The 41855-nt window shown below is 41.3% G+C and carries 55 protein-coding genes; 2 read left to right on the top strand and 53 right to left on the bottom strand.

The window, feature by feature from the left end; all coding sequences use genetic code 11:
* Nucleotides 1-192 precede the first annotated feature (192 nt).
* The 14 genes from QUF07_RS05215 to QUF07_RS05150 all read right to left on the bottom strand — a co-directional run bounded on the left by QUF07_RS05215 (nt 193) and on the right by QUF07_RS05150 (nt 17517).
* Nucleotides 193-1098 carry a glycine betaine ABC transporter substrate-binding protein gene (locus QUF07_RS05215; RefSeq protein ID WP_217163019.1) on the bottom strand — a complete coding sequence of 302 codons (906 nt, stop codon included), beginning with the start codon at nt 1096-1098 and terminating at the stop codon, nt 193-195.
* Between the two features lie 12 nt (nt 1099-1110).
* Entirely contained in the window at nt 1111-1962 is an 852-nt protein-coding gene (locus QUF07_RS05210; RefSeq protein WP_056983191.1) for an ABC transporter permease, read from the bottom strand.
* Nucleotides 1955-3154: a quaternary amine ABC transporter ATP-binding protein gene (locus QUF07_RS05205; RefSeq protein ID WP_289426924.1), complete on the bottom strand. Its 1200-nt coding sequence runs from the start codon at nt 3152-3154 to the stop codon at nt 1955-1957. Before QUF07_RS05205 ends, QUF07_RS05210 begins: the two co-directional genes overlap by 8 nt.
* A gap of 549 nt (nt 3155-3703) precedes the next feature.
* Complete coding sequence (rlmD, locus tag QUF07_RS05200) at nt 3704-5068, bottom strand: 23S rRNA (uracil(1939)-C(5))-methyltransferase RlmD (protein ID WP_217163023.1); 1365 nt, start codon at nt 5066-5068, stop codon at nt 3704-3706.
* Nucleotides 5069-5146: 78 nt separating this feature from the next.
* The gene (locus QUF07_RS05195; RefSeq protein WP_217163026.1) at nt 5147-6145 is read right to left on the bottom strand and encodes a diacylglycerol kinase; all 999 of its coding nucleotides are present in this window, start codon (nt 6143-6145) and stop codon (nt 5147-5149) included.
* Nucleotides 6146-6161: 16 nt separating this feature from the next.
* Nucleotides 6162-7583, bottom strand: a complete 1422-nt coding sequence (gatB, locus tag QUF07_RS05190; protein WP_289426923.1) for an Asp-tRNA(Asn)/Glu-tRNA(Gln) amidotransferase subunit GatB — start codon at nt 7581-7583, stop codon at nt 6162-6164.
* Nucleotides 7583-9046, bottom strand: coding sequence for an Asp-tRNA(Asn)/Glu-tRNA(Gln) amidotransferase subunit GatA (gatA, locus tag QUF07_RS05185; RefSeq protein WP_289426922.1), 1464 nt, complete (start codon nt 9044-9046; stop codon nt 7583-7585). Before gatA ends, gatB begins: the two co-directional genes overlap by 1 nt.
* Entirely contained in the window at nt 9046-9357 is a 312-nt protein-coding gene (gatC, locus tag QUF07_RS05180) for an Asp-tRNA(Asn)/Glu-tRNA(Gln) amidotransferase subunit GatC (protein WP_054747155.1), read from the bottom strand. The genes gatA and gatC overlap by 1 nt, the downstream gene beginning before the upstream one ends.
* 80 nt (nt 9358-9437) lie before the next feature.
* On the bottom strand, nt 9438-10583 hold the full coding sequence (locus QUF07_RS05175) for a CamS family sex pheromone protein (protein ID WP_217341663.1): 1146 nt from the start codon (nt 10581-10583) through the stop codon (nt 9438-9440).
* A 16-nt stretch (nt 10584-10599) separates the two neighbouring features.
* Entirely contained in the window at nt 10600-12627 is a 2028-nt protein-coding gene (gene ligA / locus QUF07_RS05170; RefSeq protein ID WP_289426921.1) for an NAD-dependent DNA ligase LigA, read from the bottom strand.
* 32 nt (nt 12628-12659) lie between these two features.
* Nucleotides 12660-14891, bottom strand: coding sequence for a DNA helicase PcrA (pcrA, locus tag QUF07_RS05165; protein ID WP_289426920.1), 2232 nt, complete (start codon nt 14889-14891; stop codon nt 12660-12662).
* A gap of 184 nt (nt 14892-15075) precedes the next feature.
* Complete coding sequence (locus QUF07_RS05160) at nt 15076-16236, bottom strand: ATP-grasp domain-containing protein (RefSeq protein WP_217341661.1); 1161 nt, start codon at nt 16234-16236, stop codon at nt 15076-15078.
* A gap of 58 nt (nt 16237-16294) precedes the next feature.
* Nucleotides 16295-16867, bottom strand: coding sequence for a xanthine phosphoribosyltransferase (locus tag QUF07_RS05155; protein WP_217163043.1), 573 nt, complete (start codon nt 16865-16867; stop codon nt 16295-16297).
* A 14-nt stretch (nt 16868-16881) separates the two neighbouring features.
* Nucleotides 16882-17517 (bottom strand): glycoside hydrolase family 73 protein, encoded by a 636-nt coding sequence (locus QUF07_RS05150; protein WP_289426919.1) that lies wholly within the window; start codon nt 17515-17517, stop codon nt 16882-16884.
* Between the two features lie 160 nt (nt 17518-17677).
* On the opposite strand from QUF07_RS05150, the gene QUF07_RS05145 reads away from it, so the two are divergent.
* Complete coding sequence (locus QUF07_RS05145) at nt 17678-17971, top strand: DUF2187 domain-containing protein (RefSeq protein WP_217163045.1); 294 nt, start codon at nt 17678-17680, stop codon at nt 17969-17971.
* A gap of 85 nt (nt 17972-18056) precedes the next feature.
* Here QUF07_RS05145 and QUF07_RS05140 read toward each other — a convergent pair whose 3' ends face one another.
* The 39 genes from QUF07_RS05140 to rpsL all read right to left on the bottom strand — a co-directional run bounded on the left by QUF07_RS05140 (nt 18057) and on the right by rpsL (nt 40815).
* A complete protein-coding gene (locus QUF07_RS05140; protein WP_217163047.1) occupies nt 18057-18650 on the bottom strand; it encodes an ECF transporter S component in 594 nt (197 codons plus the stop codon).
* 162 nt (nt 18651-18812) lie between these two features.
* A complete protein-coding gene (rpsI, locus tag QUF07_RS05135) occupies nt 18813-19205 on the bottom strand; it encodes a 30S ribosomal protein S9 (protein WP_008855771.1) in 393 nt (130 codons plus the stop codon).
* Nucleotides 19206-19218: 13 nt separating this feature from the next.
* Nucleotides 19219-19662, bottom strand: a complete 444-nt coding sequence (gene rplM, locus QUF07_RS05130) for a 50S ribosomal protein L13 (RefSeq protein ID WP_353960958.1) — start codon at nt 19660-19662, stop codon at nt 19219-19221.
* Nucleotides 19663-19786: 124 nt separating this feature from the next.
* Entirely contained in the window at nt 19787-20584 is a 798-nt protein-coding gene (gene truA / locus QUF07_RS05125) for a tRNA pseudouridine(38-40) synthase TruA (RefSeq protein WP_289426926.1), read from the bottom strand.
* A gap of 11 nt (nt 20585-20595) precedes the next feature.
* The gene (locus QUF07_RS05120; RefSeq protein WP_217163052.1) at nt 20596-21390 is read right to left on the bottom strand and encodes an energy-coupling factor transporter transmembrane component T family protein; all 795 of its coding nucleotides are present in this window, start codon (nt 21388-21390) and stop codon (nt 20596-20598) included.
* Complete coding sequence (locus QUF07_RS05115; protein WP_289426917.1) at nt 21383-22261, bottom strand: energy-coupling factor ABC transporter ATP-binding protein; 879 nt, start codon at nt 22259-22261, stop codon at nt 21383-21385. Before QUF07_RS05115 ends, QUF07_RS05120 begins: the two co-directional genes overlap by 8 nt.
* The gene (locus QUF07_RS05110; protein WP_217163057.1) at nt 22231-23064 is read right to left on the bottom strand and encodes an energy-coupling factor transporter ATPase; all 834 of its coding nucleotides are present in this window, start codon (nt 23062-23064) and stop codon (nt 22231-22233) included. The genes QUF07_RS05115 and QUF07_RS05110 overlap by 31 nt, the downstream gene beginning before the upstream one ends.
* A gap of 185 nt (nt 23065-23249) precedes the next feature.
* Nucleotides 23250-23633 carry a 50S ribosomal protein L17 gene (gene rplQ / locus QUF07_RS05105; protein ID WP_054747168.1) on the bottom strand — a complete coding sequence of 128 codons (384 nt, stop codon included), beginning with the start codon at nt 23631-23633 and terminating at the stop codon, nt 23250-23252.
* A 27-nt stretch (nt 23634-23660) separates the two neighbouring features.
* Nucleotides 23661-24611, bottom strand: a complete 951-nt coding sequence (locus tag QUF07_RS05100) for a DNA-directed RNA polymerase subunit alpha (RefSeq protein WP_056949308.1) — start codon at nt 24609-24611, stop codon at nt 23661-23663.
* A 94-nt stretch (nt 24612-24705) separates the two neighbouring features.
* Nucleotides 24706-25095, bottom strand: a complete 390-nt coding sequence (gene rpsK / locus QUF07_RS05095; RefSeq protein WP_054747173.1) for a 30S ribosomal protein S11 — start codon at nt 25093-25095, stop codon at nt 24706-24708.
* A 25-nt stretch (nt 25096-25120) separates the two neighbouring features.
* Entirely contained in the window at nt 25121-25483 is a 363-nt protein-coding gene (rpsM, locus tag QUF07_RS05090) for a 30S ribosomal protein S13 (protein WP_054747174.1), read from the bottom strand.
* Nucleotides 25484-25507: 24 nt separating this feature from the next.
* Entirely contained in the window at nt 25508-25627 is a 120-nt protein-coding gene (gene rpmJ, locus QUF07_RS05085) for a 50S ribosomal protein L36 (RefSeq protein WP_008855781.1), read from the bottom strand.
* A gap of 35 nt (nt 25628-25662) precedes the next feature.
* Nucleotides 25663-25881 (bottom strand): translation initiation factor IF-1, encoded by a 219-nt coding sequence (infA, locus tag QUF07_RS05080; protein WP_008855782.1) that lies wholly within the window; start codon nt 25879-25881, stop codon nt 25663-25665.
* A 124-nt stretch (nt 25882-26005) separates the two neighbouring features.
* Entirely contained in the window at nt 26006-26656 is a 651-nt protein-coding gene (locus tag QUF07_RS05075; RefSeq protein WP_289426925.1) for an adenylate kinase, read from the bottom strand.
* 45 nt (nt 26657-26701) lie between these two features.
* Nucleotides 26702-28018 (bottom strand): preprotein translocase subunit SecY, encoded by a 1317-nt coding sequence (gene secY, locus QUF07_RS05070; protein ID WP_217163062.1) that lies wholly within the window; start codon nt 28016-28018, stop codon nt 26702-26704.
* The gene (rplO, locus tag QUF07_RS05065; protein WP_289426916.1) at nt 28018-28452 is read right to left on the bottom strand and encodes a 50S ribosomal protein L15; all 435 of its coding nucleotides are present in this window, start codon (nt 28450-28452) and stop codon (nt 28018-28020) included. Before rplO ends, secY begins: the two co-directional genes overlap by 1 nt.
* Nucleotides 28453-28479: 27 nt before the next feature.
* Nucleotides 28480-28665, bottom strand: a complete 186-nt coding sequence (rpmD, locus tag QUF07_RS05060) for a 50S ribosomal protein L30 (RefSeq protein ID WP_013728487.1) — start codon at nt 28663-28665, stop codon at nt 28480-28482.
* 14 nt (nt 28666-28679) lie between these two features.
* Entirely contained in the window at nt 28680-29183 is a 504-nt protein-coding gene (gene rpsE, locus QUF07_RS05055) for a 30S ribosomal protein S5 (protein WP_289426915.1), read from the bottom strand.
* 20 nt (nt 29184-29203) lie between these two features.
* Complete coding sequence (gene rplR / locus QUF07_RS05050) at nt 29204-29560, bottom strand: 50S ribosomal protein L18 (RefSeq protein ID WP_217163065.1); 357 nt, start codon at nt 29558-29560, stop codon at nt 29204-29206.
* A gap of 34 nt (nt 29561-29594) precedes the next feature.
* Nucleotides 29595-30134, bottom strand: coding sequence for a 50S ribosomal protein L6 (gene rplF / locus QUF07_RS05045; protein WP_217163066.1), 540 nt, complete (start codon nt 30132-30134; stop codon nt 29595-29597).
* 29 nt (nt 30135-30163) lie between these two features.
* Entirely contained in the window at nt 30164-30562 is a 399-nt protein-coding gene (gene rpsH / locus QUF07_RS05040; RefSeq protein WP_008855790.1) for a 30S ribosomal protein S8, read from the bottom strand.
* Nucleotides 30563-30588: 26 nt separating this feature from the next.
* Nucleotides 30589-30774: a type Z 30S ribosomal protein S14 gene (locus tag QUF07_RS05035; protein WP_003635667.1), complete on the bottom strand. Its 186-nt coding sequence runs from the start codon at nt 30772-30774 to the stop codon at nt 30589-30591.
* A gap of 16 nt (nt 30775-30790) precedes the next feature.
* On the bottom strand, nt 30791-31333 hold the full coding sequence (gene rplE / locus QUF07_RS05030; protein WP_054747184.1) for a 50S ribosomal protein L5: 543 nt from the start codon (nt 31331-31333) through the stop codon (nt 30791-30793).
* Nucleotides 31334-31361: 28 nt separating this feature from the next.
* Nucleotides 31362-31670 carry a 50S ribosomal protein L24 gene (gene rplX / locus QUF07_RS05025; protein WP_289426914.1) on the bottom strand — a complete coding sequence of 103 codons (309 nt, stop codon included), beginning with the start codon at nt 31668-31670 and terminating at the stop codon, nt 31362-31364.
* 30 nt (nt 31671-31700) lie between these two features.
* Complete coding sequence (rplN, locus tag QUF07_RS05020; protein WP_054747187.1) at nt 31701-32069, bottom strand: 50S ribosomal protein L14; 369 nt, start codon at nt 32067-32069, stop codon at nt 31701-31703.
* Between the two features lie 50 nt (nt 32070-32119).
* Entirely contained in the window at nt 32120-32386 is a 267-nt protein-coding gene (rpsQ, locus tag QUF07_RS05015) for a 30S ribosomal protein S17 (RefSeq protein WP_054747189.1), read from the bottom strand.
* A 24-nt stretch (nt 32387-32410) separates the two neighbouring features.
* Nucleotides 32411-32605, bottom strand: a complete 195-nt coding sequence (gene rpmC / locus QUF07_RS05010; protein WP_008211818.1) for a 50S ribosomal protein L29 — start codon at nt 32603-32605, stop codon at nt 32411-32413.
* Entirely contained in the window at nt 32595-33029 is a 435-nt protein-coding gene (gene rplP, locus QUF07_RS05005; RefSeq protein WP_054747192.1) for a 50S ribosomal protein L16, read from the bottom strand. Before rplP ends, rpmC begins: the two co-directional genes overlap by 11 nt.
* A 2-nt stretch (nt 33030-33031) precedes the next feature.
* Nucleotides 33032-33697: a 30S ribosomal protein S3 gene (gene rpsC / locus QUF07_RS05000; RefSeq protein ID WP_054747194.1), complete on the bottom strand. Its 666-nt coding sequence runs from the start codon at nt 33695-33697 to the stop codon at nt 33032-33034.
* Between the two features lie 3 nt (nt 33698-33700).
* Nucleotides 33701-34057, bottom strand: a complete 357-nt coding sequence (rplV, locus tag QUF07_RS04995; RefSeq protein ID WP_054747196.1) for a 50S ribosomal protein L22 — start codon at nt 34055-34057, stop codon at nt 33701-33703.
* Nucleotides 34058-34074: 17 nt separating this feature from the next.
* Nucleotides 34075-34350, bottom strand: a complete 276-nt coding sequence (rpsS, locus tag QUF07_RS04990; RefSeq protein WP_056983216.1) for a 30S ribosomal protein S19 — start codon at nt 34348-34350, stop codon at nt 34075-34077.
* 47 nt (nt 34351-34397) lie between these two features.
* Nucleotides 34398-35237 carry a 50S ribosomal protein L2 gene (rplB, locus tag QUF07_RS04985; protein WP_082622250.1) on the bottom strand — a complete coding sequence of 280 codons (840 nt, stop codon included), beginning with the start codon at nt 35235-35237 and terminating at the stop codon, nt 34398-34400.
* Between the two features lie 30 nt (nt 35238-35267).
* Nucleotides 35268-35555 carry a 50S ribosomal protein L23 gene (gene rplW, locus QUF07_RS04980; protein WP_217163068.1) on the bottom strand — a complete coding sequence of 96 codons (288 nt, stop codon included), beginning with the start codon at nt 35553-35555 and terminating at the stop codon, nt 35268-35270.
* Nucleotides 35555-36178 (bottom strand): 50S ribosomal protein L4, encoded by a 624-nt coding sequence (gene rplD / locus QUF07_RS04975; protein WP_217163069.1) that lies wholly within the window; start codon nt 36176-36178, stop codon nt 35555-35557. Before rplD ends, rplW begins: the two co-directional genes overlap by 1 nt.
* A gap of 17 nt (nt 36179-36195) precedes the next feature.
* Nucleotides 36196-36834: a 50S ribosomal protein L3 gene (gene rplC, locus QUF07_RS04970; protein ID WP_289426913.1), complete on the bottom strand. Its 639-nt coding sequence runs from the start codon at nt 36832-36834 to the stop codon at nt 36196-36198.
* A gap of 27 nt (nt 36835-36861) precedes the next feature.
* The gene (gene rpsJ / locus QUF07_RS04965) at nt 36862-37170 is read right to left on the bottom strand and encodes a 30S ribosomal protein S10 (protein ID WP_013728505.1); all 309 of its coding nucleotides are present in this window, start codon (nt 37168-37170) and stop codon (nt 36862-36864) included.
* A gap of 524 nt (nt 37171-37694) precedes the next feature.
* On the bottom strand, nt 37695-39794 hold the full coding sequence (gene fusA / locus QUF07_RS04960; RefSeq protein ID WP_054747205.1) for an elongation factor G: 2100 nt from the start codon (nt 39792-39794) through the stop codon (nt 37695-37697).
* 80 nt (nt 39795-39874) lie between these two features.
* A complete protein-coding gene (gene rpsG, locus QUF07_RS04955) occupies nt 39875-40345 on the bottom strand; it encodes a 30S ribosomal protein S7 (protein ID WP_008855807.1) in 471 nt (156 codons plus the stop codon).
* 56 nt (nt 40346-40401) lie between these two features.
* On the bottom strand, nt 40402-40815 hold the full coding sequence (gene rpsL, locus QUF07_RS04950; RefSeq protein ID WP_054747207.1) for a 30S ribosomal protein S12: 414 nt from the start codon (nt 40813-40815) through the stop codon (nt 40402-40404).
* A gap of 241 nt (nt 40816-41056) precedes the next feature.
* On the opposite strand from rpsL, the gene QUF07_RS04945 reads away from it, so the two are divergent.
* Nucleotides 41057-41746 (top strand): prepilin peptidase, encoded by a 690-nt coding sequence (locus QUF07_RS04945; RefSeq protein WP_217163383.1) that lies wholly within the window; start codon nt 41057-41059, stop codon nt 41744-41746.
* Nucleotides 41747-41855: the final 109 nt, after the last annotated feature.

Below are 41855 nucleotides of genomic sequence, written 5' to 3'. Positions count from 1 at the left end.
CGCCGATAAGCTATCGACTCCGTGCCGCCTAGGAAAGACAAGCAAATATTTACTTTAACTTTTGGGGTACACCTCATTTGCGTTTCAACCTCTTAGAGCGTTTAGCTATTCGATTTCCTCATGGATAAATTCACACTGGGGATTTCGACTTTAGATGATCCTTTGATTTTAAACGGTTCCAATTAATCCACTTTAGTTTTTCAAATCTTCAATCGAATTAATATTCTTCATATAAGAAGGAACGGCTAACCCAACTTTGGCACCCTTTAAATTGGTTCCAAGGTCGTCAAACTTGCCTTTATAATCCTTGTAATACAATCCTTGGGTGTTAGGCAACCAGGCACAGACCATGCCGTCAGCCGCGTTGGTTGCAATTGAAGCCCATAAGGGTTGAAGCTCCATTGCTTGGATTTCAACTTTATAACCAAGAGATCTCAATACATTGGCAACTAAATTTGTGGAGGCAATTTCTGAATCCCACGCAACATAGGTCAACTTGATCGATTGACCGTGAACGTGTTTAATGCCTTTGGTCCAGGAATTGACTTGTTGCTGATTCTGCTTCATCCATTTGACGGTTGCCGTCTTAGGATTTTCGCCATTGTTCACTTTTAACATGATGTCTGCCATTTGATCTGGTTTCCAGTTAAATCTGTTCAACATCTCATAGGCTTCCGGCTTGTCTTTTTTCAGCCCTTTACGGACAATCGTATGGATGTCTTCCGACTTTCCATAAATGTTTTTAGGATCCTTCAGGAACTTCAAATGGAATTTATTAATCATCCAGTGGGGCGTCCAACTTGTCACAACGATCGGCTGATGGTTCTTAACCGATTTAGCTAGTGTACTTGTCATGGCAGCAGTTGAACTGGTTTGCAATTGCCACTTAGAATTCGTCAGTCCATATGCCTTCATCGCCTTTTGAGTGGTTGTCATTTCACCAGCCCCGGCTTCAATTCCGGTGATCGTATAATTAATCTGTTTGCCAAGACTTTCGTTGGGGTTATATTTCGCAACCTTGCTTGAACAAGCCGACAACAACACGACAGAAAACGTGAGTGAGAGGAAAAGGATTAATTTGCGATTTCTTTTTTTCATATGAACCCCCTTCTATGACTTAGGGATCTTGCTACGATTAATTGCCTGCGTAATTCGATCCAAAATGATCGCTAAAATAACGATTGCTAGCCCGGCGGCGAAACCACCACCAGCGTCATTTCGGCCCACGGCAAAGTAGACTTTGTTTCCAAGTCCCATAGCCCCAATCATTGACGCGATCACAACCATCGAAAGCGAAAGCATCATACTTTGGTTGACACCAGCCATTAACGTTGATTTTGCTAATGGTAACTGAACCTTGAAGAGCTTTTGCCAAGAAGTTGAGCCATATGAATCGGCAGCTTCAATTAAGTCAGCCGGCACTTGGCGGATTCCTAAGTTGGTCATCCGAATCGTTGGCGGCATTGCAAAGATCACCGAAGCAATGACTCCGGGAACCATTCCAATTCCAAAGAAGGCAACTGCGGGGATCAAATAGACAAAGGCTGGCATCGTCTGCATAAAATCAAGAATTGGCTTGTTAATGGTTTCAAAGACCTTTGATTTACCCATCCAAATTCCAAGTGGAACTCCAATAACTAGGGCAATCAAGCTTGAAGTTAGAACCAATGTCAACGTCTGAGTCATATCACGCCAGAAGCCTTGATTCCAAATGTAAAGTAAACCAACGATTTCGAAGCCAATTAATGTCCAGTGCTTGGTTTTTCGGTTCAACCAGTACGTACAGCCAACAACCAGCAGCATGAACAACCAAATTGGCAACAGATCAAAGATCCATTGAAATCCGTTGATAATGCCGCCAATGAAGTTGGTAACAGCGTTGAAGAACCCTTCAAAGCTCGCCAACCAGTCAACAAATTTGTCAATCCAACTTGAAACAGGTAATTGAGGAATGTTATTCATCTTCGCCCACCTCATTTCCAGAAATTGCGCCAAGAACGGCACCTCTAATGATGATTCCTAACAGATGATTTTGATCGTCAACCACTGCATAAGGGATTGGCGTTGAAGAAATGGTATCCATGATATCCGTGATTGGGGTATCTGGAGAAGTTGTTGGCACGTTCTTTTGAATGACTGAATCAAGCTTACGTTCCTTCTTCTTGATTAAGCTCATCACGTGACTGGCGTCAACTACCCCAATAAATTCACGTTGATTGTTCACGACATAAACGGACGAAATCTCATTTTCAACCATCCGCCGCATTGCAATCCGCGGTCCATCTTTGTCAATGTTAACGAATGTCGGTCGGATCATGACATTAGAAGCGGTCAAAACCTTCGTCCGATCGACATCTTCAATAAATCTCTCAACGTAATCGTCCGCTGGTTGCGTCAGAATTTCTTCCGGCGTACCAATTTGAACAATTTCGCCGTCTTTCATGATCATGATTCGATCGCCAATTCGCAGCGCTTCGTTCAAGTCATGAGAAATAAATACAATCGTTTTGTGCAGGTTTTCTTGAAGATCCAACAACTCGTCCTGCATATCTTTTCTATTCAATGGATCTAAAGCTGAAAAGGCCTCATCCATCAATAGAATCTCCGAGTTATTAGCAAGGGCTCTGGCAAGGCCAACCCGTTGCTGCATCCCGCCTGACAATTGAGTAGGATACTGATTGTCGTAACCGTGAAGGCCAACTAATTCCAGTGCATCATGAGACTTTTTCAAACGCTCATCTTTATCAACACCCTTAATTTCCAATCCATAGGCGGTGTTATCGATGATGGTCCGATTTGGAAACAACGCAAAGTTTTGGAAAACCATGCTCATTTTGTTCCGGCGAACATCCAACAATTGTTTTTTATTGAGTGAGGTTAAATTTTCACCATCGATGAGGACTTCACCGGATGTGGGTTCAATCAATCGGTTAATCATCCGAATCATCGTTGATTTACCACTTCCAGATAGTCCCATGATGACAAAAATTTCACCATCGTTCACTTCAAAATTGGCGTCGTTCACACCAACTGTGGCACCTGCTGATTTTAAAATCTCAGCTTTTGACTTACCTGCTTTTAATAATTCTTCGGCCCGGGGAATCCGGCGGCCAAAAATCTTGGTAAGATGTCGCACTTCTAATTTTGCTGTCATGTGCCCCTCCTTATCAATGTTTCGTATTAACGATCTAAGAAATTAAAAAAGGCACTTCCTAATAGGTTTGTGCCTGTCGCTAAAAGATTTACTTTAAAAAGCATAACAAAGATATGGACTTGTTTCAAACATATAGACCAAATGCAAATTTGAAGCCTAGACTAAATTGGTTAGGCGTAACGACTGATATTATAAGGCTCGGGTCAACTATTACTATTCAGTTAACAAGCGGCTTACAAATGGCGTTGAATGGGCATGGTAATAGGAATTACCGCCTTTTTTCAAAAAAGTTGAAAGATTTCTCCAAAAAGTGATTGGAAACGGTTCCCAAAATCGAACGGGCTCGTTATTTTGACACGTTTGGTTGTGATTGCCTTGTTAGAATCAGCCGTCATCTTTACCCCATTTTCCACGCCATTACTAAAATGCGGTTTCGACCGTTACACAAGCGCCCACGATTAGAAATCACGCATCAAAAAAGATCCCCTCAAAATTCAAAATTTTGGAGAATCTTTTATAGGGACACATTCAAACGTGATCGTCACACATCTATTTTGTTAAAACCGTAATTGATTCAATATGCACCGTTTGCGGAAATTGATCAACAGGTTGGATTGGCTGGTTTACTTGATAGCCTTGTTCATTAAATAACTTGACATCCCTTGCAAGAGTTGCTGGGTTGCACGATACGTACACAACTCGTTTCGGTTGCATCTTAACAACACTGTCAATCAACGTGCCATCTAACCCTTTACGTGGCGGATCAACCACAATCACATCAGGCTTCAGGCCGTCTTCTTGCCATTTTGCCATTTGATCTTCGGCGTAACCCGCAACGAATTTCACATTATTGATTCCGTTAACTTTGGCGTTCTTTTTAGCGTCTTCAACGGCTTCGGGAACAATTTCAACCCCGTATACTTTTTTGGCGACTCGGGCCATTGAAAGTGAAATTGTCCCAATCCCACAATAAGCATCGATAACCGTATCGTCAGCGGATAAATCCGCTTTTTTGGTGGCCAAATCATATAATTTTTCGGTTTGGACTGGGTTAACTTGATAGAACGAATTAGCAGAAATTTCAAATTTGAGTCCAAGCAGGGTGTCCTCAATCGTACTTTGCCCTGCCAAGACTTTATTCTCCTTACCCATCAATGCATTGGTCTTTTTCGGATTCACATTTTGGACAATGCTCTTAACTTCTGGCAATGCCTTAGTGATATCAGCAACAATTTCCTTGTTACTTGGCAATTTTTCGGTTCTGGTAATGAGCACAATCATCATTTCATGAGAATAATGCCCGCGACGAACCATCACGTTTCGGATAACTCCGCCGTTTACTCGTTCATCGTAAGGCTTAATCCGATACTTGCGTAAAATATCACGAACTACGACGATCGCCTTATCAATCTCAGGATCTTGAATATAAAAGTCCTCGATTGGGACGAGATCATGGGAATGTTTGCGATAAAATCCTGTTTGCAATTGACCATTGATTAAACGAACCGGGATTTGAGCCTTGTTACGATATTCATAAGGCTTATCCATGCCAATTGTTGGGTCAACTTGCACATCAAGCTTCAATTTCTTGAAATCTTCTTCAATTTGATGACGCTTGAATTCAAGTTGCGCATCATATTTGAGATGTTGTAGTGGGGCAATGCCGGTTTGCGTATATGCCTTATCAACCGACTCGACTCGGTCAGCACTCTTTTGATTGATCTTAATAACTTTCCCAAATGCAAAGTTTTTCTTGACCTTAATAACCTTCATTGTCACGTTTTCAGTCGGCAATGCATCTTCAATGAAGATTGGGAAGTCGTCAATTTTGGCAACCCCCATGCCTTGATAAGTCAAATCGGTAATATCAACATCATAATTTTCATTTTTTAATACTGGAGCAGTTCTTTTCATTTATTCACCTTTATTTGCGTAGAAACAAAAATTGCGAAACGACAACATCGTAACGCAATTCATAAACATCATATAAAACTATTCCTTATCAGGCAGTTTGTCAACGCCTTTGACGAAGTTCTTTTCAGCTTCACGAATTCGATCGATTTCATCGGTGTACGCTCGATCAGGAATTTCATCAGTATTCGCAAAAATTTCAATGTGTTGTTTCAAATCAACGAACGTCATTGGCGCATCGCCACCATATTCGCCATCCAAGTTAATCTGCATGCGATCATTAACTGGCTTAGCCGTCACTTTACGGACCTTCTTGTAAATGATCCGGGGATCGTCCACGTGCTTACCACCATTCAAAACTTTAGAAGCCAAATGAAGAATTTCCACCAGGTTGCTGGTTTTAACAATGATTAACGTGAACTTACCATCATCCAGCAATGCATCTGGAACAATTTGTTCAAACCCACCGACCGAATTGGTTAAGGCGAGGAAAAACATAGATGCTTTGCCTTTAAATTCGCCGCCATCATATTTCAAATCCATCTGGATGGGTTTAATTCGCGGCAATAATTCGGCACCTTTGACCAAATAGGCTAAATAACCAAAAATCGTTTTTAAATCTGAAGGCACATCGTAAGTCAGTTCAGTTAGTAAGCCACCAGCGGCAATGTTAATGAAGTAATTATCGCCAGCTTTGCCAATATCCATGTGAATGGTTTGCTTCTTAAATACCATCTTGGCGGCTTCAACTGGATCCTCACGGGGAATATGCAAAGCACGGGCATAATCATTCGTTGTACCGGCAGGGATGATCGCCATCTTTGGTCGTTTCTTCAATGGGGCAATCCCATTGACAACCTCATTGATCGTTCCGTCTCCACCAGCCGCAACAATTAACTCGAACCCTTCTTCAGCGGCTCGGCGAGCTTCATTTTTGGCGGAATCCTTAGCAGCAGTGGTGGCGTATGCACTGGTTTCATAACCAGCCTGTTCAAACACATCCAAAATATCCACCATCTTCTGCTTGAGGATTTCTCTTCCAGAAGTTGGGTTATAGATGACTCTTGCCCGTTTTCGCATAATAATCCTGACTTTCCTATTTACTCATTGATTCTTTCAACATTTTGTTTACAACTTGAGGGTTAGCTTTGCCATGAGTTTGTTTCATGATCTGACCAACTAAGAAACCGATTGCACGATCTTTACCATTATGAAAATCTTCAACAGATTGTGGGTTGGCTGCCACAACATCGTCTACGATTGGTTGGAGCTTAGCGGGATCTGATAATTGAACCATGCCCTTTTCTTCAACGAATGCCTTGGGATCGTCTCCCTTGGTAATGGCTTTGAAGACTTTTTTGGCCATCTTCGACGAAATTGTACCATCGGTGATCAGTTTAACCATCGTTGCAAGATGGTCAGGGGTAATCTTGGTGTTTTGAAGGTCAACCTGATTATCATTTAGGTAGGCATTAACGTCACCTTGTAGATAGTTGGCAGCCAGCTTTGCATCGGCCCCAGCCTTAATCATGGCATCGTAGAAATCAGACATTTCTTTGGTCTGGGTAATAACCATTGCATCGTAGTCTGTAATGCCTAATTCATTGACGTAATGCTCACGACGCTTGGCAGGTGGCTCTGGAAGTTCCTTATTGATTTGGTCAATCCAATCTTGGGAAATTTCCAAAACTGGTAGGTCTGGTTCTGGGAAGTAACGATAATCATCGGAACCTTCCTTAACCCGCATCAACTCGGTTTTACCCGTCGTTTCATCAAATCGACGAGTTTCTTGTTGGATCACGCCACCAGACATCAACACCCGTTGTTGACGTTGCTCCTCGTATTCCAGACTCTTACGGACGTAGTTAAATGAGTTAATGTTCTTCATTTCAACTTTGGTACCATATTCCTTCTGGCCAAGTGGTCTGATCGAAATGTTGGTATCAACCCGCATGGAACCTTCTTCCATTTTGACATCAGAAATGCCGGTAAACTGAACAATTTGCCGTAATTGTTCCAGATAAGCATATGCTTCATCTGGAGATTCAATATCAGGCTTGGAAACAATTTCAATTAGTGGGGTTCCCTGACGGTTTAAGTCGACATAAGAATGTTCAACAGCATGGGTATTCTTCCCCGCATCCTCTTCGATATGCATCTCAGCAATCCCGATTTTCTTCTTTTTACCATCTACTTCGATTTCAACCCAGCCGTCATGGGCAATGGGCGTTTCGGATTGGGTAATCTGGTAAGCCTTTGGGTTATCAGGATAAAAGTAGTTCTTTCGGTCGAAATGAGGCTTGGGTTCGATTTGAGCATGTAGCGCTAATCCGGCCATAATGCCGTCATGAACAACCCCTTTGTTAGTGGTTGGCAAGACACCAGGATAACCCCAGTCAATCACGTTAGTGTTGGCATTTGGCGTATCACCAAATTCTACGGGAGAAGGACTAAAAATTTTGGAGTTCGTTTTTAACTCAACGTGCACTTCAAGCCCAATTGTTGTTTGAAAATTCATTAGTTAGTTCCTCCCATCTTTGGTGTTTGCTGATTAAAGTCAGTATCTTGTTCGAAAGCATTCCCAGCTTGATAAACGCTTAGTTCATCATATGGTCGACCGATTAGTTGAACACCTACTGGCAAGCCATTTGAAAAACCAGCTGGGATCGACATTCCTGGCAGACCAGCCAAGTTCACTGGCAATGTCAACACATCGTTCATATACATTGTCATTGGATCAGAAACATCTTCACCGATGCCATATGCCGGGGTTGGGGCAGTTGGTGCCAAGATCAAATCAAAGTCTTTGAATACTTTGGCAAAATCATTGTTCATCAATGTCCGAACCTGAGCAGCTTTCTTAAAGTAGGCGTCATAGAAGCCGGCAGACAACGAGAAAGTTCCTAACATAATTCGGCGTTTAACTTCATCGCCAAATCCTTCAGACCGCGACTTTACATAGAGATCCTCGAGGTTCTTAACATCTTTAGCCCGACGACCGTAACGAATGCCATCAAATCGCTGAAGGTTTGAAGATGCTTCAGATGAGGAAATAATGTAATAAGCCGCAACCCCATACTTAGTATGAGGTAACGAAACTTCTTCAACAGTGGCCCCGAGTTTTCTAAATTCATCGGCAGCGTCCAATACTGTTTGCTTCACATCATCATCAAGTCCTTGGGACATGAATTCAGTTGGAATTCCAATTCTCATCCCCTTAACACCGTTATTCAAGGTGCTGGTAAAATCAGGAACTTCCTTAGTTGATGAAGTTAAATCATGTTGGTCATGACCCGCAATTGCGTTCAAAACGGTCGCGTTGTCCTGAACATTTCGAGTAATTGGGCCGATTTGATCCAAACTTGAACCAAAGGCAATTAAGCCCCAACGAGAAACCCGGCCATAGGTTGGCTTCATTCCAACCACTCCGTTAAACGAGGCTGGTTGGCGAATTGAACCACCCGTATCAGATCCAAGCGCCACCAGAACTTCACCAGCGGCAACCGCGGCAGCTGAGCCACCTGATGAACCACCAGGCACTTTGGTCGTGTCCCATGGATTGTGTGTGACTTTGAAGGCAGAGTTCTCAGTTGAACCCCCCATTGCAAATTCATCCATGTTAGTCTTTCCTAATGTCACCGTGCCAAAGCTCTTGAGCTTTTCAACAGCAGTTGCATCAAACATTGGCGTGAAGTTTTCCAAAATTTTGGAAGCAGCTGTCGTCTTCATCCCTTTAGTCAACATATTATCCTTGATGGCAACAGGAATACCAGACAAGCCGTTATCAGCATCAATCCCATTCTGATCGATTTGTTCAGCGTCTTTTACGGCACTAGCTTCATCAACCGTTAAGAACGCCTTAATCTCACCATCAACTGCTTGGATATTGTTCAAGGTTTCTTGGGTCAGATCTTTAGCGGAGATTTCTTTGGTGACTAATTTCTCGTGGATACTGGTTAAGGATTCGTTGAAATAATTCATTACTCATTTTCCCCACTTTCATCGATAATCGTAGGAGTTCGAATGTAGCCATCCTGAGTATCAGGGGCATTATCCAATAATGCTTGTTGTTGGTGCCAATCTTCGGCAACGTCTTCTCTCATAACATTAACTTGGTCAGTGACACTACTTGTCGGTTCGACACCCTCGGTATCAACTTCACTGAGTGTTTCAAATAAACCGATAATCTTATCTAATTGGGTTGTAAAATATGGTAACTGGTCATCGTCAATCTTGAGCTTTGCTAGGCCAGCAACGTGTTTCACTTGATCTTCAGAGATCTTTTCAGTCATCGAAATCCTTCTCTCTTCTGAATTACTTAATTTAATCACAACAATAATTTTACCATATAACGACCATCATTTTTGTAAAATTAATAACTATTGAAAATATGAGCTGAAAACTTCTTCTCGTTGGCTTTTCGGCTCAAGAAACTTTGGATACCCTCCGTCGACTGAACCGTAATGTCAATTGGTGCGTTGGCCGGCAAGTATTTCTGGGCGGCTCCTTGAATGTACTGAGTGAAACTAATAATTTCAGTCTGGCTGTAAAATTGGGTGGTAATATTGACATTCATGCCACTCAACGAGCCGTCGGTGTACTGAGCCTGAGCAGTCACCCCACTCAGGTTCGGGAAGAATCCTTGAATGGTTGATTTGAAATTATCAAAAGAATCTTCATCGTTGGTGCTGGGACCCTTTTTGTTTGATTGGAGTGGAAAGACATAATTCTTTTGGTTTACTTTTGTCCACTTGCTAATCTTCGTCTCCGAATCGTCATTCAGGGAATAGGCAAAGAAGTTCCCGCCAACGAGACTATCATCAGATGCCGACTTATAAAGCGCAATAATGATCGGAATGTTCTTCAAGGCCTTCTTCTTCCGCAATCTTTGAAGGACTTGGTTAGCAATTGCCTTGCCATGCTTTTTAACCTCGGCATTGGAGATGTTGGTCTGATATGTCGGCCCATATTGAGTCTTCTTGTAATAATCCACCGAGTTAATCGCCAAGCCAACGGTCATCGCGGATAACTTGAGTGACTTCCCATTTTGAACCATAAAGTCCTGTTCATCAATTTGGGAAAGGTAAATGGGTGTCCGCCCAGTCGGCGTGGTGGATTTGACTTTTTCGGGATTAAGGCCGGTTGGGTTCGATTTGGATTTGCGATCCAGCCAATTTTCCACCTGGTCAGTTGAAAGGTACTGGCCTTCTTGGAAAACATACTTTTTAGTTGAAAATTCCTTCTTGGAAATATTCAGCAAGCCATTCTCAAATCCCTTGATATTAAATTGGTTGGATTCTTGGGACACGCTAACGCCCCTTGATTTACTGGTCCGGTAACGACCATTTTTGATGACCCCTTGATAATAATTATCGTTGGTTTGACCGGTTAATTGCGTCTTGGTCTTTGAACCATTCGAGCTGTTGGTGTCACTTGACAGATTATCAACACTGCCACACGCCGCTAACATGAACCCGGATAGGATAATCGAGATGCCAACAATTGCTTTTTTTAACATTGATTCTCCTCCACTGTTACTTCTCATTTGCCATCGCCTCACGGAAGTAGGCTTCATCCCACGTTTCAATTCCTAGATTTTTGGCTTTATCATATTTACTGCCAGGATCTTCACCAACAACCACGATATCAGTTTTCTTTGATACAGAGCCGCTAACGGTGGCACCATGGTCTTCAAGCCATTGAGTGGCATCAGGACGGGTGATTTCTTGAAGTTTACCAGTTAATACAAACTTCTTTCCAGTAAAGAAGGAACCGCTCTGGACCAGCTGTTCATCACTCACACCGAGATAGTCCATATTTACCCCAACCTGTTTCAGCTGTTGAATCAGCTCTTTTGACTCCGGCATTGAAAAATAGGTCACGACACTGTCAGCAATGATCATTCCCATTGTATCAATTTCCGCAATCTCTTGCGCGGAAGCAGCCATCAATTTATCAATATTTTTAAAACGCTGTGAAATTAAACGAGCTGCCTTAATCCCAACATGGCGAATTCCTAAACCATAGAGCAGTCGTTCACAAGAATTGCCCCGGCTGTTCTCAATGGCTGCAAGAAGATTACCCGCAGATTTTTCACCAAATTTATCCAAAGTCAACAATTGGTCAAAAGTCAGTTCATATAACCCAGCAACATCATTTAACATATGCTTATCAAATAACTGAGCAATGATCTTTGGACCAAGGCCGTCGATATTCATGGCGTCCCGCGAAGCAAAATGGGTTAACCCTTCCTGAAGTTGAGCGGGACACTTGGGATTAATGCACCGCAATGCAACTTCTTCATCTAAATGAACCAACTCGGAGCCACACGATGGACACTTAGTCGGGATTGAGTAAGGCTGGCTTTCTTTGGGCCGCTTTTCAGCAATATATTGCGAAATCTCAGGAATAATATCGCCAGCCTTATGGAGCTTAACAGTATCGCCGACGCGGATATCCTTCTCCTGTAGATAATCGGGATTATGTAAGGAAGCCCGACCAACTGTCGATCCTGCTAAGGTCACGGGATCCATCACTGCAGTTGGGGTCACTACCCCCGTACGTCCAACTGTCCAGACAATTTCTCGGACAACCGTTTGGACTTCTTCAGGTGGGAACTTGAACGCAATTGCCCAACGAGGGACCTTTACTGTTGCACCCAAAGACCGTTGAAGTGGCAGTGAATTGACTTTAATGACAATCCCATCAATTCCGTATGGAAGTCCGTCGCGAAGTTGCTGATATTGATCAACATAGGCATCAATCGCATTCATTGAATGAGCAACCCGGTACGTGGGATTGATCGTAAAACCCAATGCCTTTAATTCTTCCAGCAGACCACTTTGAGTATCCGTTTCCAGGTCATCATAATCCGCAACGTTATACATAAATGTGCTCAATTTCCGGCGAGCAGTTACCCTAGGATCCAGTTGTCGCAAACTACCAGCAGCCGCGTTCCTTGGGTTGGCAAATGGTTCAAGACCATTATTCTGCCGTTCCTCATTCAATGAAGCAAATGAAGACTTGGGCATGTAACATTCACCACGAACCTCGATATTGATTGGCCGCGTAAGCTTACGTGGAATCGATTTGATCGTCTTTAAATTTCGCGTAATATCTTCTCCGATCTGCCCATTCCCACGAGTTGAACCCTGAACCAAAATTCCATTTTCATATCGCAATGAAATTGCCAAACCATCAATTTTCAATTCGCAATTGTAATTAAACGGCACGGAATCAGAGTCCGTCAGGCGGTCAACAAAATCCCCGAGCTCACCTTTTGAGAAAACGTCCCCAAGTGAAAGCATTGGAATCTCATGGGGCACTTTTGTAAATCCGGGTAGTGTGTGATCACCAACTTTTTGGGTCGGCGAATCCGGCGTTACAATGTTGGGAAATTGCTTTTCCAGTTCAACCAACCGTTCATAAGTTTGATCATAGACAGAATCCTCAACGCTGGGAGAATCGTAGGTGTAATATTCATCGGACCATTTATTTAGTTTTGCTCGAAGATTGGCTGCTTCTTCTGCGGCCTGTTGCTCACTGATTTTTTCAAGAGCCACGATAACACCTTCTGTTATTTAATTTCTAATAGCTATTCCTGTTTTTTGATTGGGGCAAAAGCAGCTAATAATCGCTTAATTCCCTGTTCCTGAAAGGCAATATCTAATTCCATGTCCTCGCCAGTTCCAGAAACCTTAACAACCGTGCCGGTTCCCCAGGCTTTGTGGGAAACTTTGTCACCAACTTCCCAAGCTTTCCTATCAGCACCAGTTCCCTTAGGCTTTTCAACTATCTGATCTGGACGGTGGTAAGTGGTTGCGGTTGCCCGCCGAGTTCGCCGGTCAAATGGCGTGGTCAATGGCGTTTCGGACTGCTGTTGATTGTCGTAATGAATTAATTCGGGCTTAATTTCATTCACAAATCTGGATTCCGGATTATTCTGTCGGCGACCATAAAGCATTCTGGAGTAGGCATTAGTGATATAGAGCTTTTCCTTAGCCCGGGTAATGCCAACGTATGCCAGCCGCCGTTCTTCTTGGAGCTCAGATTCATCTGCAGCCGCTCTGGCAAGTGGGAAAAGCCCTTCCTCCATCCCCATCAAAAAGACAACTGGGAATTCCAACCCTTTGGCCGCATGCAATGTCATTAAAGTCACTTGAGAATTATCATCTTCCAGATCATCCTGATCAGAAACTAACGCTAAATCACTGAGAAAGTTGACCAAGTTATCTTGACCGGTTTCTTCTGAGTTGGCTTCATCATATTTTTGAGTAACTGAAATAAATTCTTCCAAGTTTTCAAGCCGAGTTTGAGCTTCAAGTGATTTCGAGGCCTTTAAGGTACTCAGGTAACCACTCTTATCCAACAGTTCTTCTGTTAATTCGGTAATGGACAGCTGATCCATTTTGGCATAAATCTGACTGATCATTTGTTCGAATGCGGCAATTGAGTTTTTCGCCCGAGATGAAATTTCATTTGCCAGATCCACACTCTTGGCTGCATCTAATAGGCTCCACCCGTGGTCATTGGCGAAGAGCCGTAACTTTTCAATGCTGGTAACGCCGATTCCTCGCTTAGGTTCGTTAATCACCCGTTCGAAACTCATGGAGTCGTTAGGGTTACCCAACAACGTCAAATATGACAAAATATCTCGAATTTCTTTTCGGTCATAGAATTTATGGCCCCCAACCATCGTGTAAGGGATGTTGGATTTAAGGAGCGTTTCTTCAATCACTCGAGACTGAGCATTGGTTCGATACAAAATCGCAAAGCTGCCATAGTTGTGCTTTGGCTTTTTCATTTCCTCTTGAATCTTAGCCACAACGTAGCGGGCCTCATCATTTTCGGTTTGACCACGATAATATGAAATTTGGTCGCCCTTTTCATTTTCAGTCCAAAGATTTTTGTCGGCTCGATTATCATTGTGAGCAATGACTGAGTTAGCAGCATCCAGCACCGTTTTGGTTGAGCGATAATTCTGCTCCAACAACGTCACGTGAGCATTAGGATAGTCCTTCTTGAAGTCCAAAATATTTTGCATATTGGCACCCCGCCAACCATAAATACTTTGGTCAGCATCCCCAACAACACAAATATTCTGATTCTTCTGGGCTAACGTGTTCACCAGCTTATACTGTGCCTCATTGGTATCCTGATATTCATCGACATGAATATAGTGAAATTTATCCTGATAATATTCCAAAACATCCTGATGTTGCTCAAATAACTGAATGGTAATCATAATTAAGTCATCAAAGTCCAATGATTCATTTTGACGTAACTCAGCCTGGTAGCGTTCATATACATCAGCCACAATCTGATCAAATGCACTCACTGCCTGAGCTTTATACTGTTTTGGTGTCAATAAATCATTTTTAGCATTTGAGATCGATGACAGAATGGAACGCGGGTCAAATTTTTTGGGATCGATGTTCAAGTCCCTTAATACTCGTTTCACAAGGGTTCGTTGCTCACTGGTATCAGCAATCGTGAACGCCCGATTGTACCCTAACAGATCAATGTTACGCCGTAAAATCCGCACACAGAGGGCGTGAAATGTTGAAACCCATACATCATTGCCACTGTCATCCAACAGCTTAGCAACCCGCTCACGCATTTCTTTAGCAGCTTTGTTTGTAAAAGTGATTGCCAAAATATGCCATGGCATCACATGATTATGTTCAATTATGTACGCAATCCGGTGGGTCAAAACTCGAGTCTTGCCACTACCAGCCCCCGCCATAATTAACACTGGTCCTTCGGTATGGACAACTGCATCCTTTTGATCCTTATTTAAACCGTCTAATAAATTTTCTTCAGCCACTAAAAATTTCATCCTCTCACATTTATCCTGTCAATTATACCAAAAAATACCAGCTTTTGCTCCTAGCTTAAATCATTCATAAACATCAATAAATGAGTGTTTAGAAGTGAAAGAATCAACCATTCCAAAGGTTCGGAACAATTGATTCTTTTGATTGTTTTGATAAATTAATTAGAACACCCAGTTATTTTTTTAAATACTTATCTTTATAATCAATATCGGGCCAAATTCCGGTTGCTTCCAACTGCATCAGTGTGTCTGGCAACGATTGAGTAGGGATTAAGACATTTCCGACTGCTTGATCATCATCGCTTACCTGATTATCGTAAATTGTAAAGTGCCAGTTTCCTTTTATGACCCATTGCGTTTTGATCCGCTGATAATCCTTTTTTCTGATGGTTTGGTAAACCGTCGGCGTAGCAGTAATTATTTTTGCCAGTGGTAAGCCAACAATTGCACGAATATGTTGTTCAAACTCGTTCACATTAGCTGCATAATCAAACACGAATCCGGCTGGGCTCAATAATGGCGCCACCCGACTCACATAAATTGACCCACTTTTTGCTAAGAATAAACTCACTTCGACAGTGCCAACGTAATCCAGATTATTCGTGATCTCTTTTGTAATGCGTTTCATTTCCTTCTCAACGCTAGGGTCTAGCTTGGAAGCAGTAAATGCTGTCATCAACTGATTATTCTTATATACAACTTCCACAACCGGGAAAATTTCTTGGTCCCCTGCTTCGGTCCGGGTCACAATGACAGAATAATCGATATCGTGCTCAACGTACGACTCAAGAATATAGGTACCAGCATCCAGAAAGCCAGAAGCCAGGACAATATCAGCTTGATTCTTAATTAACAATTCTTTGCCGTTCAACAGGCCCCGCTGAATTGGCTTTAAAATTGCTGGATAACCGATAGAATTAATTGCTTGGTAAATGTCCTCTAGAGTGACGATCGTTGAATAAGGCACCATGTTGATATTCAACGTTTCAAAAAAGCTCCGCTCAATCAATCGGTCTTGAATGATATCCAGCAAGCCGTCGCTTTGAGGAACTGACGTAAATTCCGAAATGTAGCGGATAATGTCCGAATCAATGAAGTCGTTATCATACATCACAACGTCACAACGCTCCGCAAACATCTTCAACGTCTGTTTATCATCGATTGGCCCGATATATTTATAATCGGCAAGTTGCATTGCTTTACTATCTTCATTTGAACTATACATTCCGATATTAAAGCCCATTCTTTTTGCGGTCATCAATAAAACGGGTGTGCTTGGACCTTCGCCTAAAATACCAATTGTTTGACCTGGATAGAGAACATTTGCTTTTGCCAATTATTTCACTACTTTCATCCAATTATTATCAACAACTTGTTGATTCTTTCATAACCTATTATTCCACAAAAGTAACCTTTTGGTTATCTAATGAAGCAATTCGGGCGAGTGATTCTAATCGAACCCCTGTCTTTTCAATCATTGAGCGCCCCTTTTGGAAGCTCTTTTCGATGACGATTCCCACACCGGCAACGTCAACTTTGGCAACTTTGGCAATTTCCAATAAACCTTGAACAGCTTGGCCATTTGCCAGAAAGTCATCGATTATCAAAACCCGATCCTCTGGACTCAAAAATCGTTTGTCTACACTGATATCGTTGCTGACCTGTTTCGTGTATGAATAAACATTGGCTGTATAAAGATTATCAGTCAAAGTTAAGCTTTTGTGCTTCCGAGCAAAGATGAGGGGAACCCCAATATGAAATGCGGTCATTAACGCGGGGGCAATCCCTGATGATTCAACGGTAATGACTTTTGTGATCTTTTCATCCTCGAAGAGCTTTGCAAACTCCTCGCCGATCTGATCCATCAATTTTGTATCAACTTGATGATTTAAAAAGTTATCCACTTTCAATACGTTGCCTGGTAAAACTGTGCCATCCTCAACAATTCGCTGCTTAAGTAAATCCATTACAAAATTCCTTTCTAATCATCATACTGATATAGCTTATATTTTTTAATAATTGAAACCAATTTTTTAGTATAAGTTGGATCGGTTGCATAACCGTCCCGTTGTAATCCATCCGCGGCCTGCAGATAATTTCTGGCGTTAATGACATCCTGATACTGACTATTATTCCATTTGGTCCCATATGCCAGCAACCGGGCATGACCAGTCAATGAATCATTCCAACTCTGATACACTTCAAAATGCGCTTTGACGGTCACGTACCGGCCATTCACAAACTCCTGGGTATCTAAATAAACCGAATTAGTACTTGAACTTTGTGCCTTAACACCGAATAAATTATGATACTTGCTTGCCAGCTTGCTGGAACCCCAATCCGACTCTAAAATCGCCTGAGCAAGCGTGATGCTAGGCAACACATTGTACTCACCCTGCAGTCGCTGAGCCTGGGGAGCAAGCTTCGTAATGAACTTTCGATGTTCGATGGCGATTTGATTTGTAGCATTATCAACCTGATTTGAATTGGAATAACCATTTGACAACGCTCGAAATCCTAGAATGACCATTAACCCAAAGAAGATCAAAACGAGCATGACAATCGTATTGGATTTTCTCACTCGACGCCGGCGCCGTTTCCCATATTTAGCCAACACAACCTCAAACTTTCTGACTTTAGCATTAATTCTAACGATAAATGACAATAAAGACAATTAATATTTAACAATTTTTAATATACAAAAGGTGACATAATTGACAAATCTACTAATATCAGTTATGTTATCACTTGACACTTAATTATGGAGATGGAAACCAATGGCTAAAAACACCGAAGTATCAGAAGCACAATCTAAGTTCCACGTTGGTGATGAGGTTTCATTCAAGATCGAAAAGAAAACTTTTAAAGGCTATGTTGATAAGAGTTATACCAACTCATTCCTAATCACATTTGAATCTGATGATCCTGAAATTATTGATAAGTACCACAAGAAAGTGGTTATCAATAATCGTCATCTAAAAATGATCAAGGCTGCCCCACGGGTTGAAGAAGATCCTGAAGACGACGAAGAAGATTCTGAGAAGGCAACCAAGAAACCCAACAAGAAATGATGATTGAAGAGGCTGTGGCAAAACATTTTGTTTTGTTGCAGCCTCCTTTTTGTCTTCACACCTTTTTAGGAATGAACCTGATTACTCACTGTCGGCGTTTAATGGCCCGGCTCAACGGAACAGCAATTAACGGGGTCACAATTCCACTAAAAATCGCTTCCGGGACACCATTCGTTCCAACAACGCCAATCAAATACGGGAGTAACTTTTCCATATTAATCTGATACAGCTGAGGCGCCTTTGCTTTATAAAAGACATAAATCAGCCCTAAAACCAAAACCGTATTTGTGATTGATCCTAAAATAGCCGCAATCGAAACGCTTAACGATTGATTTTTGAACCGTTTTCTTAACGCCGTATACGCCCAGCCCGCCACCAAACCAATCATAATTCTTGGGAAAACCGAAACAATCGGGTTAACAAATACAATTGTCGCTAACGGACTGGTTGGCCAGATGTAGGCCCGAACAAACGTAATCAAGCCCCAGACACCGCCAATAATTGCCCCATCTGTCGTTCCTAAGAGGATAGTCGCAATGACAACCGTCGTCGGGATAATCGTAATGCTTAAGGGGCCAATTGGAATATATCCAATCAACGGGATCGACGTCTGAAGAATGATAATTGCAATAAACATCGCCAATAAATTAAGCCTCAAAGTGTTCTTTGTTTTTGGCATGGTTCCGCTCCTTTAAATTTATTGCATTTATTATACAATAACAAGTTTCATTCTAGTAGATTGGCGACGCTTAAAGTCGTTTGAGAACAAAGTTTAACATAAACTTCAGATTACAAAAAAACACTTCCAATGAGAAGTGTTTTGAAAGTAACAATTTGAATTTTAACGCTTTGAGAATTGTGAGGCCTTACGAGCTTTCTTAAGACCTGGCTTCTTACGTTCCTTCATACGAGCGTCACGGGTTAATAATCCTGCACGCTTCAAAGGTCCACGGAAATCTGGGTCAACTGCGAGTAATGCACGTGCAATACCATGACGTGTTGCGCCAGCTTGACCAGAGAATCCACCACCATTAACGTTAACTAAGGTATCATAGTTACCTAAAGTTTCAGTAACATTAAATGGTTGCACAACAACTTCACGTAAGTTAGCAAAAGGAATATAATCTTCGATTGCCTTGTCATTCATGATAATTTTTCCAGTTCCTGGTACCAAACGTACCCGAGCAACTGAATCTTTACGACGGCCTGTGCCGCTATATTGTACTTGAGCCAATGCGAGTTCCTCCTTAAATTAGGTTAGTGATGTCAAATGCTTCCGGCTTTTGAGCTTGGTGATCATGTTCAGGACCTGCATAGACATGTAACTTCAAACCAATTTTATGACCTAATGTTCCATGAGGAAGCATTCCTTTGACTGAATTTTCGATCAATTTTTCTGGGTTCTTCTCACGAAATTCTCCAGCTGATTTTTGCTTCAAGCCGCCAATAAAGCGTGAGTGATGATAATAGATCTTTCGAGTATCCTTATGACCAGTCAATTTCACTTTACTTGCGTTAATTACGATTACATTGTCCCCTGTATCGACATTAGGGGTAAAAGTAGGCTTATTCTTGCCTCGTAGAATTGATGCGACTACTGATGAAAGACGTCCTAAAGAAACGCTATCTGCATCAACAACGTACCATTTACGTTCTACTTCACCAGGTTTTGCCATATATGTTGTACGCACGTTATATTCCTCCATGTTCCTGTGTTTGTTCGACACCAAATAAGATTCCGGGGCTTATCGTGGGGCAAACAATACCAACTAACATAATACAAATTATTCCACTAAAAGTCAATCAGTTTTGTAATTATCGGGGCCGAGTGGATAATTTTGTTGGGTGAGCTGGATCTTCACCCTCGTAGTAAACCTTTTTAAGATATAAACCAGAGGCGGGCATCGTTAGCCGTGCCTGGTTTCGATCTTTGACCTCGTATAAGCGCCGTATATCATGTTCAGGGCGTCTATTCGATCCGATCTCGACAATTACCCCAACCATGATCCGAACCATGTTATAGAGGAAGCCATTGCCGTAAAACTCTAACTGAAGTTCATTGGCAGCCTCATCCAGTTTGCCGGTTGCTTCATAAATCGATCGAACATTGGATTTGGCAGTCGAGCCAGAGGCAACAAAACTAGAAAAATCATGTTCGCCAAGGAAATCAGGTAATGCTTCGGTGACCCGGTTAAAATCAATTGGAAACTTCCAGTGACCCGTATAGTTACGTTTAAACGGATCCGAAAATTCGCCTAAATCCACTCGATAAAAATATCGTTTACCGGATACATCATAGCGGGCGTGAAAATCCGACGCTACCTTTTCGACTTTCATAATTTCCATATCCAGTGGCAACATGCTGTTTAACCCACGGTAAATAGCCTCAGTCGGCAGATTATATGGAAAATCAAAGTGAATAACCTGACCAAATGCATGAACGCCTGAGTCAGTTCGTCCAGATCCATAGACCACAATTGGCGGATCAGGATTTTTAGCCATTAAATTCACTTGTTTTGTCAATACCCCTTCAATTGTTCGTTTGCCAGGCTGCCTTTGAAAACCACTAAAAAGCGTGCCATCGTACTTGACCGTTACTTTATAACGGATGATCATCACCCCAACTATTTTCGTAGATATAATACTAACCCGCCAACCAGCAGAAAAACGAGCCAACTAACCGTGTCCTTTAACTGCCACCGATAAATTCGATACTTACTCCTGTGTTCGCTATCCGAAAATCCTCTAGCTTCCATTGCCGTTGACAGATTCTCCGCGTGATTGATCGCCCCAGTAAATAACGGGACTAATAGCGGAACGGCTGCTTGGACTCGATGCTTTAAGCTTCCTGAACCAAAATCAACGCCACGCGACCGCTGAGCGTTCAGAATTGTTTCCATTTCATCCATCAATGTTGGCACAAACCGTAAGGCAATCGACAGCATGAGCGCCAGCGTATCAACAGGAAACTTTACTTTCTTGAGTGGCTTTAACACTGTCTGCACCCCATCCGCAATTGCCAATGGAGTTGTCGTTAACGTTAAAACGGTGGAAATCATAATGATCAGCAAAAAGCGGATAAAAATAAAGCCACCGTTAATCAAGCTTAAATTTGTGACCGAAAATGGTCCCCATTTCCAGAGAACTGTTCCACCAGCACTAAACAGAATTTGGAGGGCGACAGTAAAAATAATCAACCAAACCAACGGCCGGATTCCTTTAAGAAAAAAGAGGATTGAAACGCCAGACAACAAAATCACAATTGCGATTAATACTGCTAAGGCAGCGTAAGAAGCCAAGTTATTAGCAAAAAATATCACAATCACAAAATAAAAGCTCAACATCAGTTTTGACTGCGGGCTCATTTGATGAACCCAGGAATTTCCTGGTAAATATCTGCCAAATAAGAAATTACTCATCCGTATCCGCTCCTTCAGCCACCAATTGCGAAATTTTAATGGCGAGCTGATCAATTGTCAGTGGTAATTTGCCGACTGGAACACCTGCATCAACCAATTTTTGGGCAAATTTCGCACTGCTAGGTAAATTAAGTTGCATTTTATAAACCCATCCCGGATCAGCAAAGATTTCGGCAGCTGTACCGGTTTTGACAATTTTTCCTTCGTCCATCACAACGACCTGAGAAGCGTAGTTCACCACATCATCCATTTGATGGGTCACCAAAATGATCGTCATTTGATCTTCGTCATGCAATTGTTGGGCCAAATCCATAATCTCTTTATGACCCCGAGGATCTAACCCGGCAGTCGGTTCGTCAAGAATGAGAATTTCCGGCTTCATAGCAAGGACTCCAGCGATTGCCACCCGCCTCATTTGACCTCCAGACAGATCAAAAGGCGATTTTTCAGCCAAAGATTGATCCAAACCAACAAGCTTCATCGCCGATTTGGCTGCCTGCTGGGCATCAGCATCACTAACACCGTAGTTTTTAGGGCCAAACATGATATCTTTAATAACCGTTTCCTCAAAAAGTTGTTTTTCAGGGAATTGAAAAACCATGCCAACATGTTGACGAAATGCTTTAAGATTCTTGTTTGTCGTAGCTGGTGTAATTACCCTACCAAGTACTTGAACGCTTCCTTTGGTAGGCTTTAGCAAGGCATTGATATGCTGAACGAGGGTCGATTTGCCACTTCCAGTATGACCGATGATAGCCGTAAATGAATTGTTCGGAATGACCAATGAAACATCAGCCAACGCATTTTGTGCATACGGGGTATTTGCTTGGTATGTGTGGGTTACTTGTTCGAAACTAATTGCTTTATCCATGCTATTAACCTCTCGCTATCAAGATATTGCTGATTCAGGTTGACACCTTTTCTTTTTAAGGCTGCAATGAGTTGAGATGTGTATGGGGCATCTAACCCAATTTGTGCCAATTGTTCAGTATTCGAAAATATCTTATCTGGAACATCTTCATCAATTTTTTTGCCGTGATTAATCACCACAACCCGGTCCGCACCAGCAGCTTCGTCAATATCGTGGGTAATTGAGATAACCGTTAAATGATTTTTTGCTTTGATCTCACGCACCAGATTCAAAATATCTTGTCGCCCTCGCGGATCTAACATACTGGTTGCTTCATCAAGAATAATTATTTGGGGACTCAAAGCAACAATTCCGGCAATTGCGACTCGCTGCTTTTGCCCACCTGATAAGTTAGCGGGGATTCGATCTCTAAAATCCCACATATTCACATTTTTGAGACTGCTCTCAACAATATGATGCATTTGTTTCCGATCAACCTGACGATTTTCGAGTCCAAAGGCAACGTCATCTTCGACAGTGGCCCCGACAAACTGATCCTCTGGATTCTGAAAGACCATGCCAATTTTATTGCGAACATCAAGAATATTTTCGTCGTTCACTAATAAGCCGTCCACTATGATCTGCCCTTGTTTTAAAACATTCAAGCCATCAATCAGTCTTGCCAGCGTACTCTTGCCACTCCCATTTTGACCGATCAGCGCTAGCCATTCACCTTCGTGGACGTTCAGTGACAAATTATCAAATAGTAAAGGTTGGTCAGCATAATTAAATGAAATGTTTTTTACTTGAATGATATCTTTCATGGATAAATTCCTCATTTGAACGCGCAATAGATTGAATTTATGTACAAAAAAATCACTTACAGGAAATCAGTGCATGAGACGCGTCTCACATTCAAACTAGACTAGGAATAAGATCCACCATCATAACGTTCTATACCAATAACCTGAGTGATTCTCGTGAAAATATGTGATTGAATTAAAGACGATTAGTCAACCAATTCAAGGATAACCATTGGAGCACCGTCACCGCGACGAGGCATAGTCTTTAAGATTCTAGTGTAACCACCATTACGATCAGCATACTTAGTAGCTAAGTCGCCGAATACTTTTTGCAAAGCAGTAGTAACGGTAATATCATCACCATCTTCTTTAACATCTGCAACAACATCCCGAATGAATGCGGCAGCTTGTCGACGAGCGTGTAAATCACCGCGCTTACCAAGTGAAATCATCTTATCGGTAGTTGAACGAACTTCCTTGGCTTTAGCTTCAGTGGTCACAATCTGACCATGAATGATCAAGTCAGTTGTCAAATTCCGAAGCAATGAACGACGATGTTCGCTACTACGTTGTAATTTCCGATAACTCATAATTTAGATGTCCTCCTTTTTTATTTGTTAGTCTTCTTTACGAAGTGAAAGGCCTAATGCAGCTAATTTTTCTTTGACCTCTTCAAGTGACTTACGACCTAAGTTACGAACTTTCATCATGTCAGCTTCGGTCTTTTCAGTAAGTTCTTGAACAGTGTTAATGCCGGCACGTTTCAAACAATTGTATGAACGAACAGATAAGTCCAATTCCTCAATTGTCATTTCCAGCATCTTTTCCTTATGGGTCTCTTCTTTTTCAACCATGATTTCGGTATTTTTAGCTTCATCAGTCAAATCAACGAACATTTCAAGATGTTCAGTTAAAATTTTGGCTGCTAAACTAACGGCTTCACTTGGTGTGATTGAACCATCAGTCCAAACATCCAAAGTCAGCTTATCAAAATCATCACGTTGTCCAACCCGAGTGCTTTCAACTTGATAGTTGACACGTTCGATTGGGGTATAAATTGAATCGACCGGAAGCACTCCAATAGGCATCTCTGAACTACGCTTCTTGTTTTCAACAGCAGAAACATAGCCGCGACCCTTGTTGGCAGTTAATCGCATATGGAATGTAGCCCCATCAGCGACTGTAGCAATGTGCAAGTCAGGATTTAAGACCGTTACATCACTATCACCTTGAATATCACCGGCAGTAACATCAGCAGGACCAATGACGTCGATCTCTAGATTCTCTTCTTCATCTTCTGGCCCATCTAATTTCAAAGAAATTTTCTTAACATTCAAGATAATTTGAGTAACATCTTCAACTACTCCCTTAATAGTTGAAAATTCATGCAGAACATCATCAATCTGGATACTGGTAACAGCAGCCCCGGGGAGTGATGACAATAAAGTTCGTCGTAAAGAATTACCAAGGGTAGTTCCATAACCACGTTCCAGTGGCTCTACGACAACTTCACCGTAGTTCTTAGTCTCTTCTATCTTATGAATGTTAGGCTTTTCAAATTCAATCATTCTTATCATTAACCCCTTTCAAAACGCGTGAGTCTACATGCAAAATATCAATATACTCAAACAAAATAAACTTCACTATATTGAATGTCTCTAATTAAACTCGACGACGCTTTGGAGGACGAGATCCATTGTGAGGTACCGGAGTAACATCACGAATAGCAGTGACTTCCAAACCAGTAGCTTGAAGTGCACGAATAGCAGCTTCACGACCAGAACCTGGTCCTTTAACAGCTACTTCAACGGATTTCATTCCATGTTCCATTGAAGCCTTCGCAGCTGCTTCAGCAGCCATTTGAGCGGCAAATGGAGTTGACTTACGACTTCCACGGAAGCCCAATGCACCAGCTGATGACCAAGAAACAGCGTTTCCTTGGGCGTCAGTAATCATAACTAAAGTATTGTTGAAGGTTGAGTGAATATGTGCAATACCTGACGCAATATTCTTTTTAGCCCGGCGCTTGCGACTTGTCTTTTTGTTTACCATAAAAACAGATGACCTCCTTTATTTATTATTTTCTTCTGCCTGCGGCAACTTTGCTGCCTTTTCTAGTGCGGGCATTGTTCTTGGTATGTTGACCACGAACAGGCAAACCACGACGGTGACGCATTCCACGATATGAACCAATTTCTTGAAGACGCTTGATGTTCATACTTACTTCACGACGTAAGTCACCTTCAATTTTTAGATTACTAACGATCTCACGGATTTTGTCTTCTTGGTCTGGTGTTAAATCACGAACACGGACGTCTTCTGAGACACCTGCTTGAGCAAGAATCTTTTGGGAAGTCGTCGTGCCGATACCAAATATATATGTTAGTCCGATGACAATTCGCTTATCACGGGGTAAATCAATTCCGGCAATACGAGCCATTGAGCATACACCTCCTGTTTATGTTTATTTACCTTGGCGTTGTTTATGCTTTGGATTTGCTGAGCAAATAATCATTACTCGGCCTTTTCGTTTGATAACCTTACAATGTTCACACATTGGTTTTACTGATGGTCGTACTTTCATTTTTAATCCTCCTCGAAAAATGATGAAGACAAGAATTACTTAAATCGATAAGTGATTCTACCCTTACTCAGATCGTAAGGAGACATTTCAACAGTAACCTTGTCTCCAGGAAGGATCCGAATGTAATGCATCCGAATTTTCCCAGAAACATGAGCTAGAATTTCGTGTCCGTTTTCAAGTTCGACACGAAACATTGCGTTTGGCAATGTTTCAACCACTTTTCCTTCAACTTCAATAACATTATCTTTAGCCACTCAATAACACCTCCAATGTTAAATTTAGATTGAATTAAATAAATTAACTTGACAAACCTTTGATAGTCTACCACATTCAACATATTTCATCAATCTAATCGTCTCAACACCTTATGAATAGCAATTAAAGAGAGCTAAGAATTTTGTCAACATTTTGCCAAACATCGTCGATAGATTTACTGCCATCAACGTTGTGCATTAAATTGCGGTCTTTGTAATATGAAATCAATGGTGTATTCATCTTGATGTTAACTTGAAGTCGAGTCTTAACGGCCTCAGGCTTATCGTCTTCACGTTGATAGAATTCATGACCACCACAAACGTCGCAAGTTCCTGTAACCTTTGGCATATGATACAACTTATGATAAGTTGCACCACAATTCTTACAAATGAATCTGCCAGTTAACCGATCAGTTAACAGTTTAGGATCAACATCAATGTTAACAACCGCAGACAATGGCTTGCCTAAATCTTCTGTCATCTTAGCTAATGCATCCGCTTGCTCTAAAGTTCGTGGATAACCATCTAACAGAAAGCCAGGCTTGGTATCATCTTCGGCCAATCGTTCCTTAACAATTCCATTTGTCACTTCGTCTGGTACAAGGTTTCCCTTATCCGTATATTCTTTTGCTTTGAGTCCAAGAGGTGTTCTGTTAGAAATTGCTTCTCGAAACATATCACCAGTAGAAATATGCGGAATCTTATATTTATCAACAATATATTGTGCTTGAGTACCTTTACCTGCACCAGGCAATCCCATTAAAATTAAATTCAATGACATTCTGTAACTCCTCCTCGTTGATTAAAATCTTGCGATCAATTATTCATCAGTTGGCCGTGGTCCATGAATGAAACCAACATACTCACGTTTCATCATTAATCCACGAATTTGACGAATTGTTTCGATTGCAACACCAACAACGATTAGTAAACTAGTTCCACCAAGTCCGATTGATTCATCCAAATTCCAAAGATTTTGCGCAATTAACGGAATCAATGAAACAACTCCTAGGAACAAAGCACCAACAGTACTTAATTTCATCAACAGATCTGAAACATATGATTGGGTTTCATGTCCGGGCCAAACCCCAGGAATGTAACTTCCCTGTTTCTGCAAGTTCTCAGACAGTTTCTCTGGGTTAACCTGAACAAACGCATAGAAGAAAGTGAACATAATAATCAAAATGGTATAGAATGCGGCCCCGGTCGGTGTCTGCATATTAAACACATTATTTAATATTTGAAACCAAGCGGCGGTCGAATAGTTATTTGTAAATGCCATCAGAATTGTTTGTGGAGTTGCAATAAATGAACTTGCAAAAATAACTGGAATAACACCAGCAACGTTAACTTTCAAAGGAAGATAACTGCTGTCAGGTGATCCTGAAACTCTTCGAGTATATTGAATTGGTACTCGTCGCTCAGCCTGTTGGACCCAAGTGACGAATGTAACAATTACCAAAACAATAATTAGAAGGGCAATGGCAAACAAGATTGGTTGCCATAAATCAGAACCGGTGACTCCAACAAAATATTGTTGCCACAATGACTGTAATCCAACCGGAATTCGAGCAACAATACCAGCAAAGATGATCATGGAAATTCCATTTCCAATCCCTCGTTCGGTAATCATGTCACCCATCCATGTGGTTAACATTGTTCCACCTGTTAAAATCAAACCGATAATAACAAATGTTTTGATACTTGGGTTATTCACTAAGTTCAAACTACTTAATTGATTAAATCCAGCTGTAATTCCAACTGATTGGAAGAAAGCAAGGATAACCGTTAAGTAACGAGTATGTTGATTCAACTTTCGTCGACCAACCTCTCCTTGTTTTCCCCACTCAACGTATCTAGGAACAATATCCATTTGAAGTAATTGAATAATAATTTGAGCAGTGATGTACGGTGAAACTCCCATCGCAAAGATAGAATAGTTCGTGAGCCCCCCACCACTAAATGTATTCAAAATACTAACTAGTCCTGAAGAAGCAACCGATTGAAGTGCTTTCGCGTTAATACCGGGAACAGTTATGTATGCTCCTAGTCGGAATATTACCAAAACAAAAAGCGTAAAAAGGATTTTGTTTCTAATTTCTTTAACTTTGAACGCACTTGCCAAAGTCGAGAGCATTAAACCACCTCGATTTTACCGCCCGCATTTTCAATAACGGATTGTGCAGCTTTCGAAAATTTATTAGCCTTAACGGTTAATTTTTTAGTAAGTTCACCATCACCAAGAACCTTAATACCAGATTTGGCATTCTTAACGATTCCAGAAGTTTGAAGTAATTCAGGTGTTACTTTAGTACCATCATCGAAAGTTTCAAGTTTAGCAACATTAACAACTGCATATTCTTTACGGTTGATGTTGTTAAAACCACGCTTTGGAGTTCGACGATATAATGGCATTTGGCCACCTTCGAATCCTACACGAGTCTTTCCACGAGCTTTTTGTCCTTTTTGTCCACGACCAGCAGTCTTACCTTTACCTGCTGAACGACCGCGACCCTTACGAGTACGTAATGAACGAGAACCTTCTGCAGCCTTCAATTCATGCAATTTCATGAAATTGGCACCTCCTTACGAATTTATTTAGTCTTTAACTTGTTCAACTTCAATTAAGTGAGCGATTTGGAACAAAGCCCCACGAATAGATTCGTTATCTGGTTTGACAACGGTACTATTAACTCGGCCGAGGCCAAGTGCCTTCACAATTTTACGTTGCTTTGGGAGGCGGTGAGTTACGCTACGTTTTAAAGTAATTTTTAATTGAGCCATTTAAAACACCCTCCTTATTCAGCTAAATGTTGAGTTGAAACACCACGTAGAGCTGAAACTTCTTCAGCACTCTTCAATTCAGCCAAGCCCTGGAATGTTGCTCGGATAACGTTGATAGGAGTATTTGAACCCAATCGTTTACTAGTAACATCATCGACGCCAGCTAATTCCATCACGGAACGAACAGCGCCACCAGCTGCAACTCCAGAACCTTCTTCAGCGGGCTTCAACATAATACGGCCACCACCGAAAGTTCCTAAAACTTCGTGAGGAATTGTTGTACCAACAATCGGAACCTCAATCAAGTTTTTACGAGCTGCTTCAACTGCTTTACGAATTGCTTCAGGAACTTCTTGTGCTTTACCAGTTCCAAAACCAACATGTCCGTGCTTGTCTCCGACAACTACCAAAGCAGCGAAACGAAGACGACGTCCACCTTTAACAACTTTAGTGATCCGGTTGATTGATACAACGTTGTCTTCAAGCTCTACCTTTTCTGGATCAATAAATTTCTTCATGTGCGGTTATTCCTCCTTTATTAGAATTCCAGTCCATTTTCACGGGCTGCATCGGCAAGAGCTTGAACACGACCATGATACAAATAGCCACCACGATCAAAAACAACCTTTTTGATATTCTTTTCGCTTGCACGTTGAGCTACTAATTTACCAACACCGGCTGCTTGTTCAGTCTTGTTTCCATCACTGATTGCAGAATCTAGTGTTGAGGCACTAACAAGCGTTACACCCGCTACGTCATCAATTACTTGAGCGTAGATGTTTGTATTAGAACGATAAACATTCAAGCGTGGGCACTCGGCAGTACCAGAAATTTTGTTGCGGACACGGTTATGACGACGTTTCCGACTCTTATTTTTATCTGGTTTAGAAATCACAATAGTCACCTCAAAATTTTATTAGGCTGATAAATTACTTACCAGTCTTACCTTCCTTACGAATAATATGTTCGTTTTCGTAACGAATACCTTTACCTTTATATGGTTCAGGTGAACGAACGGCACGAACAGATGCAGCAAAGTCACCGACATGTTGTTTGCTAATACCACTAATATGAATAGTAGTGTTATCAGGAACTTCAAGTGTAATGTCATCGGGAACTTTCATTTCAACTGGGTTTGAATAACCAACATTCAATGTTAAAGTTTTACCTTTAAGTTGAGCACGGTATCCAACACCGACAAGCTTCAATGTTTTCTTGAATCCGTTTGTAACCCCTTCAACCATGTTGTTGAAGTTGGCACGGGATGTTCCATGCAAGGCACGGATCTTGTCATTGTAGTCGCCAATTGGTTCGAAGTTTACTTCATTATCTTTGACGTTCATCTTGATTTCTGGTGACATCTCACGAGATAAAGTACCCTTGGAACCCTTAACAGTTACTGTGTCTCCGTCAGTTTTAACTTCAACACCCTTTGGCAAAACAACAGTTTTATAACCAATACGACTCATCTATCACACCTCCAATTTGAATGAATTTATTACCAAACGTATGCTAACACTTCGCCGCCAATTTTCTGGGCGCGTGCCTGCTTATCAGTAATAACACCGTTTGATGTTGAAATAATTGCAATTCCAAGACCATTTAAAACCTTAGGAACAGCATCTGCTTTCACGTATGAACGCAAGCCTGGCTTTGAAATTCGCTTCAAGCCAGTAATGACACGTTGTTTATCCTTTCCATATTTCAGGAAAACCCGGATAACGCCTTGCTTGTCATCTTCGATATATTCAACATCGCGTACAAAACCCTCACGTTTGAGAATTTCAGCGATGTCTCGTTTGATTTTTGATGCAGGAACTTCAACTGTTTCATGGTAAACCATGTTCGCATTACGGATGCGAGTTAAAAAGTCTGCAATTGGATCAGTCATAGACATCAGCGCACAACCTCCTTCTTAATATATTACCAACTAGCTTTCTTCATGCCAGGAATTTGACCCTTGTGGGCAAGTTCACGGATGCAAAGACGGCATAAATGAAATTTCTTGTATACTGAACGAGGTCGTCCACAGCGCTCACAACGTGTGTAATTTTGTGTTGAGAACTTTGCAGGGCGTTCACTTTTTACAATTAATGATTTTTTAGCCAATGTGAAACCTCCTCAATTATCTAGCAAATGGCATACCGAATTGAGCCAACAATTCATGTGATTCTTCATCGGTATTTGCTGTAGTTACGATTACAATATCCATACCTCTGACACGGTTAACATTATCATAATCAATTTCAGGGAAAATTAATTGTTCACGAACACCTAGTGTGTAGTTTCCGCGACCATCAAAAGCACGGCTACTTACACCATGGAAGTCACGAACACGTGGTAGTGAAACGTTAATTAATTTATCCAAGAAGTCATACATCCGATCTCCACGGAGTGTTACTTTGGCACCAATTGCATTACCTTCACGCAATCTAAAGCCGGCGATTGATTTCTTGGCTTTTGTAATCAAAGGCTTTTGACCTGAAATAAGTGCTAATTCAGCAACGGCTTCATCAAGATTCTTAGCGTTAGTAACAGCATCACCAACACCCATGTTTAAAACAATCTTATCAAGCTTTGGAGCTTGCATAACTGATTTATAACTGAACTTATCCATCATGTGTGGGGTAATTTCAGAATTGAATTTTTCTCGTAAACGACTTGACATTTAAAGGGTATCCTCCTTTCGTTAAAAGTTAATCAATCGCTTTTTGCGATTTCTTTGAGTAACGTACTTTTTTGCCATCTTCAGCTTTGATCCCAATGCGAGTTGGTTCGTTGGTAGATGGATCAATTAACATCACATTTGAAACGTGGATTGGTGCTTCAGCATCTACGATCCCACCTTGAGGGTTGGTAGAAGAAGCTTTGGTATGCTTTTTAACTTTGTTGATACCTTCAACAATCACACGGTCTTTTGAAGCGATAGTCTTAGTGACTGTCCCTTCCTTACCTTTGTCCTTACCACTAATAACACGAACTTTGTCACCAGTTTTAATGAACATCTGCGGCACCTCCTTATATCCTGGTTGTTATTAAAGTACTTCTGGAGCTAATGAAACAATCTTCATGAAGTTGTTATCACGTAATTCACGAGCAACCGGGCCAAAGATACGAGTGCCTTGGGGACTCTTGTCATCACGAATCAAAACGGCAGCATTTTCGTCAAAGCGAATGTAAGAACCATCTGTACGACGAGTAACTGACTTTGTACGTACAACAACGGCTTTAACAACATCACCCTTTTTGACAACGCCACCTGGTGTTGCTTGTTTTACAGTAGCAACGATGGTATCGCCGATTCCGGCATACCTTCTAGTTGAGCCACCTAAAACTTTGATAGTAAGCAATTCTCTTGCACCTGAGTTGTCGGCAACTTTTAATCGACTTTCTTGTTGAATCACAGGTATATCCTCCCTTCGTCGTTAAAATAGAATACGATAATTAATTTAAGTTAAATGATAACCGCTTTTTCAACAATTTTGATTAGACGGAAACGTTTTGTCTTAGACAATGGACGAGTTTCCATAATTTCAACTGTGTCGCCGGTCTTAGCTTCATTGTTTTCATCATGAGCAGTGAATTTCTTTGAGTAACGAATACGTTTGCCATAACGTGGGTGAGTTTTGTATGTTGAAACTTCAACCGTGATAGTTTTGTTACTCTTGTCAGAAACAACACGTCCCTGATAAACTTTACGCTCGTTGCGTTCTTCAGCCATTAATTATACCTCCCTTATCGTATTCTACTTGTTTAATTCTTGTTGACGAAGTGCAGTCTTGATCCGCGCAATGTTTTTACGAACTTGCTTTAATCGCGCAGTGTTTTCCAACTGACCAGTGGCTAATTGGAAACGAAGATTGAACAGTTCATCTTTATAATCTTTTTCTTTATCAATCATTTGAGCAGTGGTTAACTCATTAATATCTTTAGCCTTCATTTGATTCGCCACCTACTTCCTCACGTTCTATGATCTTAGTACGAACAGGAAGTTTGTTTGATGCAAGGCGTAATGCTTCATGAGCGGTTGCTTTATCAACGCCGCCAATTTCAAACAATACTTTACCACGCTTAACTGGTGATACCCAGCCTGCTGGTGTACCTTTACCATTACCCATTCGAACTCCGACACCTTTTTCAGTATATGACTTGTGAGGGAAAATCTTAATCCAAACTCTTCCTCCACGCTTCATATGACGAGTCATCGCCACACGACATGCTTCGATTTGACGGTTTGTGATCCAATGTGAATCAAGTGCTTGTAAACCGTAGTCACCGAAAGTAACCGTTTTGCCACCCTTAGCGGCTCCGCGAAGCTTGCCACGATGTTCACGACGATGCTTTACACGTTTAGGTACTAACATGTTTATTTCCCTCCTTTATCAGCTTTACTGTTCTTTGGCTTTTCAGGGAGAATCTCACCACGATAGATCCAAGTCTTTACACCAATGGAACCATAAGTAGTAAAAGCTTCAACCCATGAGTAGTCAATATCTGCTCTTAAAGTATGCAATGGAACAGTTCCATCAGAATAACTCTCAACTCGAGCCATATCGGCACCATTAAGACGTCCAGAAACCTGAGTCTTAATACCTTGAGCACCGGCACGCATTGTTCGTTGCATTGATTGACGCATTGCACGACGGAATGCAACACGGCCTTCCAATTGGCGAGCAATGTTTTCACCAACCAACTTAGCATCCAAATCAGGCTTCTTGATTTCGATGATGTTGATGTGAACCCGTTTGCCAGTTAAGTCATTGAGTTCTTTACGAAGATTCTCTACTTCTTGTCCACCCTTACCAATAACCATTCCTGGTTTAGCAGTGTGAATCGAAACATTAACGCGATTTGCGGCACGTTCAATTTCAACAGTAGAAACTGACGCGCTAGCAAGACGTTTCTCTATATATTTACGGATTTGTAAATCTTCACGAAGATATGCAGCATAGTTCTTGCCTGCGTACCATTTAGCTTCCCAATCGCGAATGATTCCAACTCGTAAACCATTAGGATTTACCTTATTACCCACGCGTTACCCCTCCTCTTTTTCAGATACAACGATTGTAATGTGACTAGTTCGCTTATTGATTGGTGATGCAGAACCCTTAGCACGCGGACGGAACCGCTTAAGAGTTGCCCCTTCATTAACGAAGGCTTCACTAACAAATAAGTTTTCGCTATCTAAATCAAAATTGTTTTCTGCATTTGCAACAGCAGATTTAAGTACTTTTGAAACCACTGGAGAAGCACCGCGTGGGGTGAAATCTAAGATTGCGGCGGCTTCGGCAACGCTCTTGCCTCTGATAAGATCAACTACAAGACGGACCTTTCGTGCGGCAATGCGAACAGTTTTAGCAGTTGCTTTTGCTGATGTAACTTGTTCAGCCATTTGTTATCCTCCTTGCTTTAAACAGTCTTCTTATCGTCAGTATTATGACCATGGAATGTCCGCGTTGGAACAAATTCTCCAAGCTTATGGCCTACCATGTCTTCTTGAATATAAACTGGGACGTGTTTCCGTCCATCATAAACAGCAAATGTATATCCAATAAAGCTTGGGAAAATCGTTGAACGACGTGACCATGTCTTAATAACAGACTTTTTGTCTTGATCCTTCTGAGCATCTACTTTTTTAAGTAAGTACTCATCGGCAAATGGTCCTTTTTTCAAACTACGACTCATTTTGCAACCTCCTCTGTTTCAGTATTAGTTCTTTTTAGTGGATTAAATTACATCTTTGAACCCTTACGACGACGTACAATAAATTTGTTTGAACGTGCCTTCTTAGAACGGGTCTTCTTACCAACTGTCTTCTTACCCCATGGTGATAATGGTGATGGAAGACCAACTGGTGCTTTACCTTCACCACCACCATGAGGGTGATCGTTAGGGTTCATAACTGATCCACGAACATGTGGGCGTTGACCCTTATAACGTGTTCGACCAGCTTTACCAACGTTGATCAATTCATGTTCTTCGTTTCCAACAGAACCGATAGAAGCACGGTTTGTGCTAAGAACCAAACGAACTTCACCTGATGAGAGGCGAACCAATGAGTATTTACCATCACGGCCAAGCAATTGGGCAGATGCACCAGCTGAACGAGCAAGCTGACCACCCTTACCAGGCTTGATTTCGATATTATGGATAATTGAACCTACAGGAATGTTCGAAAGTGGTAATGCATTACCAGCCTTGATATCTGCATCAGGACCAGATTCAACCTTATCTCCAACTTTCAATCCCTTAGGCGCAATGATGTATGATTTAACACCATCTTCATAGACTAATAAAGCAATATTGGCGGTCCGGTTAGGATCATATTCAATCGCTTTGACAGTCGCTTCAACATTATCTTTGATACGTTTAAAATCGATGATACGATATTGGTTCTTGTTTCCACCGCCACGGTGACGAACAGTCATTCGACCATAGTTATTACGACCGGCTGTTTTGCTTTTTGATTCAAGTAAGGACTTCTCTGGCTTAGTTTTAGTAATGCCACTGTAGTCCAAGCTTGTCATATTGCGTCGACCGTTACTGGTTGGCTTATATGTTTTAATGGCCACAACGTTTCCCTCCTAATTTCAGATTATAAATTATTCTTCACTGAATAATTCGATTTCTTTTGAATCTGCGGACAAGGTGACAATAGCCTTACGGCGTTTCCGAGTATAACCGGCATATCTACCTTGACGCTTTAATTTTCCTCTTACGTTCATGATGTTTACTTTAACAACTTTAACATCGAAAATGTCTTCAATAGCTTTTTTGACCTGTGTCTTGGTTGCTCGTAAATCAACATCGAATGTGTATGTCTTATTGTCCATCTTGCTGGTTGTCTCTTCAGTAATTACTGGACGTAAAATAATATCGCGTGATTCCATTATGCGAGCACCTCCTCTACTTGAGAAAGAGCAGCTTTTGTAATGATAACTTTATCATGATCAGCAACATCTAAAGTGTTGATTCCATTAGCAGAAACAACCTTTACATTTTCTAAATTACGTGCTGATAACAATGCCTTTTCGTTGTCATCTTCCAAAACTACTAATGTCTTAGTTGAAACGTTTAATTTGTCTAACATCTCAGCAAAGTCCTTGGTCTTAGGTGCATCGAATGATAATGAATCGATTACAACCAATTTGTCATCTGAAACTTTTTCAGATAATACTGACTTCAATGCCAATCGTGATACTTTCTTAGGCAAACGGTATGAGTATGATCGTGGAGTTGGTCCGAAGACAATTCCACCACCACGCCACTGTGGTGAACGGATAGAACCTTGACGAGCTCTACCAGTACCCTTTTGACGCCATGGCTTCTTACCTCCACCGCGAACTGCAGAACGGTTCTTAACGGAATGCGTTCCTTGACGAAGAGAAGCACGTTGCATGACAATTGCGTCAAATACGACGTTATTGTTTGGCTCAATGCCGAAGATACCATCATTAAGTGCAACAGTACCATTCTTGCTTCCATCTTGTTTGTATAATGCTACATCAGTCATCTATGGTTGCCTCCTTTCTACTTTTTTGATCCGCCGTTAACAGCTGATCTAATTGTAACGAATGATTTATTGGCACCAGGTACATTACCCTTAATTAAGATAACGTTGTTGTCTAGATCTGTGCTGACAACTTCAAGGTTTTGAATAGTTACTGTTTTGTTACCCATTCTTCCGGGTAATTTCATACCAGGAACAACTCGGTTAATAATAACACCTAAAGAACCTGGACGACGGTGATAACGAGAACCGTGAGTTTCTGGTCCACGTGATTGACCATCTTTATGAATGTTTCCTTGGTATCCATGACCTTTTGTCGTACCAGTTACATCAACGATGTCTCCTGGTTCAAAAATATCAGCCTTAACTTCGTCAGATACTTTGTAATCTCCCAGCTCAACATCTTTGATTTCTTTAATGAAGCGCTTAGAAGTAGTTTTAGCTTTGTTTGCATGACCCTGTTCAGGCTTGTTGGTAAGCACAGCGCGCTTATCAGAATAACCTAATTGAACAGCCTCGTAACCGTCATTTTCAACGGTCTTGATTTGCATAATGACATTAGGTGTCACTTCAACAACAGTTACTGGAACTAATTCGCCGTTATCAGTGAAAACTTGAGTCATTCCAACTTTCTTTCCTAAGATTCCTTTTCTGGTCATGAGTACACCTCCAATATATTGTAATTATTATAGTTTGATTTCGATATCCACACCACTTGGCAAGTCGAGCTTCATTAATGAGTCGACTGTCTTAGGTGTTGGATTTAAAATGTCAATTAGACGTTTGTGAGTCAAGATTTCAAATTGCTCACGTGAATCCTTAAATTTATGTGGTGAAGCCAAAACAGTGTAGATTGTACGATCAGTTGGCAATGGAATTGGACCTGAAATAGTAGCTCCAGTTCTTTGCGCAGTAGCAACAATCTTGTCTGCGGATTGGTCTAAGATGCGATGCTCGTATGCCTTCAAGCGGATACGAATTTTTTGTTTTGCCATTGTATTCCCTCCTTCGTCTATTTTGAAAATATGACTAACTCCGTGAAAATTACCGCCAAACCCATGGCAAAGCATCCGGGTGTGTCGCAACCTTTCACATCAAAGCTAATACGTAATGATTTTTAGGCAAACTAATCCCTAAAAACAAGTACTCAAATATTGTACTAAAAAATGCCCCATAAAACAAGGGCATTGGCGAATTAATTTAAAAACTGAGCAGATTAAAGTCCTTAGGAAATGACATGTAAGCCGTCTCCTCAGTCAAATTGTAATTTCAGGAGTCTATTAATGGTACGTCCAGTGAAAGCTCCCTTGATTTGATTTCCTTAAAAACTGTACTATGCATGGGATAAACGGTTTTATGTGACCAATCTACCTATCCGGTTGCAGAACAAATTTTTCTAATACAACTTTACCATAGATTTTAGCATTTCAAAATAAGCTTGTTTCAATTGTAGCAAGCTAGCCGATCCTTCAACCAACAAAAAAAGAACTAGAATCCTCTAGTCCTTAATTAGTCATTGTTATTCGGCGTCAGGATTGCCGCCATTTTTCTTAATGATTTCTGCTTGAATGCTCTTTGGCACTGGCTCGTAATGATCAAACGTCATGGTAAATGTACCACGGCCTTGTGATGCAGAACGAAGTGTTGTTGCATAACCAAACATTTCAGCCAAAGGAACGTATGAATGAATCACTTCAGCGCCACTTCGGCTTTCCATACCTTCAACACGGCCACGTCTAGCAGTAACTTGACCCATGATATCACCCATGTATTCTTCAGGAACGTTAATATCAACCTTCATGATTGGTTCCAAAATTACAGGGGCAGCGGTCTTGGCAGCATTACGAAGGGCAAGTGATGCGGCAACTTTAAATGCAGCTTCACTAGAATCGACTTCATGATAACTACCATCGTATAACTTGGCTTTCAAATCAACCAATGGGTATCCAGCAAGGACACCATTGGATAATGATTCTTTCAAACCTTGTTCAACGGCTGGAATATATTCACGAGGAACAACCCCACCGACAATAGCATCTTCGAATTCGAATCCTTTACCTTCTTCATTAGGGGTAAATTCAATCCAAACATCACCATATTGACCTTTACCACCAGACTGACGAATGAATTTACCTTGTGCCTTAGTTGGCTTAGTAAATGCCTCACGATATGAAACTTGTGGAGCACCAACAGTGGCTTCAACGTGGAATTCACGCTTCATCCGGTCAATAATGATATCCAAATGCAGCTCACCCATTCCGGCGATTAATGTTTCACCAGTTTCAGGATTGGTTGTTGCTTTGAAAGTTGGGTCCTCTTCTGAAAGCTTCTGAAGAGCAACGTTCATCTTGTCTTGATCGGCTTTTGTCTTAGGTTCAACAGCAACTTGGATAACTGGATCAGGGAAGTCCATTGATTCCAAGTGAAGTGGGTGGTCAACATCAGTTAATGAATCACCAGTAGTGGTGTTCTTCAAACCAATGGCAGCCGCAATATCACCTGAGAATACTTCAGGAATTTCCTGACGGTGATTTGAATGCATCTGAAGTAAACGACCAACCCGTTCACGTTTGTCTTTAGTTGCGTTCAAAATGTATGAACCAGACTCAAGCGTTCCAGAATATACACGAATGTAAGTTAAACGGCCAACGAATGGATCAGTAGCAACTTTAAATGCCAAAGCAGCAAAACTGGCATCATCGTTTGCTTTTAATTCAACTTTGTCACCAGTCTCAGGGTCAGTTGCGTTATAAGGCTTAACATCCAATGGTGATGGCAAGTAATCAATCGTTGCATCCATCAACATCTGAACACCTTTGTTCTTAAATGCTGAACCAGCTAATACTGGGAACAGTTCCAAGTTCAAAGTTGCTTTACGAATAGCGGCCTTGATTTCTGGGATCGAAATTTCTTCACCCTCAAGGTACTTGTTCATAATGTCATCATCAACGTCAGCAAGTGTTTCGATCAATTGGTCACGACGTTTTTGAGCTTCTTCCTTGTATTCGTCTGGAACATCAACTGTATCCCAGTTAGAACCAAGTTTATCTTCATCATAGATATCGGCTTTCATTTCGATCAGGTCAATGACCCCTTCGAAATCATCTTCAGCACCGATTGGCATCTGGATTGGGAGTGGCTTAGCATTCAACCGATCAGCAATTGATGATACTGAGAAGTCAAAGTTAGCGCCAACTTTATCCATCTTGTTAACAAATACGATCCGCGGAACATCATAATCTGATGCTTGTCGCCAAACTGTTTCAGTTTGTGGCTCAACGCCGGCTTGAGCATCAAGGACGGCAATCGCACCATCAAGAACTCGGAGTGAACGTTCAACTTCAACAGTGAAGTCCACGTGTCCTGGGGTATCAATAATGTTGATACGGTGGTCTTTCCATTGAGCTGTCGTAGCAGCAGACGTGATGGTAATACCACGTTCCTGTTCTTGGGGCATCCAGTCCATTTGTGAAGCACCATCATGGGTTTCACCAATTTTGTGAATTTTACCGGTATAGTACAAGATACGCTCAGTCGTCGTTGTTTTACCAGCATCGATATGGGCCATAATCCCGATATTACGAGTTTTTTCTAGCGGAAATTCTCGTGTGTTAGCCATTGTGTAACTCCTTCCGATTCGTACAAAAAGTGGCTAAATCAGCCACTTATTAATTTGAGCTGTTGAGAATAAAACTGATCTTACCAACGATAATGTGCAAAGGCACGGTTGGCTTCAGCCATTCTATGTGTATCTTCACGTTTCTTAACTGCGGCACCAGTGTTGTTAGCTGCGTCCATGATTTCGCGGGCAAGCCGTTCAGTCATTGTATGCTCACCACGTGAACGGGCGTAGTTAACGATCCAACGCAAGCCCAAAGTTGTTCGGCGATCTGGTCGAACTTCGATTGGAACTTGGTAGTTAGAACCACCAACACGACGAGCCTTAACTTCAAGAACTGGCATAACGTTCTTCATAGCTTCTTCGAACACGTCAACTGGTTCGTTGTTGGTTTCTTTCTTAATTAAGTCAAATGCACCATATAAAATTTGTGATGCAGTTCCACGCTTACCGTCTAACATCAAACGGTTGATTAAACGGGTTACCAATTTTGAGTTATAAATTGGGTCAGGAAGTACTTCCCGCTTTTGAACATTTCCTTTTCTAGGCATTTCGTTATCCTCCTCATGATTCTATAAAACTAAATATTTAGATTGCATTAGTGAGATTATTCTTTAGGCTTCTTAGTACCGTATTTAGAACGACCTTGACGACGATCTTGAACACCGGCAGTATCAAGAGCACCACGAATAACGTGATAACGAACACCAGGTAAATCCTTTACACGGCCTCCACGAATCAAAACAACACTATGCTCTTGCAAGTTGTGACCAATGCCTGGAATGTAAGCAGTAACTTCGATCAAGTTAGACAAACGAACACGGGCATATTTACGCAAAGCAGAGTTAGGCTTCTTTGGTGTCATCGTACCAACACGAGTTGCAACACCTCGTTTTTGAGGGGCAGGAACAGTAACAGCCTTCTTCTTAAAACTATTGTAAGCATAGTTTAAAGCTGGTGACTTTGATTTTGAAGTTCTAGAATGACGTCCTTTACGGACCAATTGGTTAATTGTAGGCATCTAAAAAGTTCTCCTTTCAAATTTTCAATGTAAGTCCACACATCCAGGCGGTTCTTTTTTATGTAAAAATAAATGTGTACCGCCCAACACTTTTTGTCATAAACAGTCAGCATGTCTGATTATTCAGGAATCTGTCACAAAAAGCACCTTGTCTAATTTATCATGCCAAACAATTTGTGTCAACAAATCCAAAAAAATAAATTGAATTTAAATCTCGTATATAAATATTAGAGGTAACGAGATGATAATAACACAATTTTTATTTGGTTCAAGCATTGCATCATTTGTTAACGTCATAGTTCAGCGCAGCCTGGCTGGTGAATCGATTGTCCGGCCCCGATCCCACTGTACCGCCTGTCTGCACCAACTTGCCTACTATGATTTAATCCCGGTGATTAGTTACATCAGCCTCGGTGGAAAATGCCGATACTGCAAAGCCAGAATTCCAGTCACAATGATTATAACCGAAATTCTTTTAGGACTGATATTTGCCCTAGTACCCATTAATTTAGCAAGCTATTACTTTTTGTTAATCATGTCCATTTTGATCACCCTAAGCTTGTTTGATTTGGAAATCCAACAAATTCCTCATTTAGGCATCGCTTTGCTCATGATTACTTGTGGCTTCAACCTTCACCATTCACTTTGGGAATTGGCTGGAACACTTGTTATCTACCTTGGTTTTCAAGTGCTCAATCGAAAAGAACGGCTGATCGGTAATGGCGACATTGATATCCTATTTGGACTGTGGATTTCGACCGGGATTAGCTTTATGCTCTGGGTAACCTGTTTTGCCTGCGTCAGTGCCATTCTATATTTAATCATTATCCCATGGCCAAAAGACAACCGGATTCCGTTTGTCCCATTCATTACCATTGGCTACTACGTGACCTATCAGTTTCAAGATTGGCTATTGGCGTTGATTCTCTGACAATCGATCTATGTATCGTAAAGAGGCACTACTGACCTATACCCCCAAAGTTAAAGTAAAAACTTTAGCTTTGGAGGTATTTTTTATGACTAAGATTTCAAAAGAAACA

The organism is Lentilactobacillus sp. TOM.63 (assembly GCF_030361045.1).
Classification (GTDB): domain Bacteria; phylum Bacillota; class Bacilli; order Lactobacillales; family Lactobacillaceae; genus Lentilactobacillus; species Lentilactobacillus dabitei.
The sequence above is the reverse complement of the archived record's forward strand: the minus strand, read 5'-3'. Positions and strand labels throughout refer to the sequence as shown.

Excerpts from the sequence above, each read along its gene's own strand:
- QUF07_RS05215 (WP_217163019.1), bottom strand. The coding sequence starts at position 1,098 with ATGAAAAAAAGAAATCGCAAATTAATCCTTTTCCTCTCACTCACGTTT.
- QUF07_RS05210 (WP_056983191.1), bottom strand. The coding sequence starts at position 1,962 with ATGAATAACATTCCTCAATTACCTGTTTCAAGTTGGATTGACAAATTT.
- QUF07_RS05205 (WP_289426924.1), bottom strand. The coding sequence starts at position 3,154 with ATGACAGCAAAATTAGAAGTGCGACATCTTACCAAGATTTTTGGCCGC.
- rlmD (WP_217163023.1), bottom strand. The coding sequence starts at position 5,068 with ATGAAAAGAACTGCTCCAGTATTAAAAAATGAAAATTATGATGTTGAT.
- QUF07_RS05195 (WP_217163026.1), bottom strand. The coding sequence starts at position 6,145 with ATGCGAAAACGGGCAAGAGTCATCTATAACCCAACTTCTGGAAGAGAA.
- gatB (WP_289426923.1), bottom strand. The coding sequence starts at position 7,583 with ATGAATTTTCAAACAACAATTGGGCTTGAAGTGCACGTTGAGTTAAAA.
- gatA (WP_289426922.1), bottom strand. The coding sequence starts at position 9,046 with ATGAATTATTTCAACGAATCCTTAACCAGTATCCACGAGAAATTAGTC.
- gatC (WP_054747155.1), bottom strand. The coding sequence starts at position 9,357 with ATGACTGAAAAGATCTCTGAAGATCAAGTGAAACACGTTGCTGGCCTA.
- QUF07_RS05175 (WP_217341663.1), bottom strand. The coding sequence starts at position 10,583 with ATGTTAAAAAAAGCAATTGTTGGCATCTCGATTATCCTATCCGGGTTC.
- QUF07_RS05155 (WP_217163043.1), bottom strand. The coding sequence starts at position 16,867 with ATGGATTTACTTAAGCAGCGAATTGTTGAGGATGGCACAGTTTTACCA.
- QUF07_RS05145 (WP_217163045.1), top strand. The coding sequence starts at position 17,678 with ATGGCTAAAAACACCGAAGTATCAGAAGCACAATCTAAGTTCCACGTT.
- QUF07_RS05140 (WP_217163047.1), bottom strand. The coding sequence starts at position 18,650 with ATGCCAAAAACAAAGAACACTTTGAGGCTTAATTTATTGGCGATGTTT.
- QUF07_RS05120 (WP_217163052.1), bottom strand. The coding sequence starts at position 21,390 with ATGAGTAATTTCTTATTTGGCAGATATTTACCAGGAAATTCCTGGGTT.
- QUF07_RS05115 (WP_289426917.1), bottom strand. The coding sequence starts at position 22,261 with ATGGATAAAGCAATTAGTTTCGAACAAGTAACCCACACATACCAAGCA.
- QUF07_RS05110 (WP_217163057.1), bottom strand. The coding sequence starts at position 23,064 with ATGAAAGATATCATTCAAGTAAAAAACATTTCATTTAATTATGCTGAC.
- rplQ (WP_054747168.1), bottom strand. The coding sequence starts at position 23,633 with ATGAGTTATCGGAAATTACAACGTAGTAGCGAACATCGTCGTTCATTG.
- QUF07_RS05100 (WP_056949308.1), bottom strand. The coding sequence starts at position 24,611 with ATGATTGAATTTGAAAAGCCTAACATTCATAAGATAGAAGAGACTAAG.
- rpsK (WP_054747173.1), bottom strand. The coding sequence starts at position 25,095 with ATGGTAAACAAAAAGACAAGTCGCAAGCGCCGGGCTAAAAAGAATATT.
- rpsM (WP_054747174.1), bottom strand. The coding sequence starts at position 25,483 with ATGGCTCGTATTGCCGGAATTGATTTACCCCGTGATAAGCGAATTGTC.
- rpmJ (WP_008855781.1), bottom strand. The coding sequence starts at position 25,627 with ATGAAAGTACGACCATCAGTAAAACCAATGTGTGAACATTGTAAGGTT.
- secY (WP_217163062.1), bottom strand. The coding sequence starts at position 28,018 with ATGCTCTCGACTTTGGCAAGTGCGTTCAAAGTTAAAGAAATTAGAAAC.
- rplO (WP_289426916.1), bottom strand. The coding sequence starts at position 28,452 with ATGAAATTGCATGAATTGAAGGCTGCAGAAGGTTCTCGTTCATTACGT.
- rpmD (WP_013728487.1), bottom strand. The coding sequence starts at position 28,665 with ATGGCTCAATTAAAAATTACTTTAAAACGTAGCGTAACTCACCGCCTC.
- rpsE (WP_289426915.1), bottom strand. The coding sequence starts at position 29,183 with ATGAAGAAATTTATTGATCCAGAAAAGGTAGAGCTTGAAGACAACGTT.
- rplF (WP_217163066.1), bottom strand. The coding sequence starts at position 30,134 with ATGAGTCGTATTGGTTATAAAACTGTTGTTTTGCCAAAGGGTGTTGAA.
- rpsH (WP_008855790.1), bottom strand. The coding sequence starts at position 30,562 with ATGTCTATGACTGATCCAATTGCAGACTTTTTAACTCGCATCCGTAAT.
- rplE (WP_054747184.1), bottom strand. The coding sequence starts at position 31,333 with ATGTCAAGTCGTTTACGAGAAAAATTCAATTCTGAAATTACCCCACAC.
- rplX (WP_289426914.1), bottom strand. The coding sequence starts at position 31,670 with ATGTTCATTAAAACTGGTGACAAAGTTCGTGTTATTAGTGGTAAGGAC.
- rpsQ (WP_054747189.1), bottom strand. The coding sequence starts at position 32,386 with ATGGCTGAAGAACGCAACGAGCGTAAAGTTTATCAGGGACGTGTTGTT.
- rpmC (WP_008211818.1), bottom strand. The coding sequence starts at position 32,605 with ATGAAGGCTAAAGATATTAATGAGTTAACCACTGCTCAAATGATTGAT.
- rplP (WP_054747192.1), bottom strand. The coding sequence starts at position 33,029 with ATGTTAGTACCTAAACGTGTAAAGCATCGTCGTGAACATCGTGGCAAG.
- rplV (WP_054747196.1), bottom strand. The coding sequence starts at position 34,057 with ATGGCTGAACAAGTTACATCAGCAAAAGCAACTGCTAAAACTGTTCGC.
- rpsS (WP_056983216.1), bottom strand. The coding sequence starts at position 34,350 with ATGAGTCGTAGTTTGAAAAAAGGACCATTTGCCGATGAGTACTTACTT.
- rplW (WP_217163068.1), bottom strand. The coding sequence starts at position 35,555 with ATGGAATCACGCGATATTATTTTACGTCCAGTAATTACTGAAGAGACA.
- rplD (WP_217163069.1), bottom strand. The coding sequence starts at position 36,178 with ATGACTGATGTAGCATTATACAAACAAGATGGAAGCAAGAATGGTACT.
- rplC (WP_289426913.1), bottom strand. The coding sequence starts at position 36,834 with ATGACCAGAAAAGGAATCTTAGGAAAGAAAGTTGGAATGACTCAAGTT.
- rpsJ (WP_013728505.1), bottom strand. The coding sequence starts at position 37,170 with ATGGCAAAACAAAAAATTCGTATCCGCTTGAAGGCATACGAGCATCGC.
- fusA (WP_054747205.1), bottom strand. The coding sequence starts at position 39,794 with ATGGCTAACACACGAGAATTTCCGCTAGAAAAAACTCGTAATATCGGG.
- rpsG (WP_008855807.1), bottom strand. The coding sequence starts at position 40,345 with ATGCCTAGAAAAGGAAATGTTCAAAAGCGGGAAGTACTTCCTGACCCA.
- rpsL (WP_054747207.1), bottom strand. The coding sequence starts at position 40,815 with ATGCCTACAATTAACCAATTGGTCCGTAAAGGACGTCATTCTAGAACT.
- QUF07_RS04945 (WP_217163383.1), top strand. The coding sequence starts at position 41,057 with ATGATAATAACACAATTTTTATTTGGTTCAAGCATTGCATCATTTGTT.